This is a genomic window from Pseudomonas sp. NPDC090592, assembly GCF_044769185.1.
Lineage (GTDB): Bacteria > Pseudomonadota > Gammaproteobacteria > Pseudomonadales > Pseudomonadaceae > Aquipseudomonas.
This window is the reverse complement of sequence record NZ_JBIVXJ010000019.1, coordinates 57,672-114,710: the sequence shown is the minus strand read 5'-3', so window position 1 is coordinate 114,710 and position 57,039 is coordinate 57,672. Positions and strand designations below refer to the sequence as shown.

The following is a 57,039-nucleotide window of genomic DNA, read 5'->3' as shown; positions in this document are numbered from 1 at the left end:
AGATAACGTTTCACTTGACATCCATTCTTATCAGCGACCCTCCATGACAAGCGCCAGCGCCACCCCCACCCTGCTCACCCAACGCCTGCAGAGCATCGACGCCCTGCGCGGCCTGGTGATCCTGTTCATGCTTCTGGACCACGTCCGCGAAACGTTCTTCCTGCACCGCCAGGTCAGCGACCCGATGAGCATCGACACCACCGAGCCGTCGCTGTTCGTCAGCCGCACCCTGGCCCACCTGTGCGCACCGGTGTTCGTCCTGCTGACCGGCCTGTCGGCCTGGCTGTACGGCGAGAAGTACCAGGGCCGTGGCGACGTTTCGGCGTTCCTGTTCAAGCGCGGGCTGTTCCTGGTAGCGCTGGAGTTCACCCTGGTCAACTTCGCCTGGACCTTCCAGCTGCCGCCCAGCGTGATCTACCTGCAAGTCATCTGGGCCATCGGCATCAGCATGATCGCGCTGTCGCTGCTGGTATGGCTGCCACGCGCCGCCCTGCTCGCCCTGGGCGCCGTCATCGTCGCCGGGCACAACCTGCTCGATGGCCTGCACTTTGGCGTGGAGTCGAGCCTGCACGTGCCATGGGCGATCCTGCATGACCGTGGCTGGCTGGAGTTTTCCGACACCCTGCGCCTGCGCACGTCTTACCCGGTGCTGCCGTGGATCGGCGTCATCGCCCTGGGCTACGGCCTGGGCCCCTGGTTCGCCCGTGGCAGCGAGGCAGGCCAACGCCAGCATCGCTTGCTGCTGGCCGGGCTGATTGCATTGCTGGGCTTTGTCGTGCTGCGCATGCTCAACGGCTATGGCGAGGCGCCGTGGAGTGGCTACCCAACCTTCACGCAAACCGTGATGAGCTTCTTCAACATCACCAAATACCCGCCATCCCTGCTGTTCCTCGCCCTGACCCTCGGCTGCGGCCTGCTGTTGCTGCGCGCCTTCGAGCGCGCCGGCCAGGCACGCTGGATCAGCGCACTGGCGGTGTTTGGTGCAGCGCCGATGTTCTTCTACCTGTTGCACCTGTATGTACTGAAGCTGCTGTACCTGGCCAGCGTGGCACTGCTGGGGCTCAACCAGGGTGACTATTTCGGCTTCGACAGCATCGCCTCGGTGTGGCTGGGTGCCCTGCTGCTGGCCGCTTCGCTCTACCTGCCAGTGCGCTGGTTCGCCCGCCTGAAGGCGCGCCGCCGCGACATCAGCTGGCTGAAATACTTCTAGCTGCAAGCTGCAAGCTGCAAGAGGGGGAGCGTACGCCAGCTGGCTTCTGCTTGAAGCTTGAAGCTTGAAGCTTGAAGCTTGAAGCTTGAAGCCGAAGGCGTCTAAGATGCGGGCCGCCGGTTTCCACCACGGAATTAATAGGGAATCCCAGGCCCGCCAACACGGGCCAAACGGAACTGCCCCCGCAACTGTAGGTGCCGAGCCTGCTCCATCGATGCCACTGGGCGCAATTGCCCGGGAAGGCCGGAGCCGGGCCATGACGCACCAGTCAGGAGACCTGCCGGCATACATTCACCAACCGGCGGGGTGTCCGGGATTGGCCATCTGTGTTGCCCCTGCCAACGGCGGGGCGCGGCGATGCCTGTCCGTGCGTTCCTCACCCGAACTGTCCGATAGGAGATCGCTCAACATGCTACCCCGTTTCGCCACCCTGCTCGCCGGCCTTGGCCTTACCGGCATGGCCCAGGCCGCTGCCACCCACTACCCGCTTACGGTCGAAAACTGCGGCAAGCCACAAACCTTCGCCCAGGCGCCGCAACGCGCCGTCACCATCGGCCAGGCCGGCACCGAAATGCTCTACGCGCTGGGCCTGGGTGACAAACTGGCAGGCACCTCGTTGTGGTTCAACAACGTATTGCCCGAATACAAGGCGCAAAACGACAAGGTGCCGCGCCTGGCCGACAACGACCCCAGTTTCGAAGCCGTAGTCGGCAAGCGACCGCAACTGGTGGCGGTGCAGTTCGAGTGGATGGTTGGCGCACAGGGCGTGGTCGCTACCCGCGAGCAGTTCGACGAACTGAAGATACCCACCTACCTGCTGCCGTCGGACTGCGAAGGCAAGGACAACCTGGTCGGCGCCGACGGTACGCGCTTGCAAGCATTTCAGGTAGGCAGCATCTACAAAAGCGTCAGCCATCTGGCCGAGATCTTCGATGTGCAGGACCGCGGCAGCGCCCTGAATGCCGAGCTCAAAGGCCGCCTGGACGGCGCCAAGGCACAGCTTGCCGGCAAAGACCTGTCCGCCACATCGGCACTGTTCTGGTTCTCCAGCGCCGACCTGGACATCGACCCTTACGTGGCCGGCCGCCAGGGCGTTGCCGACTTCATGCTGCGCACCCTGGGCGTACGCAACGTGGTCGAATCCACCGAGGAATGGCCCACCGTAGGCTGGGAAACCCTGGCCAAGGCCAACCCCACCTGGCTGATCATCGCCCGCATGGACCGCCGCCGCTTCCCCGCCGACGACTACCAGAAAAAGCTGGAATTCCTGCGCAGTGACCCGGTAACCCGCAACATGGACGCGGTAAAGCACAACCGCATCATCGTCCTCGACGCCGACGCCATGCAGGCCGGCATCCGCCTGTTCAGCGGCCTGCAAACGTTGTCCACGGCCTTCGCCAGCGGTAAAGCGGCCCAGTGATGATTCGCCTGCTACCTTACATGGCACTCGCCCTGGCGGCACTGCTGGCCGCCCTGCTGGCCGGCACCGCCATCGGCGAGACCAACCTGTCCCCCAGCGTGGTCGGCCAGGTGTTGGCCAATCACCTGTGGCAGGCTGGCTATCCGGTAGACCCGATCGACGCCGGCATCGTCTGGAACTACCGCCTTACCCGCACTCTGGTTGCCGCCGCTTGCGGTGCCGGATTGGCCACTTGCGGGGTGATCCTTCAGGCGCTGCTGCGCAACCCGCTGGCCGAGCCTTACTTGCTGGGGCTATCCGCCGGCGCCTCCACCGGCGCCGTGCTGGTCGGCCTGCTGGGGCTGGGCAGCCTGACGTTGAGCATGTCTGCCGGGGCCTTCATCGGGGCCTTGGGTGCATTCGCGCTGGTGCTGGTGCTGGCCCGCGCAGCCGGGCCAGGCAGCAACAACGCCCAGGTGATCCTCGCCGGCATCGCCGGCTCGCAACTGTTCAACGCGCTTACCGCCTTTCTCATCACCAAGTCGGCCACCGCCGAGCAGGCCCGCGGCATCCTGTTCTGGCTGATGGGCAACCTCAGCGGCGTGCGCTGGCCGTCGGTGTGGCTGGCCGTGCCGGTGGCACTGTTCGGGCTGGTGGTGTGCCTGTTGCACCGCCGCGCGCTGGATGCCTTTACCTTCGGCACCGATTCGGCTGCGTCGCTGGGCATTGCGGTGCGGCGCACCCAGCTGCTGCTGATCAGCTGCGCGGCGCTGGTGACGGCCGTGATGGTCTCGATCGTTGGCGCCATTGGTTTTGTCGGGCTGGTGATTCCCCATGCCCTGCGCCTGCTGCTGGGCCCCGGCCACAGCCGCCTGCTGCCCGCCAGCGCATTGGGCGGCGCGCTGTTCCTGATTGCCGCCGACATGCTTTCGCGCACCTTGATCACCGGCCAGGTGATCCCTGTGGGCGTGGTCACCGCGCTGATCGGTGCGCCAGTGTTCGCGCTGATCCTGGTCAGCCGCCGGGGGCGCCCATGACCGTCATGACGGCAGTACAATTGCCGCCCTTGAGTTGCCAGGGCCTGGGCTTGAAACTGGCCGACAGCACCGTGCTCTGTGACATCGGGTTGAGCGTTGTTGCGGGTGAAACACTGGGCATCGTCGGCCCCAACGGGTCGGGCAAATCGTCCTTGCTCAAGGTGCTGGCCGGGTTGCGCAAGCCAGCCAGTGGCAGTGTGCAGCTGCTTGGCGAGCCGCTGGCGAAAATGCCCCGCCGCCGCATTGCCCAGGCCTTGGCGCTGGTCGAGCAACAAGCCGATACACTCGATGCAATCAGCGTGTTTGACGCCGTTGCCCTGGGCCGTACGCCCTGGCTTTCAGCGTTGACGCCGTTCTGCGTACAAGACCGCGCCATCGTCGAGCAAGCGCTCGCCGACCTCGACGCCCTGCACCTGCGCACACGCCTGTGGGGTTCGCTGTCGGGTGGCGAGCGCCAGCGCGTGCACATCGCCCGTGCCCTGGCGCAGCGCCCGCAGGTACTGCTGCTGGACGAGCCGACCAACCACCTGGACATCCAGCATCAGCTCAGCCTGCTGCAACAGGTTCAAACGCTGCCGGTGACCACCCTGGTGGCCCTGCACGACCTCAACCAGGCGCTCACCTGCGACCGCCTTGCAGTGCTCGACAAGGGCCGCCTGGTGGCCCTGGGCAAACCGCTTGACGTCCTCACCCCCGAGCGCCTGCTGAGCACTTTCGGCGTGCATGCGCATTACCTCACCGACCCTTTCGACGGCGCGCGCATCCTGCGCTTTCGCGCCCCCTGAACCAGGAAGTTCCACACATGCTGTTGCGCCCTGCCGCCCTGCTGCTTGCCAGCGCCCTGCTTACACCTGCCGCACTGGCCGAGGTGCATGAAGTGAAAATGCTCAACCGCGGTAGCGCGGGTGCGATGGTGTACGAGCCGGACCACCTGCGCATTGCCCCCGGCGACACCGTGCGCTTTCTGCCCACCCAGAGCGGGCACAATGCGGCCAGCGTGAGCGGCCTGCTGCCCAGCGGGGCCGAGCCATTCAAGAGCAAGTTGAACCAGCCGTTCGAGCAGACCTTCAACGTACCAGGCGTGTATGGCATCCAGTGCATTCCGCACCTGGCAATGGGCATGGTGATGGTGATCCAGGTGGGTGATGCGCCGGCTGCCGAGTTGCCGCCCAGCCTGCCCGCCAGGGCCAAAGCCCGCTTTGCCGAGCAGTTGCACAAGCTAGGGGCTGGGCAATGAGCTGGCGCTTGTTGGCACTGCCACTGCTGGGGGTGGCACCCTTTGCCCTGGCCGACTCTGCCCAGTCGCAAAGCAACGGTCTGGTCGAAGACAGCAGCTGGAGCGTGCTCAACCGCAGCGTGTTCGACCAGCGTGACTACAAGCATGGCGGGCGCAACGGCGCTGCGAGAAATGCCTACAAGCCGCGCAGCGAACGCAGCGGCAAGGCTGAGGAATGGGCCTACGGTTTGATGGGTACCTTGCAGTCTGGCTTTACCCAAGGCCTGATCGGTGTGGGTGTCGATGCCCACGCCTATCTGGGCGTACAACTCGACAGTGGCGGCGGGCGTGCAGGCAAAGCGCGCTTGCTGGGCGTGGATAACGACGGGCACCCGAAAAACGAATACAGCCGTGCCGGCGCGGCACTGAAACTGCGGGTGTCCAACACCGTGCTGTCCTATGGCGAGCAACGGGTCAAAACCCCAGTGTTCAGCTCCTCCGACAGCCGCCTGCTGCCCGAGACGGCAACCGGCTTTTTCCTCACCAGCAACGAATTCGACACGCTCAAGCTGGTGGCCGGGCACTTCAACGAAAACGCCGACCGCAATGCCTCCAGCCACGACCAGGGGTTCGTGGTGAACTACTCCAACGGCAAGCAGGGCAACAGCTTCGACCTGGCCGGCGTGGTCTGGAACCCCGGCGCCGCCTTCAGCGGCAGCCTGTACACCTCGCGCTACGAGGACAGCTGGAACCAGCACTACCTGGGCAGCACCCTCAGCCATGCGCTGGATGACCGTCGCAGCCTCAGCCTGGACCTAAACCTGTACCGCACCACCGATACCGGCAAGGCGCTGTCCGGGCGCATCGACAACACCACCTGGAGCCTGGTCTCGCGCTACAACCAGGGGCCGCACGGTTTCAGCCTGGGCTGGCAACAGGTAGACGGCAACACCCCGTTCGACTACGTGACGCGCGGGGCCATTTTCATTGCCAACGCCGTGCAGATGTCGGACTTCAACGCACCGAACGAGAAATCATGGCAGGCACGTTACGACCTGAACATGGGGGCTTATGGGGTACCGGGGCTGAACCTGACGGCGTTGTACGTGCGCGGGTTCGATATCGACGGCACACATGTCGACCCCAATGGTGGGTATGCGTACCTGGGGTATGGCAAGGGCGGCAAGCATTGGGAGCGAGACCTCGAGGCGCGCTACGTGGTGCAGAGCGGCAAGGCCAAGGGGACGACGTTCTCGGTGCGGCATAACGTACACCGGGGGAACACGGCGCAGGCGGAACTGGACGGCGACCAGATACGGTTGGCCGTGGAGTGGCCGTTGTCGGGTGGGTTCTGACAGACCGGGTTGCGCGATCCCTGTAGGAGCGGCCTTGTGTCGCGAAAGGGCCGCGAAGCGGCCCCAGGATCTTTCAGGCAACCGAACTGCCAGCAGGCAGCAGCCCCCACTCCGCCCGCTCCTGCTCACTCATCATCGCCACCACCTCGGCAAACGTCAGCGCCAGCTCGGAACTGACATTGCCAAACACCCCACAAATCAGCGTAATTGCAGTTGCATGTGCGTGGTCTGCCAGACCGGGTCTTGTTCGACATCCACCACCATGAACCCTTGCCGCTCCCAGAACGCAATCGCACCCGGCAGAAACGGATGCGTATGCAGGTACAGGCAGCCGATACCCGCCTGTTCCGCCCGCTCGCGCAAGGCAGCGAACAGCGCGCCAGCCAGGCCATGCCTACGGTAGGCCGGCAGCACGAACAAGCGGACCACCTCGACAACCTGCTCAGCACGGTAATCAAGCTGGGCAAAACGGTGATCATAGGGCAGGTAACCGATCACCGCGACCAGCCGCCCTTCATCACGGGCTTCAAGAAAGCATCCCGCACCGTCCAGGTAGGCGTCGGCAAAGTGCGCAAGGTCGCGCGGCAATGGCGCCTGGGCAAGCATCGGGAACAGTTCGCGGCGAGCGCTGTCGACAAATGCGACGACTTCGGCAATGGCGGCGCGCGCCACAGGTTGCAGGGTCCAGTTCGGCATGGGGCTGCTGGCAGTGGTTGGAGGCCACGGTTCTACCCCAGCACGCCGCACAAGGCAAATCATAAAGCTGCGCCTGGCCAGGCGCAGATCGGTATAATCGGCCGTCTTCAATGCCCGACCAGGCCACGCCATGCCTTGCTTCCAGAAGTTGCTGTTGCCGTTGCTGCTGACTGCCGCCCTCACCGCCTGTGACCAGAAGCCCTCCCGTGAAGAGCAGATCCTTGCCCAGCTTCCGCTGCAGGACGCCTATACGCACAACATCGAGCGCATGGCCGCATTGCTTGGCCGTACCCACCCGCAGCTGTCACAGGCCACCATCCAGGATGTACTGCGCAAGTACCTGACCGTCGAGGACCAGCGCCAGGACCTGTTCCGGCTGTACAGCGAAAAGAACTTCAGCGATGACGAGTTCGCCACCATCGTTGCTGCCACCCAGGACCCGGCCAAGGCGCGCGCCCTGGAAAACACCGAAGCCGGCAAGCGCCTGAGCGAAAAACTCACGGCCCTGATGCGCGAAACAGCACGCGACGCAAAGGTGCAGGCCTTGGTCGAGCAGCGCATGCAACAGGTCGAAGACGAACTCGATGCGCTGGAAAAGGCAGGTTCTTGAACGCGTCACGCAAGGTTATTCCCATTTCGTAGCCTTTATCCGCTACCTCGAGGTCAGGATTGCCACACGCCAAGCACGGATTGCGCCTGGATCTGCGCACACTCATTCTGGTGCTCTGCGCCCTAACTGCGTTGGTCATGCTGTGCGCCAGCTACTTTGCCAGCTACCGGGTGCAGCGCCAGTTGTTGATCGACCACTCGCTGGAAGCCAACCGGGTATATGCTGCGAAGCTGGCAGCCATCACCGAAACCTTTATCGGTAACGCGCTTCAACAACTTTCGTTCAGCGCGGGTGTACAGGGCCGACAACTGGCTGATGCCCAGGCCATGCAGGCGGAGACTGACCGTGTACTGGGCCAGAGCATGGCCTTCAACTCCACGTTCGTGCTCGATGCCGACGGCGTACTGCTGGCAATTTCCCCCGCCCCACTGCGGCACCTGGTTGGCAGCCGCATGCAGTCCCCCGGCGTTCAGGAGGCGCTGCGCGAGCGTCGTCGGTTGGTGTCCACACCCTACGTGTCAGCTGCCGACAACCTGGTGGTGGCGCTGTCACAACCCATTTTTGATAGCAGTGGCCGCTACCTGGGGTATGTCGGCGGCAGCCTGTACCTGCGTGAGCGCAACATCCTCAACAGCCTGCTGGGCGAGCACTTCTACAAGGACGGTTCGTACCTGTATGTGGTCGACCGCAACCGCCGCCTGCTGTACCACCCCGACAGCCAGCGGGTGGGCACGGTGGTGACCGGCAATACGCTGGTTGACCAGTTGGCGACCCTGGACAGCGGCACCCGACAACTGATCAACAGCCAGGGTGTGGAGATGCTCGCCGGCTTCGCCACCGTCCCCAGCGCCGGCTGGGGCGTGGTGGCGCAGCAGCCGCTGGCACAGACGGTAACGCCACTGAGCCACCTGGTGCTCAACGTGGTAGGCACGTCTGCGCCCCTGGCGCTGGTGGGCTGCCTGCTGCTGTGGTGGCTGGCCATGACCATCGCCCGGCCACTGTGGCAGCTGGCGGCCGGCGCCCGCTCGATGGACCACGCAGGCACCGCCGAGCGCTTGCATCGCGTGCGGGCCTGGTACTTCGAGGCCGCCGAACTCAAGCGCGCCCTGCTGTTCGGGCTGAACCTGCTGCAGGAACGCATCGGCCGGCTCAACCGCGACGCCCAGACCGACCCGCTGACCGGTCTCGGCAACCGCCGCAGCATGGAGCTCAGCCTGTCGTTACTGGAAGCCGAACGGCGAGCCTTTGCCGCCATTGCGCTGGACATCGACCATTTCAAGCGAGTCAATGACAACCATGGGCACGACGTTGGTGACCAGGTGCTGCGAAAGCTGGCAGAGCTGATGCGCCGTTGTTGCCGCGAGGGTGACCTGCTGTGCCGCACCGGTGGCGAGGAGTTCTTGATGCTGTTGCCGGGGGCCAGCCTGGAGGCGGCGGCGGCAGTGGCCGAGCGGCTGCGCGTCACGGTTCAGGATACGCCGGTGGAGCCTGTAGGTGGGGTGACCATTTCGCTGGGGGTGGCGCGCTGGGATGGCGAGGCTGGGGGTGAGCCTGCGCAAGTGTTGGGCGAGGCTGACCGGGCGCTTTACCGGGCCAAGCAGGAGGGGCGCAACCGGCTGGTGGTTGCTTGAGCGTCTTTTTCGTCTGTGCCGGCCTCTTCGCGGGCTTGCCCGCTCCCACAGGGTTCTGCCCAAGGTTCGAAACCTGTGCAGTACCTGTGGGAGCGGGCAAGCCCGCGAAGAGGCCGGCACAGGCAAGTATGAAACCTGCAGTTGTAACAATGCTTGTCATAAAACTGTCGTGTTGCCGTCATAGGATTGACCCCAACCTGACATTTTCTCTTCATGGATGAGCGTCTCATGCGTCGTGTGGTCTTCAATCAGAAAGGTGGCGTCGGTAAATCCAGCATCGCCTGCAACCTCGCCGCCGCCAGTGCCGCCGAGGGCTACCGCACCTTGCTGGTCGACCTCGACCCGCAGGCCAATGCCACCTACTACCTGACCGGTCTGGTCAACGACGCCATTCCGGCCGGCATCGCCGATTTCTTCCGCCAGACCTTGTCGCCGGTCACCGCCGCCGGCAAGAAGCACCGCGTGGCAATCACCGAAACCCGCTACAGCAACCTGCACCTGGTCACCGCCAGCCCCGACCTCAGCGACCTGCAAAGCAAGCTGGAGAGCAAGTTCAAGATCAACAAACTGCGCAAGCTGCTGGTGGAGCTTGGTGAGGACTACGAGCGCATCTACATCGACACCCCGCCAGCACTCAATTTCTACACCTTCAGCGCGCTGGTGGCGGCCGAGCGCCTGCTTATCCCGTTTGACTGCGACAGCTTCTCGCGCCAGGCCCTGCACAGTGTCATGGCCGAGGTCGAAGAACTGCGCCAGGACCACAACCCGGCGCTGCAAGTGGAGGGCGTAGTGGTCAACCAGTTTGCCGGGCGCACCGCCCTGCACCAGACCCTGGTCGAGCAGTTGCGCAGCGAAGGTTTGCCCGTGCTGCCGGTGTACCTGAGCAGTTCGATCAAGATGCGTGAATCGCATCAGGCGTCGGTGCCGTTGGTACACCTGGCGCCACGGCACAAACTGGCGATGGAGTTTGTCGATTTGCTGGATGTGCTGGAGCGGGCGGCCTGACAGACCTTGGGGGCGCTTTGCGCCCCTATCGCGACAGCCGCAATGTGACGCGATCCTGTAGGAGCGGCCTTGTGTCGCGACGGGCTGCAACGCAGCCCCAAAATCCCGAAGTAAAAGCACTACCCGACCGTTCATCCGAATGGTAGATTCCCCGCCATGAAAACCACCCGCCATACACGCGCACTGACGGCCTGGACGCTCTATGCCAGCGTCCTGTTCAGCCTGTTGCTGTGCGGCCTGCACCATGGCCAGATGGGCGGCCTGCGCCTGGCCGGGCTGGAAGGTGGCTTCTGCTCGGTCAACAGCGAGCACGGCGTGGCCATCGACCTGGACGGCGCGGGTGGTGACCAGCACATGGCCCAGCTCGACTGCCCGGTGTGCTCCTCGTTCGGCCTGGCGGTACCACTGAGCAGCGGCGGCTGGTCGTTCACCCCGTCGCAGGCCGTGGCCAGCTCGCCCATTGTGGTGCGCAGCTGGGCGCAGCCGCCACCGCGCTATCAACGCCCCGCCCTCAACCCCCGCGCCTCCCCCAGCGTCTTCCCCGCAGCCGTACTTCATTTCGCCTGACCTCAGCCGGGCGCGCCTGCGTGCGCGCTCGCCGTCAGCCATGACCTTTGCGTGGAAGACACACCAACATGCTTCGCAAAACCTCCCTGGTGCTCCTGATGGGCACCTGCAGCTTCGCCTGCGCTGAAAACGCCCCCGTGGAACTGGGCGCCACCACCATCGACGGCGAGCGCGACGCCGCCACCGGCGTACAACTGGACGAGCCGATCCGCACCGGCTCGCGCCTGGGCCTCACGGCGCGAGAAACACCTGCCTCGGTCAGTGTTTCGGACCGCCGCCTGATCGAGGAGCGCGGTGCCAAGGACAGCCAGGACGTGGTCAACGCCATGACCGGGGTGAATGCCTCGGCCAACCCGGGTTTTGGCGGCTTCGTCGCCTACCGCGGCTTCACCCAGAACCAGGTCACCCAGTTGTACAACGGCATCAACCTGGGCTACAGCAGTGCTACCCGGCCCGTGGATGCCTGGGTGCTCGACCGCGTCGAGCTGATTGGCGGGCCCTCCTCGTTCCTGCATGGCGCAGGCGCAGTGGGCGGCTCGATCAACTACATCACCAAGCTCGCCAGCCGCGACCAGCAGATCATTGACGGGCGCATACGCTATGGCAGTTTCGACGACAGCGAGGTGGCGTTCGGTATCAACCAGGCACTGGCCAGCAACCCCGCCGATGCCCGCCATTTCATGCGCCTGGACTTCAGCCGTGGGCACGGCAACGGCTACGTCGACCGCAACGAACGGCACACCGACAGCCTGGCTTTTTCGCTGCTCAGCGACCTGGCCCCCAACCTCACCCACACCCTGGCGCTGGAGTACCAGGAAGACCGCGAAGACAGCCCCTACTGGGGCTCGCCGATCCTACCCGGGCGCAGCACCATGAAAATCGACAAAAGCCGCCGCTTCGAAAACTACAACGTCGCTGACGGCCGCTATGAGCAACGGGTACGCTGGCTGCGCTCGATCCTCGACTACCAGGTCAGCGATAGCACCAGCGTGCAGAACACGCTGTACCAGTACAGCGCCCAGCGCGACTACCGCAACCTTGAACGCTACGCCTACACCGGCAATGGCCAGGTGCAACGCAGCAGCCCTTACCTGCAACGCCACGACCAGAACTTGCTGGGCGACCGCATCGAGCTGCGCCACGACAACCAGTTGTTCGGCCTGGCCAGCCAATGGTCGCTGGGGCTGGAATACTCGCGCATGCGCCAGACCCTCTACCCCACCTCGGGCAGCTGGAGCGATGTGGTCGATGCCGATCACTTCGAGCCCGGCAGCTTCGATGACATCCCGGGCGTGAACGCCGGCCTGACCAAGCAACGCCGCCACGAGGTGAGCAACCGTGCGCTATTTGCCGAAAACCGCCTGCAACTCACCGAACGCCTGGCCCTGCTCACCGCCTTGCGCTACGACTACCTGGACATGGAAGTCACCAACTACGGCGCAGTGACACCCACCTCACCGGCCTATTTCGAGCGGCGCTGGGAACCGCTGTCCGGGCGCATCGGCCTGACCTATGCGCTGACGCCTTCGGCCAGCCTGTATGCGCAGTACAGCACCTCCGCCGACCTGCCTGCCGGTTCGCTGGCGGCAGCGACCTACTCCAATGTGGGGCTGTTCGACCTGTCCAAGGGCGAGCAATGGGAGGTGGGCAGCAAGTTCGACTTCCTCGACGGGCGCGGTGCGGCCACGCTGGCGCTGTACCAGATCGTGCGCAAGGACTTTGCCGTGCGTGACTCGAACGACGCCAACCTCACGGTCCAGGCCGGGCAGCAGACCTCACGCGGGGTCGAACTGTCCGGGCGCCTGCAGGTAACCCCGAAGTTGCTGGCCGAAGCCAACTACGCCTACGTCGATGCGCAATACGATGAGTTCAACGAAGCGGTCAACGGCGTGTCGGTGTCCCGCAAGGGCAATGCACCGACCAACGTGCCGGCCAATGTCGCCAACCTGTGGCTGACCTACAGCTTGTCACCGGCCTGGTCGGTGGGCGCGGATGGGCGCTACGTGGGCTCGGTGTATGCCGACAACGCCAACAGCCTCAAGGCCCCGGCCTACACCCTGTTCGGCGCGTTCGCCCGCTACCGCCTGGATGAACACACCACGCTGACCGGGCGGGTGCGCAACCTGACCGACGAGGTGTATGCCAAGCAGGCCTACAACAGCCAGTACTACATGGGGCCACCGCGCACCTTCGAGCTGGCCCTGGACATGCATTTCTAAGCGCAGGCGCGGCTCCCTGTGGGAGATTGCCCAGCCCATTGGGCTGCGCTGTCGCGCAGAGAACCGATGCCGGGCGCACCGCGTACCCTGTGGGAGCGGGCGCGTCGAGGCGTCGAACCGCCGCGAAGAATCCAACGCGGTGCATGGCACCGGCTGCGCCGGTGTTCGCGGGCACGCCCGCTCCCACAGGTTACCTTTGCAGGTTTCAGGCTCCCCCCGATTCTCCACAACAACTACACAAAAACATCCGGCAGTTTGAGTGATAATATTGATTCTCAACAACGCCGGCATGTAGGCCGGCTCCATCACATCAAGGAAGTATCTGTGTTCAGATCGTTGCCGGCGGCAATTGCAGCTACCGCACTCATAGCTTTAACAGGTTGCCAGCACCGGCCTGCCTCCGAGGAGGACAAACAGGCGCGACAGACATTCGTCAGCGACATGCAAAACGTCTTGAGACTGGGCATTGCCACAGCCGATACCGGCAAGCAGATCGGCGTGGTCATGCTGAATGTCAAACTCGACCAGAACTCCGCGCCCACCAGTTGCAAAGCCAGCAAGCCACCGATGAAATACGAAACGGTATTGCCTGCCGACCTTGTCCGCTCGGACTTCAAGGCGTTGGCCAGCATGGTCGAGGCGCAGTGCTGGAAGACCATCTACCCCGTGGTGCCCAAGTCGATGCGCGACGAGGACGGCACGGTGGAAGTACGTGCCCCGCTGTTCGTGGTGCTGCCTTCCTACGCCCAGGCACCCGACACCGCAAGGCGCCAGGCCAATGCACAGCGCGAATTCTTCTGGCAGCACCTGTTCCGCGACCAGCCGGTAGACAGCATTGGCAGGGCCTCGCTCTACTACGAAGCAAACGCACAGGGCAACGTCCAGGGCTGCCTGGTACAGATTTACCCCCACCCGAACCGGCCAGATGATTTCCGCCTCGATGGCAAACTGCAGGCCGAACTGAACAGCCGCTGCATGGCGCTGAACCTGAGCCAGCTGCCTGGCTTCAGCACCGACGCGCACGGCCAGGCCAAGGGTTACAGTGAACTGGAGTACGCCCCCTGGAAAGTGGGCCGGCTGTAAACCGCCACAGCGGTTGAATCAGGTATCCCGAGGTCGCCCTCGACAAAGCGCCCTGCGCCGCCTGGCGATCTACTGGCAAGCACAACAATGATGGCGCGGCCCGACCGCGCCACGTTCATCATGGCTGCCAATGGAACCGGAGAGCTCCCGCATGTCCGCACCACATGAGGTATCCCCCGCCACCCTGCGCCGGGTGATTGCCGCCTCGGCCATCGGCAACTTCGTCGAATGGTTCGACTTTGCCGTCTATGGCTTTCTCGCCACGCTGATCGCCAGCCAGTTCTTTGCCAGCGAAGACAGCAGCGTGGCCTTGCTCAAGACCTTTGCGGTGTTTGCCGTGGCCTTTGCCCTGCGCCCGCTGGGCGGGATCGTGTTCGGCGCGCTGGGCGACCGCCTGGGGCGCAAGCGCATCCTGTCGCTGACCATTCTGTTGATGGCAGGCTCCACCACCCTGATCGGCCTGCTGCCCACCTACGCCAGCATCGGCCTGGCCGCCCCTGCGCTGCTGACCCTGGCGCGTTGCCTGCAAGGCTTTTCTGCCGGTGGCGAGTACGCCGGGGCCTGCGCCTACCTGATGGAGCACGCACCCAGCGACAAACGTGCCTTCTATGGCAGCTTCGTGCCGGTCTCGACCTTTTCCGCCTTCGCCTGCGCCGCGGTAATTGCCTATGGCCTGGAGGCCAGCCTGTCGGCCGAAGCAATGAATGCCTGGGGCTGGCGCGTTCCGTTCCTGATCGCCGCACCGCTGGGGCTGGTTGGCTTGTACCTGCGCTGGCGCATGGAAGAAACCCCGGCATTTCGCCAAGCCGTCGCCCAGGGTAAGCAGCACGAGCATTCGCCGCTCAAGGAAACCCTGCGCAATCATGGCCGGGTCATTCGCAACCTGGGCGCGTTCATCTCGCTGACCGCGCTGTCGTTCTACATGTTCACCACCTACTTCGCCACTTACCTGCAACTGGTGGGCAACCTGACCCGCGCGCAATCGCTGCTGGTGACCACCGTGGCGCTGTTGTTCGCCGCCGTTGGCTGCCCGCTGGCCGGGGCGTTCTCGGACCGCGTGGGGCGGCGCAAGACCATCGGCTTTACCTGCCTGTGGGTGATGCTGTGCGTGTTCCCGGCGTACTGGCTGGCCAGCTCGGGCTCGATGTCCGGCGCACTGATCGGGGTGATCCTGCTGGCGGTGGGGGCGCTGTGCAGTGGCGTGGTGACCGCGGCGCTGCTGTCGGAAAGCTTCCCTACCCGAACCCGCTATACCGCTTCGGCGATTACCTACAACGTGGCCTATACGCTGTTTGGCGGGACCGCGCCGCTGGTGGCGACCTGGCTGATCGGGCAGACCGGCAGCAGCCTGGCGCCAGCGTTCTACCTGGTGGTGATTGCGCTGGTGGCGTTGGTGGGCGGGTTGGCGTTGCCGGAGACTTCGCGGATATCGTTGCATGATGAGGTGGGAGTGGATGCTGTTCGGCCTGAGGTCCGTAGCACCGTCTGACATTTTTGGGGCTGCTTTGCAGCCCATCGCAGGCAAGCCAGCTCCCACAGGTACAGTGCAGGTCTCAGGAATTACGCTGCACCTGTGGGAGCTGGCTTGCCTGCGATGGGCCGCACAGCGGCCCCAGGATGTCAGCCCTCCTGCACCTCCTCGCGCCGATACGCCCACTGATACAACGCCGGCAACACCAGCAACGTCAATGCGGTAGATGACAGAATCCCGCCAATCACCACCGTCGCCAGCGGCCGCTGCACCTCAGCCCCGGTCCCGGTCGCCAACGCCATCGGAATGAACCCCAGCGAAGCCACCAGCGCCGTCATCAGCACCGGCCGCAAGCGCGTCAGCGCACCTTCCTCAACCGCCACCCGCAGCGGGCGCCCTTCCTCGCGCAGGCTGCGGATAAAGGCAATCATCACCAGCCCGTTGAGCACCGCCACCCCCGACAAGGCAATAAACCCCACCCCCGCAGAAATGGACAGTGGAATATCCCGCAACCACAGCGCCAGCACCCCGCCTGTCAGGGCAAACGGAATACCGGTGAACACCAGCAAGCCATCCTTGAGGTTGTTGAACATCATCAGCAACAGCGCCATGACCAGCAGCAAGGCCACCGGCACTACCACCTGCAAACGCTCGGCCGCCGACTGCAACTGCTCGAACTGCCCACCCCAGCGGGTCCAGTAACCCGGTGGAATCTGCACCTGCTTTATCAGCGTCTGTTCGGCATCCTTCACGAACGAGCCCAGGTCACGCCCTCGCACGTTGGCACTGACCACCACCACCCGCTTGCCATCTTCGCGGCTGACCTGGTTAGGCCCCAGTTGCAGGTTCAACGTGGCCACCTGCGACAGCGGGATAAAGCCGATTTGCGCAGCGCCCGCAGCGGCACTGGCCGGTACCGGAATCAGCAGGCTGCCCAACCCGTCCACATCGGTACGCAAGGTTTCGGGCAGGCGCACCACCATGTCGAAACGGCGGTCGCCTTCATACAGCGTGCCTGCCGTGCGGCCCCCCACTGCAATCGCGATGGCGTCCTGCACATCGCCCACGTTCAGGCCGTGACGGGCCGCCTTGTCGCGGTCGATATCGATGGTCAGCACCGGCAGGCCGGTGGTCTGCTCGACCTTCACCTCGGACGCACCCGCTACCCCTTGCAAGCTGCCGGCGATCTGCGCGGCGGTGCGGTTGAGCACGTCCATGTCATCACCGAACAACTTCACCGCCACATCGCTGCGCACCCCGGAAATCAGCTCGTTGAAGCGCAACTGGATAGGCTGCGACAACTCGTGGTTGCTGCCCGGTACGCTGGCCGCCGCACGTTGAACCTCGGCGATCAGTTCCTCACGCGGCTTGCCCGGGTCCGCCCATTGCTCGTGCGGGCGCAGCATCACGTAGGCATCGGAAATGTTCGGCGGCATCGGGTCGGAGGCGATCTCGGCGGTGCCGGTACGCGCAAACACCCGCTCCACTTCCGGCACCTGGGCGATGATCGCCCGCTCCAGGCGCTGCTGCATGTCCACCGACTGCGACAGGCTGGTACCCGGTACGCGCAACGCCTGCAAGGCAAAGTCGTCCTCGCTGAGGCTGGGGATGAACTCGCTGCCCATGCGGCTGGCCATTACCCCGGACAGCAGCACCAGGGTGGCCGCCGCGGCAAACGCCAGCTTGCGCCGGCCCAGCACCCAGGCCAGCACCGGGGCATAGCGCTGGCGCGCCGTGCGCATCAGCAGGCCTTCTTCTTCCTTGACCTTGCCGGTGACGAACAGGGCGATGGCCGCCGGCACGAAGGTGACCGAGAGGATCATCGCCCCCAGCAGGGCCATGACCACGGTAAAGGCCATGGGGTGGAACATCTTGCCCTCGACCCCGGTCAGGGCAAAGATCGGCAGGTACACCACCATGATGATCAGCTGCCCGTAGATCAGCGGCCGGCGCGCCTCGCGGGCTGCGGCAAACACTTCATGGAAGCGCTCGCTGCGGGTGAGCATGCGGCCATGGCGTTGCTGGGCGTGGGCCAGGCGGCGGATGGCGTTTTCCACGATGACCACGGCACCGTCGACAATGATGCCGAAGTCCAGCGCCCCCAGGCTCATCAGGTTGGCACTGACCTTGTTGCTGAACATGCCGGTAAAGGTGAACAGCATCGACAACGGGATGACCATGGCGGTGATCAGTGCGGCACGGATGTTACCCAGGAACAGGAACAGCACAGCGATGACCAGGATGGCGCCTTCGACCAGGTTCTTCTTCACCGTGGCGATGGCTTTTTCCACCAGGTTGGTGCGGTCGTACACCGTCACCGCCACCACACCCTTGGGCAGGTTGCGGTTGATCTCGACCAGTTCGGCGGCAACTGCCTGGGACACTGTGCGGCTGTTCTCGCCAATCAGCATGAACACCGTGCCCAGCACCACTTCCCGGCCATTCTCGGTGGCCGCACCCGAACGCAGCTCTTCGCCCAGGCCAACCTCGGCCACATGGCTGACGCGGATCGGCGTGCCGTCGACGCTGGATATGACGATATTGGCGATGTCTTCGGCCGAGGCTACCTGGCCCGGCGCCCGGATCAGCAACTGCTCGCCGTTACGCTCGATGTAACCGGCACCCACGTTGGCGTTGTTGCGCTCCAGCGCCGCGATCAGGTCGTTGAGGGTAAGCTTGTAGGCCGCCAGCCGCTTGGGCTCCGGTGCAATCAGGTATTGTTTGGCGTGGCCACCGATGCTGTTCACTTCGGCCACCCCTGGCACATTGCGCAACTGCGGCTTGATGATCCAGTCCTGGATCACCCGCAGGTCGGTCGGCGTGTAGGGCGTGCCGTCCTCCTTCAGGGCGCCCTGTTCGGCTTCCACGGTCCACAGGAAGATCTCGCCCAAACCGGTGGAAATCGGCCCCATGCCCGCTTCGATCCCTTCGGGCAATTGCTCGCGGGCCACTTGCAGGCGCTCGTTGACCAGCTGACGGGCGAAGAACAGGCCGGTGCCGTCATCGAAGATTACCGTGACCTGCGACAGGCCCGAGCGCGACAGCGAACGGGTCTGCTTCAGCCCAGGCAGGCCGGCCATGGCAGTCTCGATGGCGAAGGTGATGCGTTGCTCGGTCTCCAGCGGCGAATAACCGGGCGCAGAGGTGTTGATCTGCACCTGGACGTTGGTGATGTCCGGTACAGCGTCGATCGGCAGTTTCTGGTAGCTGTGGATACCCACCGCGGCCATCAGGACCACGGCCAGCATCACCACCAGGCGCTGCTCGATGGCGAATTGGATCAGGCGTTCGAACATGCAGGTGCCCCCGTGATCAATGGCTGTGCTCGGCCGAGCCCTTGCCCAGTTCCGACTTGAGGACAAAGCTGCCAGCGGCGGCCACCTGGGTACCGGCGGCCAGGCCGCTGATGATTTCCACCTGGCCGGCATCGCGGCGGCCGGCCTTTACCGGGCGGGCCTCGAAGCCTTGCTCGGTGCGGGCAAACACCACCGTCTGTTCCTCCCAGGTTTGCAGGGCGCTTTGCGGCACCACCACGGCGGCATTGAAGCGCTCGACACTGACTGCAACATTGACGAACAGCCCGGGGCGCCAGGCGCCGTTGGGGTTGGCCAGTGTGGCGCGCACGGTGGCGGCCCGGTTCTGCTCGCCGAGCAGGCTGCCGACGTAGTTGACCTTGCCCTCGACCTGGGCACCCAGGTCCGGCGCGCTGACGGTGACCTTGCGCCCGGTGACCACCTTGTCCAGGTCACGCGGGGCGACAGCAAAGGTGGCCCAGACCCGGCTCAGGTCCGACAGGGTGAACGCATTGCTGGTCTCATCGACCACCTCGCCCACCGTCAGGTGCTTCTCCACCACCACGGCATCAAAGGGCGCGCGCAACTCGTAACGATTGCCGGCACCGGCCGGGCCCACGGCGGCGACTTTCTGCCGGGCGTTGGCCAAGGCAATTTCGGCCTCCTGCAACGCCTGGCGCGCCTGCAGGTAATCCTGCTCGGCGCTGATGCGTTCCTGCCACAGCTGCTGCTCGCGCTGGAACGTCAGGCGCGCCAGTTCCAGGCGGCGCTGAGCGGCCTGCTGTTCGCTGCGCAGGTCCGAGATCTGCTGGCTGGCGATCACCGCCAGTACCTGGCCGCGCTTGACCGACTGGCCCAGCTCAGCCTGTACGGCCTCTACCACGCCGGGCACCCGGGGCACGACATGGGCAGTGCGGTCTTCGTCGAAGCGGATTTCCCCCGGAAAGCTGATGGCGGTACCCAGTTCCCGCGGGCCGGCGGCAGCCAGTTGCACACCGGCAGCTTCGACCTGGGCAATGGACAGGTGCAACTGGCCCTGTTCTTCGCCATGCCCCTCATCTTCGTGACCTTCGGCGGCCTTCTCCGCGCCATGGTCATGGCTGTCTTCGCCGTGATCGTCATGCCGGGCTTCAGCCTTCGACGCCTGGCCGAGGTTGCCGGTCCAGGCCAGGCCACCAAGGCCAAGCGCAGCCATGGCGGCGACCAGAAGGGCTATTTTGCGTGGGTTAGTCATTGTTGCTCCTGCTGTTCAAGTTGCTGCCCAGGCCATCGAGGTCGCCGTAAATCCGCTCGACCTGCGCCCGTGCGTCGGTCGCCGAAGCCAGCGCTTGCAGATACAGCCCACGGGCCTCGATCAGCGTGCGCTGGGCGTCGAGTACATCGAGAAAAGCGAACTTGCCCATTTCGAAACCGCGGGTGGCGGTGTCCACGGCCTGCTGTGCAGACGGCAGGATGGTGCAGTCGTAGGTGTCCACCTCGTGCATGGCTGTCTGCCATTGGCTGATGGCGCTACGGGTGTCGCTGCGCAGGCGTAACTCCACGGCGTTGCGCAGGTCACGCGCCTGGTCGGCACGGCGTGCGGCGGCCAGCACATTGCCCTGGTTGCGGTCGAACAGCGGCAAGGGCATCGACAGGCCAACCACGTTGACCCGCTCCCGGTCTTCGCGGCTGTACTGGCTACCAAGGCTGACGGTGAGGTCGGGAATTCGCTGGGCCTTTTCCGACCCCAAAGTGGCATCGCCACGCTCGACCTGGGCGGCAGCCAGGCGCCATTCGGCCGTTTGTTCGACCTGGCCGAGCAAGCTGTCGGCACTGGGCGCGACGCCTGGTGAAAGGTTGGCCGCCTGCAACTGGTCGAACGCTGCCAGCGGGCTGCCGGTCAAGCGAGCCAAGGCCTGATAGGCCACGCTGCGTTGGGTTTGCGCCCGCCGCACCTCGGCCTGGGCCTGGGCAAGTTGTACGTGGGCACGGGTGGCCTCGACAGGCGATGACTGACCAGCTGTGACACGACCCTGTACCACCCGTAGCCCGCGCTCGGTCAAGGCCTGCGACTGCTGCGCCAGCTCCAGTGCGGTCTGTGCGCGCAGGGCAGTGTGGAAGGCCTGCACCACATCGGCACGCAGGGCATTGCGCTGGCGCTCCAGGTCGAGCTGGGCAATCGCCTGGCCGCTGCCGGCTACGGCGATACGTGCGCCACGCTTGCCGCCCAGCTCCAGCGGCTGGCTAAGGGTGACGGTGGTGGTGCTGGTGCTACGGCGGGTGTCCTCGACCTCCCAGGACAGCTCAGGGTTGGGTACCAAGCCGGCCTGGCGCCGCTCGCCGTCGGCGATGCCCAACTCACGACCTGCGGCGGCCAGCTCCGGGTTCTGGGCAAAGGCGGCGGCAAGCGCCTGGGGCAGGCTCAGGCTCTGGCTGGCCTGGGCGCTGGTGGCGCTGGCCAGCAACAGGCAGAGCAAGGCGATGTTGCGGGGGATGGGCACGAACAAGTCCTCGTCGACGCATGTAGGCGAGGGACTGTAGAAAGCCGTGCTTATCGGGGCGGTGTCGGGGAAATTACAATTTTGTAAGGTTTTGCGGTGTTCGATAATCGCCCACTTTCCCGGTGCGACGATCTAGTCCAATTGACGAAACTAACCAGTCAGTACAAAACTACGCACAACCAACAACAACAAAGCGATGCCCGTCATGAAGCCCCTTATTCTTGTGCTCAACGGCCCTAACCTGAACATGCTGGGCACCCGCGAGCCTGCCCAATACGGCCATGAAACCCTTGCAGACCTGGCCCGAAGCTGTGCCGACACTGCCCATTCCCAGGGCATGGAAATCGAATTCCGCCAGACCAACCACGAAGGCGAACTGATCGACTGGATCCACGCCGCCCGCAACCGCTGCGCCGGTATCGTGATCAACCCCGGCGCCTGGACCCACACTTCGGTGGCCATCCGTGACGCCCTGGTGGCCAGCGAACTGCCGGTCATCGAGGTGCACTTGTCCAACGTGCACAAGCGCGAACCGTTCCGCCACCTGTCGTTCGTCTCCTCCATCGCCGTGGGCGTGATCTGCGGCCTGGGCAGCCATGGCTACCGCATGGCCCTCAGCCACTTTGCCGAACTGTTCCAGGAGCGCCTTGCATGAGCCAGCAAGCCATCCTTGCCGGCCTGATTGGCCGTGGCATCCAGCTGTCGCGCACCCCTGCCTTGCATGAGCATGAAGGTGACGCCCAGGCCCTTCGCTACCTGTACCGGTTGATCGACGCCGACGCGCTGCAACTCGACGACAGCGCCTTGCCCGGGCTGCTCGATGCCGCGCAGCACACCGGCTTCACTGGCCTCAACATCACCTACCCGTTCAAGCAGGCGATCCTGCCGCTGCTCGACGAGCTGTCGGACGAAGCACGCGGTATCGGCGCGGTAAACACCGTGGTGCTCAAGGACGGCAAGCGGGTCGGCCACAACACCGACTGCCTGGGCTTTGCCGAAGGCTTGCGCCGTGGCCTGCCCGACGTGGCACGGCGCCAGGTGGTGCAGATGGGTGCCGGTGGGGCAGGTTCGGCCGTGGCCCATGCCCTGCTGGGTGAAGGTGTCGAGCGACTGGTGCTGTTCGAAGTGGATGCAGCCCGCGCGCAGGCTTTGGTGGATAACCTGAACACCCATTTCGGTGCCGGGCGTGCGGTTGTCGGCACCGACCTGGCCACAGCCTTGGCCGAGGCCGACGGGCTGGTGAACACCACGCCAGTGGGCATGGCCAAGCTGCCGGGTACACCGCTGCCGGTGGAACTGTTGCATGCGCGCTTGTGGGTGGCGGAGATCATTTACTTCCCGCTGGAGACCGAACTGCTGCGCGCGGCCCGGGCATTGGGTTGCCGCACGCTGGATGGCAGCAACATGGCGGTGTTCCAGGCGGTGAAGGCGTTCGAGCTGTTCAGCGGGCGGCAGGCGGATGCGGTGCGGATGCAGGCGCATTTTGCCAGCTTTACCTGATAGACGAATGTTGGCTTTTTCGCGGGCATGCCCGCTCCCACAGAGATCGCATCAGGGCTGACAGGTGTTGGCCACAAGATATGCTGCGTTCTTGAGACCGAGCGCCGCCCGCGCGGCGCTCGGTCTCACAGGCGCTGAAGATGCCGTGGCGAGCACCTGGCAACCCTGATGCCATTGCCATAAACCATAGAATCTCCCACAGGTACAGCGCAAACTTCACTGATTGCACTGTCTGTGTGGGAGCGGGCTTGCCCGCGAAGAGGCCGGCACAAGGCATCACCCTTTCTCATCCAGCAAAGCCTGTATCACCTGCTCCTGCCCCCCATAGTCCCCCTCGCCAAAATGCACATGGCGCACCTGCCCCTTGCGGTCGACAAAGTAATGCGCCGGCCAGAACTGGTTGCCCCAGGCATTCCACACCTTGTGGTCGTTGTCCACCGCCACCGGGTATGCAATCCCCAACCTGGCTACCTTGTCCCGCAAGGTACCCACATCGTGCTCGTAGTCGTACTCCGGCGTATGCACCCCGACCACCACCAGCCCCTGGTCGGCATAACGCCGCGCCCAATCGTTCACGTGCGGCAGGCTGCGCTGGCAGTTGATACAGTCCCAGGTCCAGAAGTCCACCAGCACCACCTTGCCCTTGAGCCCCGGGGCGTCCAGTGGTGCGGAATTCAGCCACTGGGTTGCACCTGACAGCGATGGCATGGCGCCATAGCTGTCACGGGCCATCAGGTGGCTGGCCAGCCCCAGGCCGGTCAGGGCCAGGGCAATGCCACCTACCTTCAACAACAAGCGCCGATCAATTCTCATGGCAACCGCCGGTGGCGTAGGTGCGATACTGCACACTCTGCGGCTGGCCGTTGGAATCCAGGTAATCCATGCGGGTGTTTACCAGGCCGCAGGCGTTGCTCTGGTCATCCTGCACCGACAATACTTTCTTCACATCCAGGTGTTCACCATAGTGGTACTGCATGGCACCAGCACCCGCCATGGGTGCGGTGGCGGCCTGGGCGGCAATGGCGCCGAAGCTGAGCACGGCGAACAGGCTGGCACTGGCGAAGGTTTTAACGTTCATGGCATCTCTCCTGAGTAACACTTGGGTGTGGGAAGTCGTGCTCCCCGGTCGAGAGCCATTTCACGCCCGCCAGGTATCCCATATGTGTCGCCCGACACTGTGATGTGCGTCCTCCTGTATCTCTGCCTGCGCCAGATACACTGCAATACAAAACCCCGCAGGCAAGCGCCAACGCGCTCGGTACACTGCGCCAACCCCACTTACACAGGAACGCTGCGCATGGAACACGTCGATCACATCCTGGTCGTCGACGACGACCGCGAAATCCGCGAGCTGGTAGGCAATTACCTGAAGAAGAACGGCCTGCGCACCAGCATTGTCGCCGACGGCCGGCAGATGCGTGCCTTCCTCGAAGCCAACAGCGTCGACCTGATCGTCCTCGACATCATGATGCCCGGCGACGATGGCTTGCTGCTGTGCCGCGAACTGCGCGCCGGCAAGCACCGCAATACGCCGGTGTTGATGCTGACCGCCCGCAACGATGAAACCGACCGTATCATCGGCCTGGAAATGGGCGCTGACGACTACCTCACCAAGCCGTTCTCGGCACGCGAACTGCTCGCCCGTATCAATGCCGTGCTGCGCCGCACGCGCATGTTGCCGCCCAACCTCACCATCAGCGAAAGCAGCCGCCTGCTCCGCTTCGGCCAGTGGCGGCTGGACACCACCGCACGCCACCTGCTCGACAGCGAAGGTACCCTGGTGGCGCTGAGCGGCGCCGAGTACCGCCTGTTGCGGGTGTTTCTCGACCACCCGCAGCGGGTGCTCAGCCGGGAGCAGTTGCTCAACCTGACCCAAGGCCGCGAGGCGGACATCTTCGACCGCTCCATCGACCTGCTGGTCAGCCGCCTGCGCCAACGCCTGGGTGACGACGCCCGCGAACCCAGTTGCATCAAGACCGTGCGCAGCGAGGGCTACGTGTTCTCGTTGCCGGTGCAACTGCTGGAGTCGCCATCATGAAGTGGCCACGCACGCTGGCCTCGCGCCTGGGGCTGATCTTCTTCACCGGCCTGGTGCTGGCGTACGGCCTGTCGTTCGGCCTGCAGGCCTACGAACGCTATATCAGCAGCCGCTCGATGATGCTCAGCAACCTGGAGCAGGACGTGGCCACCTCGGTAGCCATCCTTGACCGCCTGCCCGCGGCCGAACGCACCGCCTGGCTGCCGCGCCTGGAACGGCGCACCTACCGCTACCGCCTGGACCAAGGCCTGCCAGGCGAAGCCATGCCCAGCAGTGACCCGCCCATGGCTGCCGAATCCATCGTCAAGGCCATTGGCAGCGACTACCGCCTGACCTTCCAGGATATCCCCGGCCCGAACGCTCACTTCCAGGCGCACCTGAGCCTGGCCGACGGTGCACCGCTGACCATCGACGTGACCCCGTCGCCCGTGCCGGTGGCACGCTGGCTGCCCGTGGTGCTGCTGATCCAGTTGGCCGTGCTGTTGCTGTGCACCTGGCTGGCGGTGCGCCTGGCCATTGGGCCCCTTACCCGCCTGGCACAGGCAGTGGACAACCTCGACCCGGACAAACCAGGCGTGCAACTGGACGAAAGCGGCCCGCGCGAGGTGCGTTACGCGGCGGTGGCCTTCAACGCCCTGCAAGCGCGCATCGCTGCCCACCTCAAGGAACGTATGCAATTGCTGGCGGCCATTTCCCACGACCTGCAAACGCCGATCACGCGCATGAAACTGCGTGTCGAAGTGATGGACGACGGGGTCGAGAAGGACAAGCTGTGGAGCGACCTGGGTGAAATGGAGCACCTGGTGCGCGAAGGCGTAGCCTATGCCCGCAGCATGGACACCAGCACCGAAGCCCCCTGCCGGATCAACCTCGATGCCTTCCTCGACAGCCTGGTGTTCGACTACCAGGACAGCGGCGCCCAGGTGGAGCGCCATGGCAGCACCGCCAGCCTGCTGGAAACCCGCCCGCATGCCCTGCGCCGGGTGCTGGTGAACCTGGTGGACAACGCCCTCAAGTTTGCCGGCGCCGCTGAACTGCACGTGTACCGCGAAGCTGGCATGACCGTGATCCGCGTACTCGATAACGGGCCTGGTATCCCCGGTGCCGAGCTGGACGAAGTGCTCAAGCCGTTCTACCGGGTAGAAGGCTCGCGTAACCGCAGCACCGGCGGTACCGGGCTGGGGCTGGCCATTGCCCACCAACTGATCCACGCCATGGGCGGCCGGCTGACCCTGAGCAACCGCGAAAGCGGCGGCCTGTGCGCCCAGATCGAACTCCAGTGACAGCCTTCGACAAGCATCGCATTACCCTCTGGGAGCAACTGCCTGGCTTAAAATCTAAAAGCAGGCACGATCCTGTGGGAGCGGGCTTGCCCGCGAACACCGGCAAAGCCGGTGCCATGCACCGCGTTGGATTCTTCGCGGGCACGCCCGCTCCCACAGGGTACGCGGTGCGCCCGGCATCAGTTCTCTGCGCGACAGCGCAGCCCAATGGGCTGGGCAATCTCCCACAGGAATCGCGGCAACTTTAAAAAATGAGCTAGGCAGTTGAGTCCACAGAAGTCGCGCAACCTTTCAGGTTTTGAGCACGACTGTTGCTTCTAAACGGCAGTGACTACAAACCGATACACAACCCCACCACCCCGGACACACTGCAGATACCCCTCCCCCCCACACTCCCGGTCACACCCTCAAACACCGGGAGCCCCCTTGATGAAAGCCCTCACTTTGCCCAGCGGCTGGAAGCTGTTCGCCACCCTCGCCGGCCTGACATTGGCCATGACTGCCGTGGTCCTGGCCAGCCAGCCTGACCCTGACGGCCTGCGCAGCGCCATCCGCGCCACTGCGCGCAGTTCCTTCGCGCTGTTCCTGTTGGCCTTCCTGGCTTCATCACTGGTTACCTTGCTGCCGGGCACCGTCACTCGCCATGTCCTTCAGCAACGGCGCTACCTGGGTCTGGCGTTCGCCTTCTCGCACACCGTGCATGGCCTGCTGATCTACCGCTACGCCCAGCAATTCCCCGAACTGTTCTGGGCCGGCCGCACGCTCACTTCCAGCCTGCCCGGCAGCATCGGCTATCTGTTCCTCGTGCTGCTCACCGTCACCTCGTTCAAGGCCCCCATGCGTTTGTTGGGCAGCCGTACCTGGCAAGCCCTGCACAGCACCGGCATGTGGGTGTTGGCGGCCGTGTTCTGCCTGTCGTTCTACAAGCGCATCCCCATGGGCGGCTGGTACCCGTTGGCGTTCGCCCTGATGTTCAGCGCCATCACCGTCAAGCTCACCGCCAAACTGGCCCGCCAGCAACGCCGCGGTGCCCGTGCACTTACCTGAAATCCTGCCCTGAGAGAGAACACCGACATGATCACCTTGACCCGTACCCTGACTACCTTCGACCACGTCGGCACCTGGAGCGCCGACTTGCCGCTGCGGCTGTTCCTGGCCTGGGAGTTTTTCGAATCCGGCCTTGAGAAGCTCAACGGCAACAACTGGTTCGCCGACCTGCAAGGCAGCTTTCCATTCCCTTTCAACCACCTGCCTGCGGAGCTGAACTGGCAGCTGTCGATGTGGGCGGAGCTGGTGCTGCCACTGTTGCTGTTGCTGGGGCTGGGAACCCGGCTGGCATCACTGGGCCTGATGGTGGTGACCGTGGTGGCGATTGCCGCAGTGCACTGGCCGGCACACTGGTCAAGCCTGGCCGAGCTGGCCCAAGGGTATGCCATTACCGACCAAGGCTTTGGCAACTTCAAGTTGCCGCTGATCTACCTGGTGGCGTTGTTGCCACTGCTGCTCAAAGGGGCTGGGCGGTTGAGTGTGGATCAATGGCTGAGGGTGCGGTTCAGCAGGTAATGCCAATGGGGCGCAAAGCGCCCCAATCCCCTCAAGCTGTACCCACAATGATGCCTTGCCCACGCAACCCCTCCAGCAATGCCAGGCCCTGCTGCACATCCCCTCCCAACACCTCCAGCCTCGCCCGCCCGTTGCCCTGTTCCAGCGTCAGCAACCGATAAGCCATCGGCGCCAGTCGCGCAAAGCGCACCGTCAGCGCGGCATCGCGATATACCAGCAGCAAGGTCGGCGACGCGGGTGCAACCGTGGGCTGATATTCCGCCCCGATGCGCTCCACCGGCCACGCGTAAGCCAGCACCCGTGCCACACAGGACAACAGCGGTACCCCCTCCAGCAAATCGCCGGCAGGATCGTGGGCGGGGTCCTCGGCATCGCTCAGGAACAACTGCGCCTCGACCCACTCGTAGTGCGCCAGTTCCAGCTGCCAAGGTGCATCCAGTTCGACGCCTTGCAGATAATCGACAAACGCTTCGGCTACCTCGGTAAACAAAGGGGTCTGGCTGCGGTAGTTGGCATAGAAGTCATGCACACGGGCATGCCAACGCTGTTCCCCCAACGCCTGTCGCATCACCGGGAAGCTGCCGGCCAGCAAGCCTTCGATGGCACCATAGAACAACTCACGGTAAACCTTCAGGCGCCGCGCCTCCACGCCGGGCGGCGGGGCATTGTGCTGTGGGTCGCGCAGGTGACGGGCCAAGGTGTATTGCTGTTCGCGCAGGGTCTCATTCATGTACTTGCCCTCCCGAAGCCAGCTGCACGCTGCGGATACGCGCCGTCTCGGCCAACAGCTCGGCCAGCGGCGGGTAGTTGAAGTCACGTTCAAGCACCGTCGGCTGCACGCCAAAGCGCGCACAGGCGACGGCGTACAACGCCCACACATCTTCCCTGACCGGCGCCCCATGGGTATCCACCTTCAGGTCCGCTGCTTCGTCGTAATGCCCGGCCACGTGCATGCCGGTAACCCTCGCCGTGGGCAAGCCCTCAAGAAAAGCCTTGGCGTCATACCCGTGGTTGCAGGCATTGACGAACACGTTGTTGACGTCCAGCAGCAGGTCGCAATCCGCTTCGTCCAGTACCGCCCTGATGAACTCGAGCTCGCTCATGGCCTGGTAAGGCGCGGCGTAGTAGCTGATGTTCTCCACGGCAATGCGCCGCTCCAGGTGTGCCTGTGCCTGCCGTATGCGCGCGGCCACATGGTGCACGGCCTCGTCGGTGAACGGGATGGGCATCAGGTCGTACAGGTGCCCGTCATCGCTGCAATAGCTCAAGTGCTCGCTGTACAAGCGCACCTGGTGGCGATCGAGAAACTGGCGGGTCTGGTCAAGGAAATGCCGGTCCAGCGGTGCGCTGCCACCCAGCGACAACGACAGCCCGTGGCAGGTGATGGGAAAACGCTCGGCCAACTGGGCCAGGCCCTTGCCGTAGGCACCGCCAACCGCTATCCAGTTTTCCGGCGCGCATTCAAGAAAGTCCACTGCACCGGCGTCCATGGCCAGCAATTCGGGCAACAGACCGCGGCGCAGGCCAAGCCCTGTATTCAAAATCGTAGCAAGCATCATCAAGTCTCCAACAGGCACAACGCCCCACCTGACCAGCAGGAGGGGCGTTGTGTCGTTTCAAGGGATAACGGTCAGGATTTACCGGCCAGGTGGCTGAACAGCCCTTCGGGCATGGCCTTGCCATTGGCCTGGTAGATCGCCTTCAGGTGATCTGCCGCTTCCTGTTCAGAGATGAAGCCATCGTGGTTGCTGTCAATCTTGTCGAAATCGCCGGCACGGTCCTTGGCCACCGCCAAAAACTCATCCCGCGAGACTTTGCCGTCGTGGTTGCTGTCAGTCCTGGCGAACGAGGCGTCGCCACACTTGCCTTCGCCACATTTGCCCTCGGCCCCGGCTTTGGCGCTGGCACCGCACTTGCCCTCGCCGCATTTACCTTCGCTCTGGGTGGCCTTGCCGCTACCGCCGCACTTGCCCTCACCACACTTGCCCTCGGCCGCCACCTTGGCCGAAGCCAACTGGTAGCCCTGGGCCAACGGCTCAACGGCAAACGCGCTGGTGCTCAAGGCCATGCTGCCGATCAGGGCGGCGCCAAGCAGGCCAAGGGTATTTCGTACTTGAGTCATGGTGTTGCTCCACTGTCGTTGGAAAGTGGAGCCATTAAGCCGTCGCGCTATGTCGTGGTTGTATCGCGCAGGCCGCGGATTTGTATGGCAATGGTTCTGCAGTGTGGCTGGATACAGTGAGATACACGGCCCCGGGTAAACCGGGGCCAGTGCGTATGATCAGTCTTCCAGCGGTTTTGGCGGTGCAGCCGGTTTGGCAGGCTTGGCCGGTTTGGCATCCTTGGCCTTGGGTTCCGCTGCTGCCGCCGCCACCGGCTCGGGCGCCGTCACGGCTTTTTCGCTGGCGGGCAACTCATCGACGGCCTTGAGAATGGCCTGCGGGTCGATGGCCTCACCGCTTTCATCATCCTTGAGCATGTGCCGCTCGCCGTCCTTGCCCACCAGAATCACCTTTGTCCCCTTGCTCGCGCCCAGCTTCAGCTCACGAATCAAGGCCATGGTGGTCTGCTGCTCAAGGTTCTTGTCCTCGCGCTTGCCCATCATGTTGGCGACGCTGTACAGCACCAGGTTGCGCTCCTTGAACGCCGCCTGGGTGGCCGGGTCTTCCAGCGCCTTGTTCAAGCCGCGCAAGGTCGGGTCGGCGGTGCTCGGGGCAATGATGACCAGCGGCCTGGCCTTGCCCAGCTCCTTGGCCAGGGGCGCATCACTGTCGGCGGCATACAACGGGCCCGTCAGGGCGAGCAAGGTGGCGAGGGTCAGTGACCGGACGAGCATGCGTATCTCCTTATTCTCTCGATAAACCAAAGACTACAGATCATGGAGAAAGATCCGACGCGGGAGCCTAAACCAACGGCCCCAGGCGTGCTCGGCACAAAGGTAACTTCGGATTACCATGACCGGCGACGACATCTGTGCCAACCGCGCCGCACAGTCAAAGCATAGCGTAAAGCCGCTGGCGATAGCGGATGTGGCACAGGGCTGAACAGCTAGCTGGACAACCCTGGGGTTACATTTCTGTCCAGTGCCTCCTGGGTCAACTGCAGCAGCACCGCATGCTCACGTTGCTGATTGCTGATCTGCAACCGTGCGATCTGCTCGTCCCGGTTACCTGACGCCATCAACCGTTCCAGTGCTTCATGCATGCCCGGCGGCACCTGCAGCCGCACAGGGAAACGCTGCCGCAAGTAGTCCTGCCAGAACCACTGCCTCGACATATAATGAGCAAAGCCTTCCCGGGTCTGTTTCGCCAGGACAATTTCTCGGGCCAGTCTTACGTCGTGCATGGCGAGAGCTGGAATACCTGCATACAGCATTTCGCCTGGCTGGGCAGGCAAGTTCAAAGACTTGCGCAATGCGATCCGGTAGGCCAAAGCAAATTCGATCGATTCGTGTCCTGCCCCCACCCGCTGGGCATGCTCAGCCGCTATCTGGTCCAGCAATGCCAACCGCCACATCCGACCACCGAGCCATAACAATGCCTTCTCAGGCCGCCGAGCAAACTGTCCGTGTCGCGCACGCGCTATCATTACCCTCAGTTCCAGGTCGGCGAAGCGAACCGTGGCGTTATCCTGGCAGTCTGTCGCCGCTGCATGTTCGAACAGCTCTTTCGTCAGCGCCTCATCCTCACTCATCGCTTCCAGCATCTGCAGAACACGACCCGCAAGGTCGGCTGCCGTGGACGAATACTTGAAGGCTCCCGACTCCGTAAGCACCGACAGGGTGTTGAAAAACTCGGCCGAATGATTCTCCGCCTCGAGATGTACCCACAGCGCGGCCATTTCGTCGCGACGCTCAACGGCCAACACATCCAGATAACGCAACCGGTATGGCACCCGGCTGGCGTCAACCCAATGCCAGGCTGAAAGCGCTTGCGGCGCAGCCGCCAGCAGATTACCGGAAAGCTGCACCCTGCCCGAGCCCCACAGTTGCGACAGATGAAAACCGTCAGGCAGCGCTGAAATACTGTTACCGCTCAGGTCGAGCGTGTGCAATTGCGCTGCGTCCATTACCCCATAGGGAAATTCGGGCATCTGGGTGCGTGACAGGTGCAGGGCATTGAGCTCGGTCATGGCGAAGATGGAAAATGCCCTGCGCAATGGGTTGTCCGAAAGGTTCAGGTACACCAGCGAGCGGCAACCGGCCAGGACCAACGCCTGGCCTTCGTCCAGAACAATCTGGTTGCCCGACAGGTCGAGCACCTCCAACCGTTGGGCAAGCATCAGAGGCAAAGGCAGACGCTTGAGCCGGCAGTTGGTAATTTCCAGGTTTTGCAGGTTGGGAAACGCTTGCAGAAATTCGTCAGGAATCTGCTCCAGGCGCATGGAGCGCAAGGCCAGTATCGAGACGTGCGGAAAGCTCACCTGCGCCGGCAGGACAGGCAGTAGCCGTAAACGGCTGCGGCTCTGGGTCAGCATGAAGCGCCCGTCCTCGACTGCCGCATTCTCTTGAAGCTCCGGAACAAGCCTGCGCCAGCAGTCGATCAGGCCCTTTCTGAATTCACGCCGGGCGACCAGCTCCGGTGTCGGAAAGGCGTCACGCACCCACCTGCCAAGGTGCGTGTTGAGCAGTCCATATTGCTGCTCCAGCATGTGCAACCTGGCAGTTGCGTTGCCAGCCGCCAGCCAATGGCCGATCTGCTCATCGCTGAACGCCGGGTACAGGTCTCGAAGCCTTGCCTGAAGTGCCCTTGGCCTGAGCCGCCCCAGCGCGGCCCATAGTCTGCCGCCAGCCATGGGATAGCCAACCCGGCCGTCATCGAGCCGTTGCGGCGCCAGAAACGACCCACGCGGCCGGTCCACACTCAGCACTTGCACCACGGCCTGCCGTTGGCCATTGGCAACGGTTGCCAACGCCTGACGCAGTGCGGGCACAAAAGCCTGACCCTGGCCGATGACCGCCTGTGCTTTGGCGTCATAGGCCGCCGCCAGGGTCTCGAACAGCTCGCCCGCACCACCGGCAGATGCCTGGCCATGCTCACGCAAGCGAAACACCCCTTGCTGGTGAAGCAGTTCAAACGTTGGCCCAGCACCCTCGATGGTCAGCAGCGGTTCGCTGGCATCACCGTCGAACAATTGCCATGCGCGGCTGCCAGCCCCTGGCACGTGCACCAGTAGGCTCAGCACCACCCGCGCCAGTTCGAGATTTTGCGGTGTATCGATAGTCAGCGCCTCATACACCCGCGCCATTCGAATTCGCGCGACCTGCAATCTGGCCGCCTCTGCCATGAACAGTGGCACTCGCCCGTTTTCGCGCAGGCTCTGCAAGTCATCCTCACTGGCACCGCGCAGCACCTCGTCTGCCGCCAAGCGATGCAAGCTGGCGAAATCCCGACGTAACGGGCGATCCATTGCCGTGCCTGGGTTCTGTTCTTCGTACAATGCCTGCAGCAACTCCCGCCGCCCGGCCCACACCACGTCGGCCAGCGTCGAACCACTGTTGCCAGCTGCCTGGGGAAGACTCATGACCCGCTCCAGCAACTGAGTGTCGGCGCTGGCCACCCCCTCGCGCAACTGGTTGACCAGCGTGCGGATTCGGCCAGCTAGCAACAGGCGGTCGACGGTGTCCGCCAGCACGGCTTCCGGCGGCCGACCATACACATGCCATGCCCGCACATGCTGCGCGTCAAGACCATGGATTGCCAGCGCCTGTTCGACCTGCACATCATCAAGGTCGCTGTATGGCCTGCCCAGGCGGCGCAACAGCTGGCGTGTGTCAGCCCACTCGGCAGGCTGCTCGCTCCACAGCCGCCACGCACCGGCACCATTATGGCGTAGCAGCGGGGCGTAGCCCTGGTAAGGGAGCAATTGCCACTGTTCATCGGCGCTACGCCAGGTCACTTCATACCAGTGGCCGTCCATGCTGATCCAGCAGCGCTCGCCCAGGCGATGCACGCCCTGCTCGTCCATCGCTGCGGTGTTCGGCGGGCTTTCGCTGCGATAGGGCACAAGGTCTGTGTTCCACAGTTTTTCCTCACCGCTTTGCAGCTGAGCCGGCACCAGATTGTCCACCGCGCTCCAGGCACGTCGGGCCGTAGCGACTACAGCAACGGTTGCACCGACAGCCAGCAACCCTTTGCCTACAGTCAGCAGATGCGCCAGCGCTGCATTGCGCTCGTTGTGTTGCCAGTCGCCGACCGCCTGGAAGGTTTGCTCAAGCAGCTCCCAGGCCATTACCCCCAACAACACCGCGCCGATGCCTGGAACAAACATCCCTGCAATGCCCAACAGCGTCCAGCCTTCAGCACGCAAGCGGCGGCCATGCTCAGCCTGGACCTCGCGATCAAGCTGGGCTACAGGTGGGGCGATGACGGCCGCATCGTCCTTGATCCGGGCGATCCAGTCATCAGCAAGGCGCTCGAACAGCGGCAAGCCATAGGCAGAAGTCTGCTCATCAAGGTCCCTGGTTGCCCAGTCGGTGACGTCATCGAGCCGTTCACTGACAGCCGAGAAAAACCGCTGGCTATCACGACGGCGCACGAAGCGCTTGAAGAAACGCCGGTAGTCAGCGTTGCGCAGGCGTTGACCAAGCACCCGGCGGGCGTAATCCTCCAGGTCGCTGCGTACGCTCCAGGGGCCCAGCGGGTCACCCGGCACATAGACCAACACGCGTTCGCTGGTGTTGTAAAACACGCCTTCATCAACCACATCCAGCACCACAATCTGCTGCATGCGGCAACCGAACAGCTCCAGTTGCCGGACCCTGACCGGCGCCCCCTCGAGCTTGCCATGGCTGCCTTGAACGCAGAACTCCACCACCCACTGCAACTGCCCTGCGCTCAACACGCCCTGCGCCCTGGCCTGCAGGGCGTCGACCAGCATGCTGTAGCGTTGTCGACGAGCCAATAGTCCCCTGACTGTTGGCTGCAGCACGGAATCCAGATGCGCCTGGTACTTCTGGCCGAGATCCAGCGCCCGGCACAACCGGACAAAGCGTGGTGCGGATAACTCGGGACGGGTGGCGCCCAGCTCATCGACCAGGCAATCCTTGCGTGGCTGCCCATACAGCTGTTCTTCGGTGAAGTTGCCCAACGCGGCTTCAAGCAGAGGGATTTCGTAGTAATCGCTGCCTGCAACAGGAAGCCGACCGGTCATGTAACTTACGGTGGGCGAGGTGTAGTAGTACCACTGACGAAAGTACAGGCAATCGACGTCGAGGGGGCCATGGGCACCGAGCGCTTGCTGCAGCAAGGGCCGGGTAAACTCATCCAGGTTACGTAGCCGCGCCAGCGCTGCCGCCAGGCCCTCACGGCAGGCCAGCAATTGCGGCAGGGCCTGGTTCAGGAGCCTGTATTCGGCCACGCTCAGCCTCGCCATCCAGGCTGGCAAGCGCTGTGCAATGTAGTGGTCCTGGCAGGCTTGCGCGATGGCAAGGGCATCGACCGTAGTCGGTTGTGAAGTGGAATTACCCTGCATCTGTGCCTCCGCGATGACGTGAAGGCGCGAGTTTGCCCATTGTCACGTCATGCCGACGCCTAGCTATCTACTACCCGTTCAGAACAGCAGCATTTGCTGGTCGATCAGGCGGGTGAAGTCGTCACCCACGAAAGGCAGGATGGCATCTGCCACCGGTTGCAGCTGACGGCTGATGTAATGGTCATAGTCGATAGGTGCCTGCAGGTTTTCCAGCGGTTCCGGGCCGGCCGTGGTGATCACGTAGCTGATCCAGCCCCCGCGCTGGTACTGCAACGGGCGCTCCAGCTGCCTGTTGTACGCGTCGGCAAGGCGTGCGGCGCGCACATGTGGCGGTACATTGCGCTGGTAGTCGGCCAACGGTCGACGCAAACGCTTGCGATACACCAGCAAATCGTCCTGCTCGCCCGCCAAGGTACGCCGCACGTACTCGCACAGGTAATCGCGGTAAGGCTCACCACGAAACACACGGCCGTAAAGCTCCTGCTGGAACTGCCGCGCCAGCGGTGACCAGTCGGTGCGCACCGACTCCAGGCCCTTGTACACCATTTCCTCAGCGCCGTCGGCCCGCTGCACAAGCCCGGCATAGCGCTTTTTGCTGCCCTCGTCGGTGCCGCGGATGGTGGGCATCAGGAAGCGTCGGTAATGCACCTCGAACTGCAGTTCGAGCGCGCATTGCAGGTTCATGGTCTCGCGCAGATGGCTTTGCCACCATTGATTGACCTCGGCCACCAGCTCGCGGCCGATGCGCGTCGCGTCTTCCTCGGCATGCGCCGCCTTGAGCCAGACGAAGGTGGAGTCGGTGTCGCCATAGATCACGTCAAAGCCGCGGGCCTCGATCAGCGCCCTGGTCTGGCGCATGATCTGGTGCCCACGCATGGTGATGGACGAGGCCAACCGAGGGTCGAAAAAGCGACAACCACTGGAGCCCAGCACACCGTAGAACGCGTTCATGATGATCTTCAGTGCCTGCGACAACGCCGCGTTACCATCACGTTTGGCGGCTTCCCTGCCCTGCCATACCCGCTCGACGATGGCCGGCAGGCAATGCTGGGTTCGCGAAAAGCGCCCTCCCCGAAAGCCTTCCACCGAATGCTCGTCATCGGCAACACGCAAGCCTTCCACCAACCCCACCGGGTCGATCAGGAAGGTACGAATGATCGACGGGTACAGGCTTTTGTAATCCAGCACCAGCACCGAGTCGTACAGGCCAGGGCGCGAGTCCATGACGAAGCCACCGGGGCTGGCTTCTTCCGGGCGGCTGCCAAGGTTGGGGGCAACAAAGCCCACGCGGTGCATCTGTGGCATGTACAAGTGGCAAAAGGCGGCGACCGATCCGCCGCTGCGGTCTACCGCCAGGCCAGTGACCGAAGACCGCTCCAGCAGGAACTCGAGCAGCCGGGTGTGGGCAAAGATGCGCGTGACCAGTTCGCAGTCCTTGAGGTTGTAGCGCGCCAGGGCCGGTTTGTCCTCGGCAAAGCGCCGGTTGATTTCGTCCATGCGCTGGTAGGGGGTATCGATGGCCTTGCCTTCACCCAGCAAGGTCTGGGCAACACTCTCAAGGCTGAACGACGGGAAACTCCAGGTGGCCGAGCGCAGCGCCTCGATGCCGTCAATCAACAACCGCCCCGGGGCATCGGCGAACACGTGACCGCCACCGGCATGGCTGCGCAAGGTCATCGGGGCACCCTTACGCCCCAGCGCCAACGGCACCTGCAGCGCTTTGGCGTGTTCATGCAACAGGCGCAGGTCGAACTGGACAAGGTTCCAGCCGATGATTGCATCCGGGTCGTGCTCGGCCATCCACTGGTTGAGGCAGGCCAGCAGCGCGGCGCGGTCAACGCAGTAGTGCAGGTCGAAATCGAGGCCATCGGTGGTGCCGTTGGCCGGGCCAAGCATATACACCTGGCGCTGGCCACAGCCTTCAAGGGCGATGCTATACAGTTCGCCCCGCTCGCTGGTTTCGATGTCCAGCGACACCAGGCGCAGCGGCGGGCGATAGCCTGGCGAAGGCTTGAGCTGGGCATCGCAGAGCACGCCGTGGGCGTCAGGTTGGCCGGTGAACTGCACCGGGGCGGTGATGAAGCGCTCCATCAGGTAGCGCTCGGGCGGGCGGATATCGGCTTCGAATACATCGATGCCGGCACTGCGCATGCGCTGCTCCAGCTGCATCAGTTGCCGGTGCTGCCGGCAATACAACCCCAGTACCGGGCGCTGGTCGAAGTCCTTCAGGCGCAGTGGCCGCAGCTCGACGCCGGACTCGTTGGCCAGCAACACCCGCGCATGTGCCTCATGGGTCTGCGGGATGAACGCCACCGAAACCTGCGGCGCCAGGCGCAGTAGCCGTGGCCCCTGATCGGTTGCCAGCCAGAACTCCACGCAGGTGCCTTCGGGCGTGTCATGCCAATGACGGGTCAGGACAAAGCCCTGCTGCAACTCCACTGCGTCGACCTCTGAAATTTCTGTAGAGAGGGTAATTCTACCTTGTGCTTGGCATGAGAGCTCTAGCGCCTGTGAGACCGAGCGCCGCGCGGGCGGCGCTCGATCTCACAGGCGCCCCATACCTTATGCCTGACGCCTCGCTGCCACAAACCCGCTCCGCCGCCCGACACACGCCAGCAGCCAGGCCACTGCGATCAACACCAGTACCACCCCGCCAAAGCCCTCCACCCCTACCCCGCCCAGCAGCAATCCGCCAATGATCCCACCCAGGGCAATAGCGCTGTTCCAGACAGTCACCAGCATCGATTGCGCCACATCCCCGCCCTCGCCCGCCGCATCGGCACAGGCCGTCTGCAGCAGAGTCGGTGCACCACCGTAGGTCAAACCCCACAAGGCAATGCTCAGATACACCCACCACGACGATGCCTGCCCCAAGGTCAGTGTGGCCAAGGCAAAACCAGCCAGGCTCAGCAACACCAACTTGCGCAAATGGCGGTCGACCAGCATCCCCACCAGACCGATGCCGGCCAGCGCCGACAGGCCAAATACCATCAACACCGGACCAATGTCCGCAGCCATGCCGGCCGCCGCCAGCAGCGGCACAATGTAGGTGTAAAGAATGTTGTGGCCAAGAATCCAGCTCAGGATCACCAGCAGCACGACCAACACCCCCGGCGTGCGCAACACCTGCATGGCCGCCGGGCGCTTGCCAGCGGCATGCCCCGGGTACTCCGGCACCGAGCGCAGCACCCACGCCACCAGCAGCAACGCCACCAGGGTGACCACCACGAACGTTGCGCGCCAGCCCAGCCCTGCGCCTAGCCAGGTGGCGATCGGCAGCCCGAGCGACAAGGCAATCGGCTGGCCCAGCATGGCCAACGCCATGGCCCGGCCCTGCTGGGCTACCGGCACCATGCGCCGGGCGTGCCCGGCGATCAGGCCCCAGGCCAGCCCGGCTGCAGCGCCGGTGAAAAAGCGCAGCACCAGGGTCAGGCCGTTGGAGGTCGACCAGGCCGTCAGCCCGTTGAACAGCACGAAGCCGACGATCGCCAGCAACAGCGCCTTGCGCCGATACCAACCCTGGGTCAGGGTCACCAGCGGGATTGCCGTCAACAAAGAACCCAGCGCATAGGCCGTGACCCATTGCCCCGCCATCGCCTGGCTGATGTGCATGCCGTCGGCGATCTGGTCGAGCAAGCCCGCCGGCAGGGTTTCGCTGAGGATGGCGATGAAGCCGGTCATGGCCAGCGCCAGTAGCCCGCTGACAGGCAGGCGTGCGCTGCTGGCGTTCAGCAAGGGTGGAGAGGATGTCTGGGACATTGCAAATGCCTTGAGTAGGAAACGAGGCGAACAGTCTGCAAGGCAAGGCCATTACGGAAAAAGACGGTTACAATGCCATTCACCCCGGACATCCATGTCCGCAATCAGGAACGCAGCATGGACAGCCTCAGCGGTTTCGTGGTCTTCAACCGGGTCGCCGAAACCCGCAGTTTCGTCGCCGCCGGCCAGTCGCTGGGCATCAGTGCCTCGGCCGTGGGCAAACGCGTGGCACGGCTGGAAAACCGCCTGGGTGTGCGCCTGTTTCACCGCAGCACGCGCAGCATCACCCTCACTGCCGAAGGCACGCTGTTCCTTGAGCGCAGCAGGCGCATCCTGGCGGAAATCGAAGCCACCGAGCAGGAACTGTCCCAGGCCAGCGAAACCCCACGTGGCCGCCTGCGCGTGAGCATGCCGCAAGTTACCGGACTGGTGATGCCGGCGCTGGCCGAGTTCATGGCGATGTACCCGCAGGTAGAACTTGACCTGGACTTTTCCGACCGCATGGTGGATATCGTTGGCGAAGGCTTTGATGTGGTGATGCGCGGCGGGCAGCCGGTGGATTCGCGGCTCAACGCCAAGTTTCTGGGGCACTTCCAGCACCGCCTGGTGGCCTCGCCGCAGTACCTGCGCGAACGTGGCACGCCCCTGCACCCACGCGACCTGGCGGCGCACACCTGCCTGCATTACCGCTTCCCCAGCAACGGCAAGCTGGAAACCTGGCCGCTGCGCCAGGAGCACCCCGAGCAGGCCTACGACATCCCCATTTCGATGGTGTGCAACCATGTCGAGACGCGCGTCTGTTTTGCCGTCAACCACCGCGGCATCACCTGCCTGCCCGACTTCACCGTGCGCCGCGAACTGGGCAATGGCGCGCTGGTCACCGTCCTCGACAGCTTCATGGAGCGGCGCGGCAGCTTCTATCTGCTGTGGCCTTCCGGGCGGCAAATGCCGCCGAAGTTGCGGGTGTTCATCGACTTCATGCTCGACCGGGTATTCAACCGTACAGGTAGTTGATGTCCTTGTAGGCCAGCGGTGGTACCTGGCCAAGCAGGAAGTCGCGCAGCTTGTGCATCTGCCGCGCCTTGGGGCTGGCCTTGAGCCAGGTCATGTAGTAGCCGTCGCCGGTAGCCACCGCGTGCTTGAACGGCGTAACCAGCCGCCCGGCCGCCAAATCGGCACTGGCCAGGACCAGGTCGACCACTGAAATACCCAAGCCTTGCTGGGCAGCCGAAATACCCTGGTCGAGGGTGTCGAACACCTGCCCCTGGTCGATGCTGATGTCCAGCGCATCCATGCGTGCCAGCCAGCGCCGCCAGTCACGCCGGTCGGGGGACGGGTGCAGGAATTCGCATCGGGTCAGGTCGGCCAGTTCAGGTTGCGCCTGCGGCAGGTAATCGGGGTGGCACACCGGGATCAGCCATTCATCGAACAGCTTGAAGCTCTCGATATCAGCAGGGAAACGCCCGCTGGCCAACAGGATGGCGCAGTCGTAGGGCTCGGAATAGAAGTCCACGGTGTCGATGTCCATCCACACGCTGGACAGCTGCACGCTGCAGTTGTCATCGGCCTTCTTGAACGCGTCCAGCGCCCGCAGCAGCCAGCGCACCGTGAGCGTGGACGGGGCTTTCAGGCGCAGGCCATAGCGGTCCTGACGCAGCAATGCGCAGGCATTTTCGATGATCTTGAAGCCAACCTTGAGCTCTTGCGCCAGCAGCCGGCCGTGCTCGGTCAGGCTGAGCTTGGGCCCACGGCGTTCGAACAGGTCACAGCCGAACATGGCCTCGAGCGTCTTGATGTGATGGCTGACGGCCCCCTGGGTCAGGGCCAGTTCCTCTGCCGCACGGGTAAAAGAGCCATAGCGAGAGGCCACCTCGAAGGCACGCAGGGCGTGCAAGGCCTGAATCCGTTCCGACATGGCGGCGTCCCGAGCATGAGCAAGACTAATAGTAGGTCATAGTTCCACGCGTTTTACAACGTCAGGAGCGTTTCGGAAAATGCAAGTAAATATCAAACATAACCAAGATCCTGCCTGCATGTGACTGGAACGTTCACTTAATTAACGCCTGGGGAAATCATGTTTACGGGATATGGAAATTGCTATCGCCTGGATGCGCTGGAGCTGGCCGCTGAACATGGTCGCAACATGCAACACTGGACTTACTCAACCATAGAACACTTTCGCAGCATCCTTGCCAACCCTGACTTCCCCTGCCTGTTCGGCCGCAAGGCAGTCAACGGCCAAACCTGCCACATACTGTTCGCCCGCGCCGAGCAGTTGGCCGATGACATCGCCCAGGGCCTGGCCGACTATGTGCGCATCATCGCCCCGATCGCGCCCAAGCAGCGCATCGGCAGCCCACTGGTGGTGTTTCTCGAAACCGCCGCCGATTACACCTTGGCCGAACAGCAGGCACTGGCCTGGAAAGTGCTGCGTGGCGTGCATGCACGCGACCCGCATCCATGGCCGCAGGGCATCCCGACCGACCCCGACGACAATGGCTGGTCGTTCTGCTACGCCGGCATGCCGCTGTTCATCAACATGAACTTCCCCGGCCACCAGCAGATGAAAAGCCGCAACCTGGGGCACCACATCACTTTCGTTATCAACCCGCGGGAAAACTTCGACGAAGTGGCCAACGCCAACACCGAGAGTGGCAAGCGAATCCGCGAGCGCATCCGCGAACGCGTGCACCACTACAACGACGGCGTCGTGCCCGACACCCTTGGCTTCTTCGGCGATACCGACAACTACGAATGGAAGCAGTACCAACTGCAGGAGGCAGGCTCGCTCAACCCGTCACGCTGCCCGTTCCACGCCCATGCCGCACACCAGCCGACACCCGACTTACTGATCGAGAACTGACCGTGAATACCGCACTCACTGCCACCTATGCCCTCACCGTCCTGCTGCTCATCGCCACCCCCGGCCCGGTGGTGGCGCTGATCGTCAACACCGCAGCCGCATCCGGCTCGCGCAAGGCCATGTTCACCGCCGTTGGTACCAACTGGGCGTCACTGGTGCTGATCGGCGCTGCAGCGTGGATCATCCTCACCAGCGCCGCCATCGACAAGGCCTGGCTCAGCGCCATGAGCCTGCTCGGGTGCCTGTTCATCGGCTACATCGCCGTAGGCACGCTCAGGGACGCGCTCAAGGCGCCTGCCCCGCAAGCCGCGAACGAAGCACCCAAGGCTGGCCGTGGCGGGCTGATGCAAGGCTTCATGGTGGGCATATCCAACCCCAAAGACATCATTTTCTTCATCGCCTTCTTCCCGCAGTTCATCCAGATCACCGAGTCGTTCGGCAAAAGCATGGTGGTGCTGTCGCTGCTGTGGGTAGCCATCGATTTCGCCGTGCTCAGCCTGTACATCTTTGCCATCGGCAAGATCGCGTCGCAGCGCAGCAACCGCGCCATCAGCCTGGCCTCGGGCGTTGCCCTGATACTGATCGCTGCCGGTGGCCTGCTGTACAACCTCAAGGAACTGGCGGCCTGAACGTCAAGCGCAAGCGAAGGAGAGAGCATGACCGCGATTGACACGAGCCCGTCTCCTTCGCCGTTGCAACAGGACTACCAGCGCTTTCTGCTGCTAGGCAGCCGGCGTGCCCCGCACACCCTGCGCGTGCATGAAACCGGCTACCGCTCTGGCACCATCAACACCGATGCCCTCGGCTTGCGCTACAGCCATTGCGCCGGCAAACGCTTTTCGGCGGCCGAACGCGGCGGCGCGTCACGTATCAACTTGCTGGTCGGCGGTTCCACGGCCCTGGGTATCGGCGCCAGTTCCGATGAACACACGGTAGCCTCGCACCTGTCGATGCTCACCGGCGAGGTCTGGCTGAGCCTGGCCGGTTGCGGGCTGAATGCCAGCCAGGAGCTGCTGATGTTCCTGACCCACCAGCACCGCTTTGGCCAACTCGGTCAGGTGGTAGTGCTCAGCGGCCTCAACAGCCTGGCCCATGAAGCCCTGTGCGAAGTGCTCGCCAGCCCCAACGATCCGCAGCAGGCCAGGGCCTACCAGGATTTCCTCAACAGTTTCAGCGAAGGCATGCAGCCTGCCGCGCCACCCAGACGGCAATCACTGTGGCGGCGCATCGGCAAGGCCCTGGCCGCGCCCCCGGTCGAGCCCCCGACCAATTGGCCGCTATCGCCCCCGGAAAAGCGCCTGGCCCGCGCTGCCGACAGCATAGGCCGTACCTTGCGCCAATGGGACCGGCTACTGGCAGACAGCCACGCCACCCTCACCTTCATCCTGCAGCCGCTGTTGCCCTGGTGCCGGGATACCCTGCCTGCCGGCGAGCAGGCCATGCTTTCTGCGCTGCAGCAGCAACCGGCGCACTTCGACCGGCTGCTGGACGGCACCTTCGACAGCCAGCTGCACTCGGCGTTTTTCCGCCGCATCAAGAGCCAGGCCGACCCGGTCCCCTGCTATGACATGAATGGCATGCTCAGCAGTTCGCCGGTATTTGGCGCCGACCTGTTCATCGACCGGCTGCACCTGAACGACCTGGGTAACAATGCCTTGGCCAAAGTCATAACAGCCAAGCTTGGCCTGGCCCAGGAAAAACACGCCCAGCGCAAGGTCTCGCCGATCAAGCTCGTCTGACAGTTGCCAGGTGGTCTTCCGGCAAGCTCATTGGGTGGCTAGAATAGGCCGTCGTTCCGATCTTCCCGAGGCGTACGCTTGACCGCCATTAACATCGAAGCCGTCCATTCCTGCCTGGCCGCCCAAGGGGCCTGGCTGTGAGCCGCATGCGACGCCTGCCCCCGCTGTTGGTCGCCTTGATGCCGCTGGCTGCGCACGCGCTTGAGGTGCGCATCGACCCTCATGCCGACCTGCTCTACCGCCAGGCCTTGCCGCTGCTGGAACAAGCCGATAATCAGGGCGACGACGCCAGCATGCTGCGCACCGTTGTGGGCAGCGACCCCGAGCTTAATCGCCAGGGCCAGGCCATGGCCCACACCCTGCCAACAGCGGTCGCCCTCCTGAAGAAATCGGTAGAACTGGGCCACCCGGTCGCACAGTACCGCCTGGCGCTGTATTACATGACGTATCTGCCCGCCGCGCAAATTCCAGATGCTGCCTGCCCATTGCTCGAAGCCAGCCTCAACCAGGGCTTTGCCGCACCCGCGCCCGCCATCGCCACCTGGTGCCGGCCCTACAACACCAGCAGCGAGTACCGCGCAGCGCTGGAGGCCATCCCCAGCATGGCCACCGTGTACGCCCCCTATTACCCGCAACCCGCAACCCGCCTGGCCTGCAGCCGCACCCGACCGCAAGGCCTGGACATGCTGTGGGGGCGCCAGCGCGACTACCAGGCCGAGGTCTACCGCCTGCTCGGCGATCTGGACCCACAGCACCGCCCCAGCCTGTTGCAGAAAGCCGTCGAGATCAACGGCTGCGTGACGGCGCAACAGCGCCTGAGCAGTCATCCGTAGTCCTCGGCCAGACGCGGTCCGTGTTGGGCAAATGCCTTGCTCAAACCTTGAAATCCGCGCGATCGTCGTAGGAGCAGCCTTGTGCTGCGAAGAAGGCGGTAAGGTTGAAGATTATCTTCGCCTGCACCGGCCTCTTCGCAGCACAAGGCTGCTCCTACAGGGCTGAAATCGAGCCGGTCAGCAAGATCGTTCAAGCCATCCCCCTACCCCGTCTGGCATGCTGCTCTGCCTAGTACACGCATTGCAGCCATCATGCCCCACATCGCTCGCCAAGCCTTCCTCCACGGCGCCATCGCCATCATGCCGTTGTCCCTCGCCGTGGCCCCATGGGGCCTGCTGGCCGGTTCCATGGCCATCGAGGCCAACCTCAGTGCCTGGCAGGGGCAAGGGCTATCGGCCATCGTCTTCGCCGGTGCCGCGCAGCTGGTCGCGATCGGCATGCTCAAGGGCGGCGCCAACCTGGCGTCGATCCTGCTCACCACCCTGCTGCTGACCTCGCAGCACCTGCTTTATGGCCTGTCGATGCGCCCGGTGCTGTCCAGCCAGCCGCTGCGCTGGCGCCTGGGCCTGGGCTTTTTGCTCACCGACGAGTTCTTTGCCCTGACCAGCCAGTACGACCAGCAACAATTCAACCGCTGGTACGCTTTGGGGGTGGGCCTGACGTTCTACGTCGCCTGGAACCTGTTCACCCTGGCCGGCATCCTGCTGGGCCAGAACATTCCCCACCTGGACCAGTTCGGCCTGGACTTTTCCATCGTCGCCACCTTCGTTGCCCTGATCGCACCGCTGGTGCGCAACCTGCCCACGGTTGTCTGCGTAGCCGTGTCGCTGTTCTGCTCGGTACTGTTCAGCCACTGGCACTGGGAAACCGCCCTGGTGGCCGCAGGCCTGCTGGGCATGAGCGCCGGGTTCATCTGCCAGAAATTTGCCGGAGCCCGAGCATGACCTGGATCCTGATTTTCGCCATGGGCGCCATCGTGTTCCTCAACCGCTATGCATTCCTGGAGCCGCGCCTGCCCCTGCGCCTGAGCTCCAATGCCCGGCAGTTTCTTGGTTTTGCCGTACCCGGCATGCTCACTGCCATCTGCGGCCCGATCATCTTCATGCCCGACCACCAGTTGAACCTGAGTCTGCTCAACCCTTACCTGCTGGGTTCACTGGTGGCCATCGCCCTGGTGCTGTTGACCCGCAGCGTATTGCTGAGCATGCTGGTGAGCATGTTGATCTTCTTCTTCCTGCGCAGCTGGCTGGCATGACCACGCCCCTGCGCGAGCAGACACACCTCTGGCAGGCGCCGGCCCTGGGCGACGTCGAGATGCTGCATGCGCGTTACTTCCAGCAGCGTTTCGCCCCGCATGTGCACGAAGGCTACGTGTTCACCGTGATCGAGTCCGGCGCCCAACGGTTTTGGCACCGCGGCAGCGAGCACCTGGCGCCGGTCGGCAGCATGGTGCTGATCAACCCCGACGAGCTGCATACCGGTGCCACGGCCCATGAAGCGGGCTGGCGCTATCGCGGCTTCTATCCCGAGCAACAGCGGGTAACCGGCGTGCTCGACGAACTGGAACTGGGCCGCCACGGCATGCCCAGCTTCAAGGACAGCGTGATCCACGACCCTGCCCTGGCCCTTGCCTTCAGCCAGCTGCACCAGCTGTCCGAAGCTGGCGCCAGCGCGCTACAGCAGCAAACTGCCTGGCGCCAGGCAGTACTGGCCCTGGTGCAACGGCACGGGCAATGCGCCGAACCCTTGGCCCCCGGCCACGAACCCCTGGCCGTGGCCCGCGCCCGCGAACTGCTGGAAAGCCAGCTGGCCGACCCACCCTCGCTTGAAGCCCTCGCGGCGGCCGTCAACCTGTCGCCGTTCCACTTCGCCCGGGTGTTCCGCCAGGCCACCGGCCTGCCGCCGCACGCCTGGCTGAAGCAACGCCGCCTGGCCCGCGCCCGGGAAATGCTGAAAAGCGGCCTGGTTGCTTCGCAGGTAGCCTTCGACCTCGGTTTTGCCGACCAGAGCCATTTGAGCCGGCAATTCAAGCAAGCCTACGGGGTGACGCCGGGGGCGTATCGGCAGGCATGCGTTCAATCTGTTTAGCCTGCCAACCACGACGACGCGCTATGCCCGGTTGTCTGTATCCAAAGCACGCCCTCTCAGGTTCCAGCGCACTGGCGCGATAAACAACATGAACGTCATCCATATCAGGGTGGCCGGGCCCGCAAGCACGAAGACCAGGCTGGCAACCAGCCCCGAAACAGCATCCCCAAGGACAGCGGTGAAGTAATAAAGGGAGAAGTTTCTGCCAACTTCATCTTCATCCGACAAATACTGAATATTGGTCACGATGGCGATATCAACAAACGCGCCAACAAAGCCGACCAGAAACAGCACTAGCAAAAAAAGCCAATTGTTGAACTGTAACGCCACTGCGGCTGCAAAAAACAGTGCGCCGTACAGCACCCAGTAACGCAGTACCAATTGTGCGGTCGTGCGCGGATTGAAGCGTGTATAGAGCACCCCTCCCATCACCGTACCTGCTGCCAGCAGTGAAAATACGTAACCCACCACCGCCTCTGAGTCGAAGTTTTCCAGCACCGAAGCCGGCAGGATGAAGCGAATCACCGACGTGGCGAACATCGCGCACAGTGTGGTACAGCCAATAACCGCGAACAGCGGTGCATTGCCAGCCCTGAGCCTACCTACACTGCGCACCGTATCGCGAACAAGGGCACTCCCATCGAATGCCTGTCGAGTGGCTCGCCTGGCAGGCGCCAGCGTCGAAATGCAAATGACAGACAACACCAGGCATATTGCAAAGAACAAGAAGGTTGCATCGCGAGACAAGAACAGTGCGCAGGCCGAGAACACCAGCGGCCCCAAAATCGAGGCAACATCTTCAACCACCTGAATACCGCTGTTGACCGAAGCTAACTGGTCCTTTTCTACGAGGTCCGGAAAGTACGCGCGAAACGTAGGCGCATAAAGACACTCAAGCGCCGTCATGACCATTGCAAAGCCCACCAACACAGGAAACACCGGCGTGAACAAGCTGAACAGGGCAAAGAACGCCAGCGCCATAATGCATTTAGCCAACTCAACCACAAACAGTGTTCGTTTTTTGTCTGCATTATCTGCCAGCCAGCCACCAACAGGAGAAAACACCATACACGGCAAGTAACGAAAAAAATAAGCGATACCAATCAGCAGCAAATCCGCATCGATCAGTAAAACGATGCTCACGGCGAATGCCGCTTCAAAGGCAAACTCACCGCACTTGGAAAACCAATAGCTCAATGAAAGCGAGCGCGTTCCGGATTTGAGAAGTAACGCTTGCATTGGGCGTTATTACCTTTAGTCAGCGGGAATAGATCCATTCAATCTAAAACCTAGCCACGACTAAATTCAACGCCAAAGTTGTAACAATGCCGACACTCTAAGTGCAGGTATCAAGTAACTTTTTATTACTTGAGATGCTAGCTTTGCACCTGATCAGCGCCTCCTGCAAACCAGCAAGAGCCCCGCCAACCCTCTGCTACACTGACAAGGCTGAATTGGAGGATCCTGCCATGTCCGAACGAGAGCTCACCACCCTTCTGTCGCTGATGAACCAGCGCCAGGCCTGCCTGAGCAGTGCCTGCAAGGAGATTGCCGACTGGATCGGCCGGCAGGGCGATGTGCCCGCTGCCGGCAAGATTCGCGCAAGCCTGAAGGCGCTGGAGGCCGATGAGGCCCAGGTTCGAAAGACCTTGACCTCGCTGACCCTCGACAGGCCTCTGCCGAGGTTTCGCAGCTGATTGCAATGGGGGCCGCTTTGCGGCCCTATCGCGACACAAGGCCGCTCCTGCAGGGATAGCGTCAGCAATGACGGCGACGTTATTCCTGTAAGAGCGGCCTTGTGTCGCGATAGGGCTGCCAAGCAGCCCCACATGGAGCTGTCAGTGGCTCATGTGCATGTGATCATGTCCACCCGCCTCGGCGGTGAGCGCACGCACTTCAGCCTGCACGTCGAGGGTTTCCTTGGCCCCTTTGGCATCCTCGATGGTCAGGGTCAGCGGTACTTTCTCGCCTTCCTTCACCTGATTGTTCAGGCCCATCAACATCACATGCAGGCCATTCGGGTCCAGGGTCACGGCTTTGCCGGCCGGTAGCTCGACGGCCTTGACCTCACGCATGCCCATCACGTCGCCGTTCATGGTCATCTCGTGCACCTGCACGGTCTTGGCCACGGGCGAAGCCACGCTCACCAGCTTGCTGTCGCTGCTGGCGGTCAGGGTCATGAAGGCACCGGTAGACTGCTGGTGCGGCACGCTGGCACGCACCCAGGCATCGCTCACGGTGGTCTGGGCCAGGGCTGGCAGGGCCAGGCCCATCAGTGCCAGGGCAGCCAGGCCGCGTTTGATCGGTTGCATCGACATTCAGCAGATCTCCATCAGGGTGACCAGGTCTTCGGCACATTCCTTGGCGTTCAGGGAATGGCCCAGGCTCAGGCGCAGGGTGCCACGTGTATCGTAGACGTAGCTGGTGGACGAGTGAGAGATGGTGTAGGTGTCGCCGGCCGGAACCTTTTCGTAGAACACCTTGAACTCCTTGGCCACCGCCGCGATTTCCTCGGGGGTACCCGTGAGTGCAGTGAACGTGGGGTCGAAGGCCTTGACGTAGGCATCGAGCACTTCGGGCGTATCACGTTCCGGGTCCAGGGTGATGAACACCACCTGGAACAGGTCGCGGTCACGGCCACGCAGCAGCTTGCGGATCTGCGCCGCACGCACCAGGGTGGTCGGGCAAACCGCCGGGCACTGGGTAAAGCCGAAGAACACCATCGGCATGCTGCCGTAGAAACTCGACAGGGTGCGCACGTTACCTTGCGGGTCTTTGAGGCTGAACTTGCGACCGAGGATCTCGTTGCTCATGTTCTTGCCGTACTTGAACTCGAGCCCCCGGGCCGGGCTACAGCCTGCCAGCAGGCCAAGCCCGAGAACGCCCATGCCGGCGACAACCGCACGCCGGGTCAAAAGATCATTCATGAAACCATCCTTTACAGGGAAGGTGCCGGCCCTCGGGATGGGCTGGCTGAAAAACCGGGGCATTCTGGCATGACACCCCAAGGGGTTCTACCCGACCAAGGCGGGGATAGCCTGCAGCCCTTTGAATACGGGCTGCGGCCTGTTGTCGCAGGGGTTGAAACAGTAACAGTTTGTTGCTAAGAGAGCCGCGTTACGCGATCGTTGTAGGAGCGGCCTTGTGTCGCGAAAGGGCCGCAAAGCGGCCCCGGCAATGTTCGTTGCGAAGCTGAAACCGTAGGGCCGCTTCGCGCCCCATCGCGACACAAGGCCGCTCCTACAGCGACCGCGTACGCCTTAGTAGTAGGCGTTCTCTTTCTGCGTGTGGTCGGTCACGTCACGCACGCCCTTGAGCTCTGGAATACGCTCGAGCAAGGTGCGCTCGATGCCTTCCTTCAGGGTCACGTCGGCCTGGCCGCAGCCTTGGCAACCGCCACCAAATTGCAGCACGGCGATGCCGTCATCGACCACGTCCACCAGGCTGACCTGGCCGCCGTGGCTGGCCAGGCCGGGGTTGATCTCGGTCTGCAGGTAGTAGTTGATGCGCTCGTTGATCGGGCTGTCTTCGTTGACCATCGGCACCTTGGCGTTCGGCGCCTTGATGGTCAGCTGGCCACCCATGCGGTCGGTGGCGTAGTCGACCAGTGCGTCTTCCAGGAACGGCACGCTGACCGCGTCCAGGTATGCGGTGAAGCTCTTCAGACCCACGGCGGTGTCGTCGGGCTTCTCTTCGCCCGGCTTGCAATAGGCAATGCACGTCTCTGCGTACTGGGTGCCCGGCTGGGTGATGAAAATACGAATGCCGATGCCAGGCGTATTCTGCTTGGACAGCAGATCGGCCAGGTAGTCATGGGCGGCGTCGGTAATGGTTATAGCGCTCATGTAGGTTCCTCACAGACTTGCCGCCAAGTGTACGCCAACCCGCCCATTGAACAAAGTCCTAGTATTTGACTCGGGAAAGCGCATATTCAGGTGCCCGCCCCCGTGGCGCCGCCAGCCAGGCTTGCATGCGCCGGTACAGGCCGCGCTCCAGCCACTGATAGCTGAACCACGACATTAGTCCAATGGACGGCACGCACAGGGCAAACACCAGGTACGGGTTCAAGCCCAGCCGTTCGCTGGCGAACCAGCCGGCATAAAGCACCAGCACGTGAATCAGGTAGACCGAATACGAACAGTCGCCCAATGCCTTGAGCACCTGGTTGCCTTTGAACAAGGGCTCCATGGACACAAACGCCAGCACGATCATGGCGCTTGGCAGCCCCCAGTGCAGCAGGCGTTGGGAAGCATCCAGGTGATACAGCGCATAGCCGGCCACCGCCAACAGCGCCAGTGGGATCCACAAGCCTTGCCGAATCAGGCCACGACGGTAGATCACACCCAGGCCGATACCCAGCAGGAACTCGTAGATGATGCCGTTGTTGTAGAAGTGGCTGAGCAAGCCAAGGCGGCCCAGCACCTCGCTCGCCAATAGCAGCGCCGCTGTCATCAACAGCTGCAATTGGCGATGGCGGACGAGAAATGCCAGACCGAACAACAGGTAGAAGAACATCTCGAAATTCAGTGTCCAGCCTACGTTCAGCGTTGGGTACAGGCCATAGCCACCGGGGTTTTCCGCTGGAATGAACAGCAGCGAGAGCAACAAGTGGTGCCAATCGAATTCCTGATGCGGCATCCATTGGCTGAAGGCCAGCAGCAACGTGGCCATGAGTGCGGTATAGAACCAGTAGGCCGGGACGATGCGCAGTGCCCGGTTAAGCAGGAACTGGCGCGGCTCGACAGCTTTGTCGCGGGTCGACAGGTAGATGACCAGCCCGCTGATGACGAAGAAGATGTCGACGCCTACAGCGCCACGGTCGGTGAGCAGTTGGCCGATGGGGCCGGTGGCGTGGAAATCGAAGAAGATCTGCATGAAATGGTGGCAGACCACCACCCAGGCGGCGAACGCCCGCAGTGCCTGAAGCGAATACAGCATGAAATACCCTGCGCTTGGCGGTGCATTGAGGCCAGGCGAGCGCGCCGCGCTCGTTCGCGGGCTCGCCCGCTCCCACAGGGCGCATGCCATGCCCGAGAGCACCACACATGCTGTGGGAGCGGGCAAGCCCGCGAATGGGGCTGCACAGCAGCCCCCCGGACCACCCACCTTTTCCGACCGCAGGGTACCCGGAAAGGTCAGCCAACCCGATCAGAGGTTCTCATACCGGTTCATGTCCAGCACCCCCGCCTCCACCGGCTGGGTCTCCTTGATGTAGCTGTTCAGGTCATGGAAGTAGCGCCAGAACTCAGGGTGACTACGGCGCACGCCCCAGCGCATGACGATGCGTTCGAACTTGGCGGCATCATCCTTGGCATACTCCATGTCCTCGACAAACTCCGGCACATCCTTGGTCGGGACGTTGAAGATGAAGTTGGGGTAGCTGCTGAGCACGCCCGGGTACAGCGTCAGGGTATCCAGCCCCGGCTGGTAGCGGTACGCCTCACCCAACAGGAACGCCACATTGCTGTGCGCGCGGTTGCGCAGCAGGCTGTACACCTGGCGCTGGCCGCCCTGCCCTTCGATGCGCAGCATGGTTGCCTCGGGCAACTGATTGATCACCTTCAACCCGGCAGCCGGGCGCGACACCAGGCGGCTCAATGACTGCTCGGCATTGCGGAACTCTTCGTTCATCTGCGGCCGTGAGCAGAATGCGCCCTGGCAGCGGTTGATCGGATCGGGCGATGCATTCAGGCTGCCGGTGCGCTGCAACAGTTTCAGGCCGAAGTCGCGCTTGGCATGGCGCGGGTCGAGCTGGATACCGCTTGGGGTGTCAGTGTCGATGTCTTCATAATCCATCCACATCTTCACCTTGCCACTGTTCTGGTACCAGTCACCCAGGATCGCCTTGCGCTGGTCGGCCGGCATCAGGCGCAGGAAATTGACCTCCGCGCCGTTGCGGATCAGGTCGAAATACAGGCGCGTCTGCAACTGGTGCGACACGTTGCCGTACACATCGAAGTTGACCGCCAGTTGGTAGTAGGTGCGCTCGAACAGCGGGTAGTCGAACAGCCACATGGTCAACGGCACGTCGCCAATCAGGCCCTTGGTCACCGAAGCGCTGTCGAAGTGGCGGAAAATGCTCAGCAAGGCATTGTCGTTACCGGCCCACAGCGTTGACCAGCCCGGTGCCGGCATGTCGGCGTAGGCGTCGCGGCGCAGCTTCTCGTATTCGTTGCGCTTGTCGCGGTAGGCATGCCAAAGGCTCAGCACACTGCCCACGTCATCGATCTGCCCCGGCATGGCCAGCAATGGCGTGGCCTGGCCACGGTATTCGGCATCGGTGACGTAGCGGTCGAAGGCCGGCTCCTGGAACAGCGCCCAGAAGTTGTCGCGGATCACATCGGTGGCGATCTGGCCGCGGCACACCGGGCCACGGATGAAGGTACGCACGAAGTACTCGGCGTTATCCAGCATGAACTGGTAGCGCGCAACAGCCGGGATGGCCTCGAAGGTTTCGAACGGGTTGGCCCGGTGGCGCGGGCCGTAACCTGGCAACGAAGTGGCGTGCCAGTCGCCGGCGTAGAACAGCTGCTTGACCCGCTTGAGCTTCTGCGGCCCCATTGGGTAGGTGATGTGCGTCTTGTGCACGATCACGCCCTGCACCGGGATCAGCCGGTAATAGAAGTCGGTACCCGGCGGGTCATTGGGGCGGCGCGTGGCAATGATGTCGACCGGCTTGCCGCTCGGCGTGCGCGAACGTACCCACTGGAAGAAGTGCCCCTGCTCGCCTCCCACGAAGTAGATGTGCGCCAGGAACAGGTGCTCGTACAGCCAGCGGCCGACCAGCGCCTCGGTGGAGCCCGGGCGGTTGAGCAGCTCTTCCCAGTCGGCGATCTGCGAGGCTTCCGTGGCACTTGGCTTGATCGGTTGGTATTCCACCGGCGCACCCGCCGCCAGCCAGCGGCGCATGGTGTCGTACTCCTTGTCGGTCAGCCCGGTCACCGCCAGCGGCATGCCCTCCCTGGGGTGGGCGCCGGCATAGGCGTCGAACTCATGGGGCAAGGGGCACATGTTGTTGCGGCTCAGGCCCAGCACAATCTCCTCGGGTAGCTTGGCGTTGGGCGTGAGCGGGGCCTTGTGCCCCAGTTCCAGCATGCGCGCCATCAGCGCGGCCTGGCTGCCCTGGTTGTCGAGCACCGAGTAGAAACCCTTCTTGCGCCACTGTTCTTCACTGTGGGCGTCGTAGAACAGCCGCGTGGTAGGCACCGCCTTGCTGCGCTCGCCCTGGTACACCGGGACCTTGCTGGCCCCGCGCACCGCACCCTCCGGGCTTTCCAGCTTCAGCTGGCAGGCGGCGTCATTGCAGGCGTGGCAGGCCACGCACTTCTCGGTGAAGATCGGTTGAATGTCCCGGGTGTAGGAAATGGCCGGGCTCGACTGGGGGGCTTGCCCGAACACCGCGCCGCTGATGAGCAGGGCGAAGGCGCCGGCAAGGATACGATGCACCATGTGCGAAAAGTCCTGGTTCTTGAAAGCCATCACGATGTTTGCCTGGTCGTCCTTGGGTGCTGGTAACCATGCCAGCAACATGAGCAGTTTTCATGCAAATTGGCGATACGCCTAAAAACCGCGCAGCTTTGTTATGATTCCGCACCTTCTGATATTTGCCCGACCAGGTAGTTCCTATGTCCGACCGCAGCGCTCGTCTCCAAGCACTCCAGAACGCACTCAAAGAGCGCATCCTGATCCTCGACGGCGGCATGGGTACTATGATCCAAAGCTACCGCCTGGAGGAACACGACTATCGTGGCACGCGTTTCGCCGATTGGCCAAGCGATGTAAAAGGCAACAACGACCTGTTACTGCTCAGCCGCCCGGACGTGATCGCTGCCATCGAAAAGGCCTACCTGGATGCCGGCGCCGATATCCTCGAAACCAACACCTTCAACGCCACGCAGATTTCCCAGGCCGACTACGGCATGGAGTCGCTGGTCTACGAGCTGAACGTGGAAGGCGCGCGCATCGCCCGCCAGGTAGCGGATGCCAAGACCCTGGAAACCCCCGACAAGCCACGCTTCGTTGCCGGCGTGCTCGGCCCTACCAGCCGCACCTGCTCGATTTCCCCGGACGTCAACGACCCCGGCTACCGCAACGTCACCTTCGATGAGCTGGTAGAAAACTACATCGAGGCCACCCGTGGCCTGATCGAGGGCGGCGCCGACCTGATCCTGATCGAAACCATTTTCGACACCCTGAACGCCAAGGCGGCGATCTTTGCCGTGCAGCAGGTGTTCGAGGACGACAACGTCGAACTGCCGATCATGATTTCCGGCACCATCACCGACGCCTCCGGCCGCACCCTGTCGGGCCAGACCACCGAGGCTTTCTGGAACTCGGTGCGCCACGCCAAGCCGATTTCCGTGGGCCTGAACTGCGCCCTCGGTGCCAAGGACCTGCGCCCGTACCTGGAAGAATTGTCGACCAAGGCCGATACCCACGTATCCGCCCACCCGAACGCCGGCCTGCCAAACGCCTTCGGTGAATACGACGAGACCCCGGCCGAAATGGCCGCAGTGGTCGAAGAATTCGCCGCCAGCGGCTTTCTGAACATCATCGGCGGTTGCTGCGGCACCACCCCGGGCCACATCCAGGCCATTGCCGAAGCGGTGGCCAAGTACAAGCCGCGCGAGATCCCTGAAATCGCCAAGGCCTGCCGCCTGTCGGGCCTGGAACCGTTTACCATCGACCGCCAGTCACTGTTCGTCAACGTCGGCGAGCGCACCAACATCACCGGTTCCGCCAAGTTCGCCCGGCTGATCCGTGAAGAGAACTACACCGAAGCACTGGAAGTCGCCCTGCAGCAGGTCGAGGCCGGCGCCCAGGTGATCGACATCAACATGGACGAAGGGATGCTCGACTCCCAGGCCGCCATGGTCCGCTTCCTCAACCTGATTGCCGGCGAACCCGACATCTCGCGCGTGCCGATCATGATCGACTCGTCCAAGTGGGAAGTGATCGAGGCGGGCCTCAAGTGCATCCAGGGCAAGGGCATCGTCAACTCCATTTCCATGAAGGAAGGCGTCGAGCAGTTCAAGCACCACGCCCGCCTGTGCAAGCGCTACGGCGCTGCCGTGGTGGTCATGGCCTTCGACGAGGTCGGCCAGGCCGACACCGCCGCGCGCAAGAAGGAAATCTGCCAGCGCAGCTACGACATCCTGGTCAACGAAGTGGGCTTCCCGCCCGAAGACATCATCTTCGACCCGAACATCTTTGCCGTCGCCACCGGTATCGAAGAGCACAACAACTACGCCGTCGATTTCATCGAGGCCTGTGCCTACATCCGTGACCACCTGCCGCACGCGCTGAGTTCGGGCGGTGTGTCCAACGTGTCGTTCTCGTTCCGTGGCAACAACCCGGTGCGTGAGGCGATCCACTCGGTGTTCCTGTTCCACGCGATCCAGAACGGCCTGACCATGGGTATCGTCAACGCCGGCCAGCTGGAGATCTACGACGAAATTCCGGCCGAGCTGCGCGAGAAGGTCGAGGACGTGGTGCTCAACCGCACCCCGTACGGCACCGACGCACTGCTGGCCATTGCCGACGACTACAAGGGCGGTGGCGCCACCAAGGAGGTGGAAAACGAAGAATGGCGCTCGCTGCCGGTGGAAAAACGCCTGGAGCATGCGCTGGTCAAAGGCATTACCGCGTTCATCGTTGAAGACACCGAGGAGTGCCGCCAGCAGTGCGCACGCCCGATCGAAGTGATCGAAGGCCCGCTGATGAACGGCATGAACGTGGTCGGCGACCTGTTTGGTGCGGGCAAGATGTTCCTGCCCCAGGTGGTCAAGTCGGCCCGCGTGATGAAGCAGGCGGTGGCGCACCTGATCCCGTTCATCGAAGCCGAAAAAGGCGACAAGCCGGAAGCCAAAGGCAAGATCCTGATGGCCACGGTAAAAGGCGACGTGCACGACATCGGCAAGAATATCGTGGGTGTGGTACTTGGCTGTAACGGCTACGACATCGTCGACCTTGGCGTGATGGTGCCGGCCGAGAAAATCCTGCAAACCGCCCGCGAACAGAAGTGCGACATCATCGGTCTGTCTGGCCTGATCACCCCATCGCTGGACGAGATGGTCCACGTTGCCCGCGAAATGCAGCGCCAGGGCTTCGAACTGCCACTGATGATCGGCGGGGCCACCACCTCCAAGGCGCACACTGCGGTCAAGATCGAGCCGAAGTACAGCAACGATGCGGTCATCTACGTTACCGACGCCTCGCGCGCGGTAGGCGTTGCCACCCAATTGCTGTCCAGGGAACTCAAGCCAGGCTTCGTCGAGAAGACCCGTGCGGAATACGTGGACGTACGTGAGCGCACCGCCAACCGCACTGCCCGCACCGAGCGCCTGAGCTACAGCCAGGCCATCGCTGCCAAGCCGCAGTACGACTGGGCCGGTTACCAACCGGCGGTGCCTTCCTTCACTGGCGTCAAGGTGCTGGAAGACATCGACTTGCGCACCCTGGCCGAATACATCGACTGGACCCCGTTCTTCATCTCCTGGGACCTGGCCGGCAAGTTCCCGCGCATCCTCACCGACGAAGTGGTCGGCGAAGCTGCCACGGCGCTGTACAAGGATGCCCGCGAGATGCTCGACAAGCTGATCGACGAAAAGCTGATCAGTGCCCGTGC

Annotated in this window: 49 protein-coding genes and 1 riboswitch (1 of these 50 cut by a window edge); of the genes, 29 read left to right on the top strand and 20 right to left on the bottom strand. The window is 63.3% G+C overall.

Features of this window, described 5'->3' with window-relative positions; genetic code table 11:
• Positions 1-43 precede the first annotated feature (43 nt).
• The 6 genes from ACIQUI_RS18160 (at position 44) to ACIQUI_RS18135 (ending at position 6,217) form a co-directional block, all read left to right on the top strand.
• Positions 44-1,210: a DUF1624 domain-containing protein gene (locus tag ACIQUI_RS18160; protein ID WP_403201134.1), complete on the top strand. Its 1,167-nt coding sequence runs from the start codon at positions 44-46 to the stop codon at positions 1,208-1,210.
• Positions 1,211-1,310: 100 nt separating this feature from the next.
• Positions 1,311-1,510: riboswitch (cobalamin riboswitch) on the top strand.
• A gap of 109 nt (positions 1,511-1,619) precedes the next feature.
• On the top strand, positions 1,620-2,630 hold the full coding sequence (locus tag ACIQUI_RS18155; protein ID WP_403201131.1) for an ABC transporter substrate-binding protein: 1,011 nt from the start codon (positions 1,620-1,622) through the stop codon (positions 2,628-2,630).
• On the top strand, positions 2,630-3,646 hold the full coding sequence (locus ACIQUI_RS18150; RefSeq protein ID WP_403201128.1) for a FecCD family ABC transporter permease: 1,017 nt from the start codon (positions 2,630-2,632) through the stop codon (positions 3,644-3,646). Before ACIQUI_RS18155 ends, ACIQUI_RS18150 begins: the two co-directional genes overlap by 1 nt.
• Positions 3,643-4,431, top strand: a complete 789-nt coding sequence (locus ACIQUI_RS18145) for an ABC transporter ATP-binding protein (RefSeq protein ID WP_403201125.1) — start codon at positions 3,643-3,645, stop codon at positions 4,429-4,431. Before ACIQUI_RS18150 ends, ACIQUI_RS18145 begins: the two co-directional genes overlap by 4 nt.
• A 17-nt stretch (positions 4,432-4,448) precedes the next feature.
• A complete protein-coding gene (locus tag ACIQUI_RS18140) occupies positions 4,449-4,883 on the top strand; it encodes a pseudoazurin (RefSeq protein WP_403201123.1) in 435 nt (144 codons plus the stop codon).
• A complete protein-coding gene (locus ACIQUI_RS18135; RefSeq protein ID WP_403201120.1) occupies positions 4,880-6,217 on the top strand; it encodes an OprD family porin in 1,338 nt (445 codons plus the stop codon). Before ACIQUI_RS18140 ends, ACIQUI_RS18135 begins: the two co-directional genes overlap by 4 nt.
• Positions 6,218-6,415: 198 nt before the next feature.
• Here ACIQUI_RS18135 and ACIQUI_RS18130 read toward each other — a convergent pair whose 3' ends face one another.
• Positions 6,416-6,913 (bottom strand): GNAT family N-acetyltransferase, encoded by a 498-nt coding sequence (locus tag ACIQUI_RS18130; protein ID WP_403201117.1) that lies wholly within the window; start codon positions 6,911-6,913, stop codon positions 6,416-6,418.
• A gap of 130 nt (positions 6,914-7,043) precedes the next feature.
• On the opposite strand from ACIQUI_RS18130, the gene ACIQUI_RS18125 reads away from it, so the two are divergent.
• From ACIQUI_RS18125 to ACIQUI_RS18095, 7 genes are all read left to right on the top strand, one after another.
• Entirely contained in the window at positions 7,044-7,523 is a 480-nt protein-coding gene (locus tag ACIQUI_RS18125; RefSeq protein ID WP_403201114.1) for a hypothetical protein, read from the top strand.
• Between the two features lie 59 nt (positions 7,524-7,582).
• Positions 7,583-9,154, top strand: coding sequence for a diguanylate cyclase (locus tag ACIQUI_RS18120; protein ID WP_403201111.1), 1,572 nt, complete (start codon positions 7,583-7,585; stop codon positions 9,152-9,154).
• Positions 9,155-9,382: 228 nt separating this feature from the next.
• The gene (locus ACIQUI_RS18115; protein WP_258656372.1) at positions 9,383-10,159 is read left to right on the top strand and encodes a ParA family protein; all 777 of its coding nucleotides are present in this window, start codon (positions 9,383-9,385) and stop codon (positions 10,157-10,159) included.
• A gap of 156 nt (positions 10,160-10,315) precedes the next feature.
• A complete protein-coding gene (locus ACIQUI_RS18110) occupies positions 10,316-10,726 on the top strand; it encodes a DUF2946 family protein (protein WP_403201107.1) in 411 nt (136 codons plus the stop codon).
• A 68-nt stretch (positions 10,727-10,794) separates the two neighbouring features.
• Positions 10,795-12,945 carry a TonB-dependent receptor gene (locus ACIQUI_RS18105; RefSeq protein WP_403201105.1) on the top strand — a complete coding sequence of 717 codons (2,151 nt, stop codon included), beginning with the start codon at positions 10,795-10,797 and terminating at the stop codon, positions 12,943-12,945.
• 441 nt (positions 12,946-13,386) lie between these two features.
• Positions 13,387-14,028 carry a hypothetical protein gene (locus ACIQUI_RS18100; RefSeq protein ID WP_403201104.1) on the top strand — a complete coding sequence of 214 codons (642 nt, stop codon included), beginning with the start codon at positions 13,387-13,389 and terminating at the stop codon, positions 14,026-14,028.
• Between the two features lie 151 nt (positions 14,029-14,179).
• A complete protein-coding gene (locus ACIQUI_RS18095; RefSeq protein WP_403201102.1) occupies positions 14,180-15,517 on the top strand; it encodes an MFS transporter in 1,338 nt (445 codons plus the stop codon).
• A gap of 131 nt (positions 15,518-15,648) precedes the next feature.
• Here ACIQUI_RS18095 and ACIQUI_RS18090 read toward each other — a convergent pair whose 3' ends face one another.
• The 3 genes from ACIQUI_RS18090 to ACIQUI_RS18080 are packed head-to-tail and all read right to left on the bottom strand — an operon-like array spanning position 15,649 to position 21,272.
• On the bottom strand, positions 15,649-18,795 hold the full coding sequence (locus ACIQUI_RS18090) for an efflux RND transporter permease subunit (RefSeq protein WP_403201099.1): 3,147 nt from the start codon (positions 18,793-18,795) through the stop codon (positions 15,649-15,651).
• Between the two features lie 16 nt (positions 18,796-18,811).
• A complete protein-coding gene (locus ACIQUI_RS18085) occupies positions 18,812-20,026 on the bottom strand; it encodes an efflux RND transporter periplasmic adaptor subunit (protein ID WP_403201096.1) in 1,215 nt (404 codons plus the stop codon).
• The gene (locus tag ACIQUI_RS18080; RefSeq protein WP_403201093.1) at positions 20,019-21,272 is read right to left on the bottom strand and encodes a TolC family protein; all 1,254 of its coding nucleotides are present in this window, start codon (positions 21,270-21,272) and stop codon (positions 20,019-20,021) included. The genes ACIQUI_RS18085 and ACIQUI_RS18080 overlap by 8 nt, the downstream gene beginning before the upstream one ends.
• A gap of 205 nt (positions 21,273-21,477) precedes the next feature.
• Here ACIQUI_RS18080 and aroQ point away from each other — a divergent pair, with 205 nt between their 5' ends.
• Together aroQ and ACIQUI_RS18070 are read left to right on the top strand one after the other, a co-directional pair.
• Entirely contained in the window at positions 21,478-21,927 is a 450-nt protein-coding gene (gene aroQ, locus ACIQUI_RS18075; protein WP_403201090.1) for a type II 3-dehydroquinate dehydratase, read from the top strand.
• Positions 21,924-22,772, top strand: a complete 849-nt coding sequence (locus tag ACIQUI_RS18070) for a shikimate dehydrogenase (protein ID WP_403201087.1) — start codon at positions 21,924-21,926, stop codon at positions 22,770-22,772. Before aroQ ends, ACIQUI_RS18070 begins: the two co-directional genes overlap by 4 nt.
• Before the next feature lie 276 nt (positions 22,773-23,048).
• On the opposite strand, the gene ACIQUI_RS18065 is transcribed toward ACIQUI_RS18070, so the two are convergent.
• Together ACIQUI_RS18065 and ACIQUI_RS18060 are read right to left on the bottom strand one after the other, a co-directional pair.
• The gene (locus ACIQUI_RS18065) at positions 23,049-23,585 is read right to left on the bottom strand and encodes a thioredoxin family protein (protein ID WP_403201085.1); all 537 of its coding nucleotides are present in this window, start codon (positions 23,583-23,585) and stop codon (positions 23,049-23,051) included.
• Positions 23,575-23,850, bottom strand: coding sequence for a DUF2790 domain-containing protein (locus tag ACIQUI_RS18060; RefSeq protein ID WP_403201082.1), 276 nt, complete (start codon positions 23,848-23,850; stop codon positions 23,575-23,577). Before ACIQUI_RS18060 ends, ACIQUI_RS18065 begins: the two co-directional genes overlap by 11 nt.
• Before the next feature lie 219 nt (positions 23,851-24,069).
• Between ACIQUI_RS18060 and ACIQUI_RS18055 the strand changes: the two genes are divergently transcribed.
• The 4 genes from ACIQUI_RS18055 to ACIQUI_RS18040 all read left to right on the top strand — a co-directional run bounded on the left by ACIQUI_RS18055 (position 24,070) and on the right by ACIQUI_RS18040 (position 27,656).
• A complete protein-coding gene (locus ACIQUI_RS18055; protein WP_403201079.1) occupies positions 24,070-24,810 on the top strand; it encodes a response regulator in 741 nt (246 codons plus the stop codon).
• Positions 24,807-26,093, top strand: coding sequence for a sensor histidine kinase (locus ACIQUI_RS18050; protein ID WP_403201077.1), 1,287 nt, complete (start codon positions 24,807-24,809; stop codon positions 26,091-26,093). Before ACIQUI_RS18055 ends, ACIQUI_RS18050 begins: the two co-directional genes overlap by 4 nt.
• Before the next feature lie 429 nt (positions 26,094-26,522).
• Positions 26,523-27,140, top strand: a complete 618-nt coding sequence (locus tag ACIQUI_RS18045; RefSeq protein ID WP_403201074.1) for a ferric reductase-like transmembrane domain-containing protein — start codon at positions 26,523-26,525, stop codon at positions 27,138-27,140.
• 27 nt (positions 27,141-27,167) lie between these two features.
• On the top strand, positions 27,168-27,656 hold the full coding sequence (locus ACIQUI_RS18040) for a DoxX family protein (protein WP_403201071.1): 489 nt from the start codon (positions 27,168-27,170) through the stop codon (positions 27,654-27,656).
• A 31-nt stretch (positions 27,657-27,687) separates the two neighbouring features.
• Here the strand turns inward: ACIQUI_RS18040 and ACIQUI_RS18035 are convergent, their stop codons facing one another.
• From ACIQUI_RS18035 to ACIQUI_RS18005, 7 genes are all read right to left on the bottom strand, one after another.
• Complete coding sequence (locus ACIQUI_RS18035; RefSeq protein WP_403201069.1) at positions 27,688-28,386, bottom strand: DUF2063 domain-containing protein; 699 nt, start codon at positions 28,384-28,386, stop codon at positions 27,688-27,690.
• On the bottom strand, positions 28,379-29,212 hold the full coding sequence (locus ACIQUI_RS18030; protein ID WP_403201066.1) for a DUF692 domain-containing protein: 834 nt from the start codon (positions 29,210-29,212) through the stop codon (positions 28,379-28,381). Before ACIQUI_RS18030 ends, ACIQUI_RS18035 begins: the two co-directional genes overlap by 8 nt.
• A gap of 74 nt (positions 29,213-29,286) precedes the next feature.
• Positions 29,287-29,778: an EF-hand domain-containing protein gene (locus ACIQUI_RS18025; protein WP_403201064.1), complete on the bottom strand. Its 492-nt coding sequence runs from the start codon at positions 29,776-29,778 to the stop codon at positions 29,287-29,289.
• 159 nt (positions 29,779-29,937) lie between these two features.
• Positions 29,938-30,492, bottom strand: a complete 555-nt coding sequence (locus ACIQUI_RS18020) for a DUF4174 domain-containing protein (protein ID WP_403201062.1) — start codon at positions 30,490-30,492, stop codon at positions 29,938-29,940.
• Positions 30,493-30,704: 212 nt separating this feature from the next.
• Complete coding sequence (locus ACIQUI_RS18015; protein WP_403201059.1) at positions 30,705-35,129, bottom strand: NEL-type E3 ubiquitin ligase domain-containing protein; 4,425 nt, start codon at positions 35,127-35,129, stop codon at positions 30,705-30,707.
• Positions 35,130-35,207: 78 nt separating this feature from the next.
• Positions 35,208-37,568 carry a DNA polymerase II gene (locus ACIQUI_RS18010; protein ID WP_403201057.1) on the bottom strand — a complete coding sequence of 787 codons (2,361 nt, stop codon included), beginning with the start codon at positions 37,566-37,568 and terminating at the stop codon, positions 35,208-35,210.
• Positions 37,569-37,691: 123 nt separating this feature from the next.
• The gene (locus ACIQUI_RS18005) at positions 37,692-38,888 is read right to left on the bottom strand and encodes an MFS transporter (RefSeq protein ID WP_403201054.1); all 1,197 of its coding nucleotides are present in this window, start codon (positions 38,886-38,888) and stop codon (positions 37,692-37,694) included.
• 117 nt (positions 38,889-39,005) lie between these two features.
• On the opposite strand from ACIQUI_RS18005, the gene ACIQUI_RS18000 reads away from it, so the two are divergent.
• Complete coding sequence (locus ACIQUI_RS18000) at positions 39,006-39,902, top strand: LysR family transcriptional regulator (protein ID WP_403201052.1); 897 nt, start codon at positions 39,006-39,008, stop codon at positions 39,900-39,902.
• Here the strand turns inward: ACIQUI_RS18000 and ACIQUI_RS17995 are convergent.
• Complete coding sequence (locus ACIQUI_RS17995) at positions 39,883-40,803, bottom strand: LysR substrate-binding domain-containing protein (protein WP_403201049.1); 921 nt, start codon at positions 40,801-40,803, stop codon at positions 39,883-39,885. The genes ACIQUI_RS18000 and ACIQUI_RS17995 overlap by 20 nt on opposite strands.
• 159 nt (positions 40,804-40,962) lie before the next feature.
• Between ACIQUI_RS17995 and ACIQUI_RS17990 the strand changes: the two genes are divergently transcribed.
• From ACIQUI_RS17990 to ACIQUI_RS17960, 7 genes are all read left to right on the top strand, one after another.
• Positions 40,963-41,751, top strand: a complete 789-nt coding sequence (locus tag ACIQUI_RS17990; RefSeq protein ID WP_403201046.1) for a YqcI/YcgG family protein — start codon at positions 40,963-40,965, stop codon at positions 41,749-41,751.
• Positions 41,752-41,753: 2 nt separating this feature from the next.
• The gene (locus ACIQUI_RS17985) at positions 41,754-42,380 is read left to right on the top strand and encodes a LysE family translocator (RefSeq protein ID WP_403201044.1); all 627 of its coding nucleotides are present in this window, start codon (positions 41,754-41,756) and stop codon (positions 42,378-42,380) included.
• A gap of 27 nt (positions 42,381-42,407) precedes the next feature.
• A complete protein-coding gene (locus tag ACIQUI_RS17980; protein WP_403201037.1) occupies positions 42,408-43,490 on the top strand; it encodes a hypothetical protein in 1,083 nt (360 codons plus the stop codon).
• 137 nt (positions 43,491-43,627) lie between these two features.
• Positions 43,628-44,323 carry a sel1 repeat family protein gene (locus ACIQUI_RS17975; protein WP_403201034.1) on the top strand — a complete coding sequence of 232 codons (696 nt, stop codon included), beginning with the start codon at positions 43,628-43,630 and terminating at the stop codon, positions 44,321-44,323.
• Positions 44,324-44,575: 252 nt separating this feature from the next.
• A complete protein-coding gene (locus ACIQUI_RS17970; protein WP_403201031.1) occupies positions 44,576-45,268 on the top strand; it encodes an AzlC family ABC transporter permease in 693 nt (230 codons plus the stop codon).
• Positions 45,265-45,579, top strand: coding sequence for an AzlD domain-containing protein (locus ACIQUI_RS17965; RefSeq protein ID WP_016714697.1), 315 nt, complete (start codon positions 45,265-45,267; stop codon positions 45,577-45,579). Before ACIQUI_RS17970 ends, ACIQUI_RS17965 begins: the two co-directional genes overlap by 4 nt.
• A complete protein-coding gene (locus ACIQUI_RS17960; protein ID WP_403201029.1) occupies positions 45,576-46,412 on the top strand; it encodes an AraC family ligand binding domain-containing protein in 837 nt (278 codons plus the stop codon). The genes ACIQUI_RS17965 and ACIQUI_RS17960 overlap by 4 nt, the downstream gene beginning before the upstream one ends.
• Positions 46,413-46,433: 21 nt before the next feature.
• Here ACIQUI_RS17960 and ACIQUI_RS17955 read toward each other — a convergent pair whose 3' ends face one another.
• On the bottom strand, positions 46,434-47,651 hold the full coding sequence (locus tag ACIQUI_RS17955) for an MFS transporter (protein ID WP_403201026.1): 1,218 nt from the start codon (positions 47,649-47,651) through the stop codon (positions 46,434-46,436).
• A 230-nt stretch (positions 47,652-47,881) separates the two neighbouring features.
• Between ACIQUI_RS17955 and ACIQUI_RS17950 the strand changes: the two genes are divergently transcribed.
• Positions 47,882-48,109 carry a hypothetical protein gene (locus tag ACIQUI_RS17950; protein ID WP_403201023.1) on the top strand — a complete coding sequence of 76 codons (228 nt, stop codon included), beginning with the start codon at positions 47,882-47,884 and terminating at the stop codon, positions 48,107-48,109.
• 141 nt (positions 48,110-48,250) lie between these two features.
• Here the strand turns inward: ACIQUI_RS17950 and ACIQUI_RS17945 are convergent, their stop codons facing one another.
• The 5 genes from ACIQUI_RS17945 to ACIQUI_RS17925 all read right to left on the bottom strand — a co-directional run bounded on the left by ACIQUI_RS17945 (position 48,251) and on the right by ACIQUI_RS17925 (position 53,861).
• A complete protein-coding gene (locus ACIQUI_RS17945; RefSeq protein ID WP_403201021.1) occupies positions 48,251-48,730 on the bottom strand; it encodes a copper chaperone PCu(A)C in 480 nt (159 codons plus the stop codon).
• A complete protein-coding gene (locus ACIQUI_RS17940) occupies positions 48,731-49,339 on the bottom strand; it encodes an SCO family protein (protein WP_403201018.1) in 609 nt (202 codons plus the stop codon). It abuts the gene before it with no gap.
• A gap of 333 nt (positions 49,340-49,672) precedes the next feature.
• Positions 49,673-50,257 carry a Fe-S biogenesis protein NfuA gene (gene nfuA, locus ACIQUI_RS17935; RefSeq protein ID WP_012271640.1) on the bottom strand — a complete coding sequence of 195 codons (585 nt, stop codon included), beginning with the start codon at positions 50,255-50,257 and terminating at the stop codon, positions 49,673-49,675.
• Positions 50,258-50,315: 58 nt separating this feature from the next.
• Positions 50,316-51,350, bottom strand: coding sequence for an acyltransferase family protein (locus ACIQUI_RS17930; protein ID WP_403201016.1), 1,035 nt, complete (start codon positions 51,348-51,350; stop codon positions 50,316-50,318).
• A gap of 210 nt (positions 51,351-51,560) precedes the next feature.
• Entirely contained in the window at positions 51,561-53,861 is a 2,301-nt protein-coding gene (locus tag ACIQUI_RS17925) for a fatty acid cis/trans isomerase (protein WP_403201158.1), read from the bottom strand.
• Positions 53,862-54,037: 176 nt separating this feature from the next.
• Between ACIQUI_RS17925 and metH the strand changes: the two genes are divergently transcribed.
• Positions 54,038-57,039, top strand: partial view of a methionine synthase gene (metH, locus tag ACIQUI_RS17920; RefSeq protein ID WP_403201013.1) — the 5' portion only. 706 nt of this gene lie beyond the right edge of the window; 3,002 of the gene's 3,708 nt are visible here — the first part of the coding sequence; the start codon lies at positions 54,038-54,040; its stop codon lies beyond the right edge, outside the window.

Bases quoted from the DNA above. Each gene is read 5' to 3' on its own strand.
- ACIQUI_RS18160 (WP_403201134.1), top strand. From the start codon at position 44: ATGACAAGCGCCAGCGCCACCCCCACCCTGCTCACCCAACGCCTGCAG.
- ACIQUI_RS18155 (WP_403201131.1), top strand. From the start codon at position 1,620: ATGCTACCCCGTTTCGCCACCCTGCTCGCCGGCCTTGGCCTTACCGGC.
- ACIQUI_RS18150 (WP_403201128.1), top strand. From the start codon at position 2,630: ATGATTCGCCTGCTACCTTACATGGCACTCGCCCTGGCGGCACTGCTG.
- ACIQUI_RS18145 (WP_403201125.1), top strand. From the start codon at position 3,643: ATGACCGTCATGACGGCAGTACAATTGCCGCCCTTGAGTTGCCAGGGC.
- ACIQUI_RS18140 (WP_403201123.1), top strand. From the start codon at position 4,449: ATGCTGTTGCGCCCTGCCGCCCTGCTGCTTGCCAGCGCCCTGCTTACA.
- ACIQUI_RS18135 (WP_403201120.1), top strand. From the start codon at position 4,880: ATGAGCTGGCGCTTGTTGGCACTGCCACTGCTGGGGGTGGCACCCTTT.
- ACIQUI_RS18130 (WP_403201117.1), bottom strand. From the start codon at position 6,913: ATGCCGAACTGGACCCTGCAACCTGTGGCGCGCGCCGCCATTGCCGAA.
- ACIQUI_RS18125 (WP_403201114.1), top strand. From the start codon at position 7,044: ATGCCTTGCTTCCAGAAGTTGCTGTTGCCGTTGCTGCTGACTGCCGCC.
- ACIQUI_RS18115 (WP_258656372.1), top strand. From the start codon at position 9,383: ATGCGTCGTGTGGTCTTCAATCAGAAAGGTGGCGTCGGTAAATCCAGC.
- ACIQUI_RS18110 (WP_403201107.1), top strand. From the start codon at position 10,316: ATGAAAACCACCCGCCATACACGCGCACTGACGGCCTGGACGCTCTAT.
- ACIQUI_RS18105 (WP_403201105.1), top strand. From the start codon at position 10,795: ATGCTTCGCAAAACCTCCCTGGTGCTCCTGATGGGCACCTGCAGCTTC.
- ACIQUI_RS18100 (WP_403201104.1), top strand. From the start codon at position 13,387: ATGCAAAACGTCTTGAGACTGGGCATTGCCACAGCCGATACCGGCAAG.
- ACIQUI_RS18095 (WP_403201102.1), top strand. From the start codon at position 14,180: ATGTCCGCACCACATGAGGTATCCCCCGCCACCCTGCGCCGGGTGATT.
- ACIQUI_RS18090 (WP_403201099.1), bottom strand. From the start codon at position 18,795: ATGTTCGAACGCCTGATCCAATTCGCCATCGAGCAGCGCCTGGTGGTG.
- ACIQUI_RS18085 (WP_403201096.1), bottom strand. From the start codon at position 20,026: ATGACTAACCCACGCAAAATAGCCCTTCTGGTCGCCGCCATGGCTGCG.
- aroQ (WP_403201090.1), top strand. From the start codon at position 21,478: ATGAAGCCCCTTATTCTTGTGCTCAACGGCCCTAACCTGAACATGCTG.
- ACIQUI_RS18070 (WP_403201087.1), top strand. From the start codon at position 21,924: ATGAGCCAGCAAGCCATCCTTGCCGGCCTGATTGGCCGTGGCATCCAG.
- ACIQUI_RS18065 (WP_403201085.1), bottom strand. From the start codon at position 23,585: ATGAGAATTGATCGGCGCTTGTTGTTGAAGGTAGGTGGCATTGCCCTG.
- ACIQUI_RS18060 (WP_403201082.1), bottom strand. From the start codon at position 23,850: ATGAACGTTAAAACCTTCGCCAGTGCCAGCCTGTTCGCCGTGCTCAGC.
- ACIQUI_RS18055 (WP_403201079.1), top strand. From the start codon at position 24,070: ATGGAACACGTCGATCACATCCTGGTCGTCGACGACGACCGCGAAATC.
- ACIQUI_RS18050 (WP_403201077.1), top strand. From the start codon at position 24,807: ATGAAGTGGCCACGCACGCTGGCCTCGCGCCTGGGGCTGATCTTCTTC.
- ACIQUI_RS18045 (WP_403201074.1), top strand. From the start codon at position 26,523: ATGAAAGCCCTCACTTTGCCCAGCGGCTGGAAGCTGTTCGCCACCCTC.
- ACIQUI_RS18040 (WP_403201071.1), top strand. From the start codon at position 27,168: ATGATCACCTTGACCCGTACCCTGACTACCTTCGACCACGTCGGCACC.
- ACIQUI_RS18035 (WP_403201069.1), bottom strand. From the start codon at position 28,386: ATGAATGAGACCCTGCGCGAACAGCAATACACCTTGGCCCGTCACCTG.
- ACIQUI_RS18030 (WP_403201066.1), bottom strand. From the start codon at position 29,212: ATGCTTGCTACGATTTTGAATACAGGGCTTGGCCTGCGCCGCGGTCTG.
- ACIQUI_RS18025 (WP_403201064.1), bottom strand. From the start codon at position 29,778: ATGACTCAAGTACGAAATACCCTTGGCCTGCTTGGCGCCGCCCTGATC.
- ACIQUI_RS18020 (WP_403201062.1), bottom strand. From the start codon at position 30,492: ATGCTCGTCCGGTCACTGACCCTCGCCACCTTGCTCGCCCTGACGGGC.
- ACIQUI_RS18015 (WP_403201059.1), bottom strand. From the start codon at position 35,129: ATGCAGGGTAATTCCACTTCACAACCGACTACGGTCGATGCCCTTGCC.
- ACIQUI_RS18005 (WP_403201054.1), bottom strand. From the start codon at position 38,888: ATGTCCCAGACATCCTCTCCACCCTTGCTGAACGCCAGCAGCGCACGC.
- ACIQUI_RS18000 (WP_403201052.1), top strand. From the start codon at position 39,006: ATGGACAGCCTCAGCGGTTTCGTGGTCTTCAACCGGGTCGCCGAAACC.
- ACIQUI_RS17995 (WP_403201049.1), bottom strand. From the start codon at position 40,803: ATGTCGGAACGGATTCAGGCCTTGCACGCCCTGCGTGCCTTCGAGGTG.
- ACIQUI_RS17990 (WP_403201046.1), top strand. From the start codon at position 40,963: ATGTTTACGGGATATGGAAATTGCTATCGCCTGGATGCGCTGGAGCTG.
- ACIQUI_RS17980 (WP_403201037.1), top strand. From the start codon at position 42,408: ATGACCGCGATTGACACGAGCCCGTCTCCTTCGCCGTTGCAACAGGAC.
- ACIQUI_RS17970 (WP_403201031.1), top strand. From the start codon at position 44,576: ATGCCCCACATCGCTCGCCAAGCCTTCCTCCACGGCGCCATCGCCATC.
- ACIQUI_RS17965 (WP_016714697.1), top strand. From the start codon at position 45,265: ATGACCTGGATCCTGATTTTCGCCATGGGCGCCATCGTGTTCCTCAAC.
- ACIQUI_RS17960 (WP_403201029.1), top strand. From the start codon at position 45,576: ATGACCACGCCCCTGCGCGAGCAGACACACCTCTGGCAGGCGCCGGCC.
- ACIQUI_RS17955 (WP_403201026.1), bottom strand. From the start codon at position 47,651: ATGCAAGCGTTACTTCTCAAATCCGGAACGCGCTCGCTTTCATTGAGC.
- ACIQUI_RS17950 (WP_403201023.1), top strand. From the start codon at position 47,882: ATGTCCGAACGAGAGCTCACCACCCTTCTGTCGCTGATGAACCAGCGC.
- ACIQUI_RS17945 (WP_403201021.1), bottom strand. From the start codon at position 48,730: ATGTCGATGCAACCGATCAAACGCGGCCTGGCTGCCCTGGCACTGATG.
- ACIQUI_RS17940 (WP_403201018.1), bottom strand. From the start codon at position 49,339: ATGAATGATCTTTTGACCCGGCGTGCGGTTGTCGCCGGCATGGGCGTT.
- nfuA (WP_012271640.1), bottom strand. From the start codon at position 50,257: ATGAGCGCTATAACCATTACCGACGCCGCCCATGACTACCTGGCCGAT.
- ACIQUI_RS17930 (WP_403201016.1), bottom strand. From the start codon at position 51,350: ATGCTGTATTCGCTTCAGGCACTGCGGGCGTTCGCCGCCTGGGTGGTG.
- ACIQUI_RS17925 (WP_403201158.1), bottom strand. From the start codon at position 53,861: ATGGTGCATCGTATCCTTGCCGGCGCCTTCGCCCTGCTCATCAGCGGC.